Source organism: Paraburkholderia silviterrae (genome assembly GCF_004353915.1).
Lineage (GTDB): Bacteria > Pseudomonadota > Gammaproteobacteria > Burkholderiales > Burkholderiaceae > Paraburkholderia > Paraburkholderia silviterrae.
Genome location: NZ_SMRP01000017.1, coordinates 1 through 56516 on the forward strand (window position 1 = coordinate 1; position 56516 = coordinate 56516).

Below are 56516 nucleotides of genomic sequence, written 5' to 3' on the forward strand. Positions count from 1 at the left end.
GCTTTTCTTTGCCGCTGCAAAGAAAAGTAGGTGCCGCCCCGCACAGGGGCAACACTAATAAACCGACATGAAAACAAGGAAAGGCCAAAACCTTAAATCCAAACCCAAAAAACAACATCCAAACAAATTCTCATGTATCACTTAACATAAATAGTAATTTTCTTTGAATACACAGGTGGATCATGCGGAATATGATGAGCATCACCCATCAGCAACTGCAACGTATGCTTACCAGGCGCCAACTGAATCATAGTTTCGGTTTCCCCCGCACCGAAATGCAGATGATTCCGATCCGAAGGAATAGGCTGATCCATAGGCGGCAAATCAGTATCGATCAGCAAATGATGATGCCCGGTGTTCTTGAACTCGACATCCTTGGGCGCGACGCCCATATATCTCAACCCGAACCAGACACGAAACGGCTTACCCGCCGGCATAACCTGCCCATTATTGGGCCACCCGATATAAACGATCGCCCGGGGATCCGCCGGCGTAGTGCCCGCATGCGCGACACCCCCCACGAGCAACGCGGGACTTCCCACAAAAGCCAGCACAAACACCACAACAAACACCCAAACCCGGTTCATGGCATGCACTCCCGCTACTGACTGATAACAGCCGCGAAGCAATACCTCGCTACTTGACCGTAATCGTGATCTTCTTCGAATAAACCGGCGGATCATGCGGCACGTGGTTGTAGTCGCCCATCAGCAACTGCAGCGTATGCTTGCCCGGCGGCAGCTCGATACGAGCCTCCGTTTCACCCGCACCGAAATGAAGATGATTGCGATCGGACGGAATCGGCTGGTCGAGCGGCGGAAGATCGGTGTCGATGAGCAGATGATGATGGCCCGTGTTCGCCCGGTTCACGCCCTTCGGGCAGACCCCCATGTTGCGCAGCCCCATGCGCACCCAGAACTTGCCGTTGGGAATCGTCGCGCCGTCCGGCGGCCAGATGATGTAGACCTCGGCCCCAGGTGGCGACGGCGTGCGCTCGGCCCACGCGAGTCGCGGCATCAGGACGGCCGCTGCCAGGGCCAGCAAGGTTTCTCTTCTTCGCATCTCGATGCTCCTTCTTCGGCAGTCGGCGCGAGGCGTTGCAGTTCGGTGCGTGTTGTACAGCTTAGGTCGAATTCTCCACGATGCACATAAATCGAAGCGTGCCCGCCTCGTTCGTCTCATGTGCGTCATTCGCCTCATGCATCGCCGGAACGCGTGCTATTTTGTAGTTGTGTGCGAACAATGCTTGCGCCTGTGGCCGGCAGCGTCTATAACGCCCGCATCGTGCCAGCACGGCCGGGCAGCTCGCCCCCGGCATTGAAAATCGATGGCTGCTGGGCGGCGCCTCTGGGTGTCGCCCGCCAGGGAGAACAAACATGTGGCGGCTATTGTTGCCTGTGTGCCTGCTGGCCTCGCTCAGCCCAACCTCGGCGATCCCCTCGCCCCTGCCCCCGGTGCAAGCCGCTTCGGCTCCCGCAAGCGCGCCGCTGCCCAAGGATCTGCATCCGCATTTCAAGGGCACACGCGCCGCCACCGCGCACGAGATGCGTCTGGCCCAGCGTCATGATGGCTTTGTCATCCTGCGCGTCGGCCTGATGCCGAAAGACACCTCGGAAGAGTACGAAATCACATTCTGGAATTCGATCAAGGACAGCCAATACCCAAGCGATTACGAGGCCTACCTGAAGGCCTATCCAAACGGGCGCTTCGCACCCCTCGCCCAGGCTCGCCTTGCACGCCTGCGCGCCGCTGCACCGAAACCGGCCAGCGCGCCCGCAGCGCCCGCAGCGTCAGTGGCACACGCAGCGAGCAGCGCGGCGCCCGCCGCTCCGGCCCCGGTCCCTGCCCCTGCGCCTGCCCCGCAAGCGAAGACGCCGCCTCCTCCAGCCGCGCCGACGGCCGCTCAGACCAGGGCCGCGCCTGCTGTAGCAACGCCCGCTCAACCGGCCGTTCCCGCGAAGGTCAACATCGCCACGACCAAGCCGGGGCCGCACGATATTCAGGACTGCCCCACTTGCCCGCTCCTGATTGCGGTGACGCCCGGCAACTTCATGATGGGCAACGACACCGACGATCCATCCGAAAAGCCCGTGCATCGCGTGACGATCGGCCATAGCTACGCACTGTCGAAGTATGCGGTGACCGTGGCGCAGTGGAACGCCTGCGCCAATGCGGGTGCGTGCCCACGCTTGTCGAGCGAGAGCAACTCCGCACCGAACGCACCCGTGCGCGATCTGAGCTGGGACGACGCGCAGCAATACGTGAAGTGGCTCTCGAAGGTCAGCGGCAAGCCCTACCGCCTGCCCACCGAGGCGGAATGGGAATATGCCGCGCGCGGCGGCAGCGCCACGCGCTACTGGTGGGGCAACGAGATGCGCAAGGGGACGGCGAATTGCAAGGATTGCGGCCCGCCGTGGCGCGTCGAGGCACCCGACGACGTTGGCTCGTTTCCGGCCAATCCCTATGGCTTCTACGACATGGCCGGCGGAGTTTGGGAATGGGTCAGCGACTGCTGGCACAACTCCTACAAGAACGCCCCCGACGACGGGCGCACCTGGGACGAGCCCAACTGCCAGACGCGGGTCATCCGTGGCGGCTCATGGCGCGACGGCGCGGGCTATATGCTGAGCGCCACGCGCTTCAAGTACGACAGCAGCGTGCGCTACAACGCCAATGGCTTTCGCGTGGCGCGGGATATGCAATAGCGCGGCTCGCGTTGCGGATGTCGTTAAAGATGCGCTGGTGGCGGTGGCCGTCAGGCCGCGCCCGCGTGCACGCCATGGTCGCGAGCTCTGAAATGGTATTCGCGCTGGATGCAGCGGAACAAAACCGCTTGACTTCCTTCCCATTTAAGCGTACGTTGCGAACCTGAAGTCTTCAAGAAGCGCGACTGCTGCTCATCATTCACCGCGAAGCGCGGTACTCGTTGTCCTCTCCCTCCTTGATCCTTTTTCCTGTGCCCCATCCGGAGCACGGCTTATCTACATTCATACCAAGGAAAATTCCATGGACACCGGCACCGTAAAGTGGTTTAACGACAGCAAGGGTTTTGGCTTTATCACGCCTGATGCGGGCGGCGACGACCTGTTCGCGCATTTCTCTGAAATTCGTGGCGACGGCTTCAAGACCCTGGCAGAAGGCCAGAAGGTCAGCTACGAAACCAAGCGCGGCCCCAAGGGCCTGCAGGCTTCCAACATCACCCCGCTGTAAATCTGCTAGCGCCCGCCGCCATGGCTGGCGCCAGCGCTGCCCCTCATGTAACGGGCTCCGTCTGTCCATTTCGAGGCAGACGGCAAAATCGCCGGCTTTCCGGCGATGACCGTTTATACCCTCGCTCGACACGACCTCCCACAAGGTGAGGCTCGCGCCAGCGTCTTTTTCAAAGGCAATAGTGCAAAATTCTGTCGCCAGGCCCTACCGCGGATACGCGGTCAGGCCCTCGGCTCACCGTCTTCCCGACGGTTACTTTTCTTCGAACGTCACCCTCAGTCGCGCCAGCACTCCCCAAGACCTTGCGTGTTACGACTTCTATTCGCTCGGTTATTTCCCAAACGAAACAGCAGCGTTGAGCTTTTCGGTCCGGTGGGGACGGATGTGGATCGATAGCAGAGGCTAGTATCGTACGCGCCGCCGGATCAACGACGGATCGGTCCGTGCCCCGACTGCTCTAGCGCGCTTGCCCGGCTGTAGCCGCGTGGATCGTCAGACGACCCGCAGGCCAGTCATCCGGCATCCTAACCAAAACGCGCATGCAGCCACTGTTGTGCCCAGCCTTTCGCATAGGCAATCGCGTCTTCACGCAGGTCGAATCCTGCGAGATCGCCACTCACGTGAACATCGTACTCGCTCCCATCGGAGCGGTTGGCGCTGATGCGCGCGTGCGCCATAAATTCACCGTCTGCCCGGCGCGGTGTCGGGTCAATCCGGAATCGTGTTGAATCGGAACGCATGTTGCTTCATCCAGTACGTGCGGCATCCATTTGCCGCTGATTGCTTCTCCAGCAGTTTCAGACTGCACCTCCATTGAGCAGGGCGATAATCTGCCCCGCCTCGAAGTCCGATTCGCAGCTCGGCATACCGCTTCCACGCAGCAACGCACGAACGGATACGAACATCAGGAACGCTTCAGCGTCGACCTCTTGGCGACCCTCATCTATCAGACCCTCCAGCTCCGCGTTGGCACCTGAAGGAAGAAATTCGTCGACAAGTTCACGCCCGTCGACTCTGATTCGCCTCAACAGGTCATATCTGTCCATGCCATACCTCCATGGATGCCGTCAGCCACTGGTCCAAGAGGTTTCGTCAGTCTGGATGTGGCAGTGGATCCAATAATCAGGACTTCATATCAAGCACCGTTTGACCCGGCAAGCATGTGTCGATCAAATGCTCGGCGTAAGCAACCGAAGCACGACGCGCATCGCCCGCACTCCTGAACGGCCTGGCGACTGCGATCCCGAATACACGGCTGCGCGGATCCTGCACCGCCTCACCCTCCTGGATGCGAACGGATGCATCAAATCCTTCGTCGTAGTTGTGCCCGAAGCCGGGCTCGGTCGGGCGGTGTGGGTAAACCAGTGGATAGATTTCCAGTCCACGGTAGAGACGGAAAGCGACAGTCATGGGATGACCTCCTGGCGCCGCATGCTTCGCGGCAGTTACGGGACAGTGATGTGATAGGGACGTGCGCGAGCTCACCGGGACCGCACCGCACGGTCGGCACCGTCAGTTGTCCTGCGCGGGAGGGGGGAGCAGCTCGATCCTTGTAGAGAAGACTGCAGGAGAGGCGCTGGGATCGGCCGCAGGTTGACTGATGCTGTTGATGCTACGCCCAATCCGCCATTTGTACAGTGAAAGTTTCGAGCCAGATTCGCTGCTCGATCCGCGCCCGGTAGTCCCGACCAGAGCGCCGCGAGTTCAGTCGTGCGAGGCAACGCCCGCGCCCTGTCAGCGGCGGCGGAACGCGGCTCTGTGCGTCGTGCCGGAACTACGCTCGTCCTTGTGACGAAAATTGATGCGTCCTTTTGTGAGATCGTAGACCGACAGTTCAAGCGTGACGCGGTCTCCCGCCAAGATGCGGATGCGATTCTTCCGGATGCGTCCGGAAGCATACGCACCCACGACCACACCGTTGTCCAGCGTGACGCGGAAACGGCTGTCGGGCAGCACTTCTTCAACAATGCCATCGAGTTCGAGCAAGTCTTCCTTCGCCAATCCATTCTCCTCGGCAGTTTGGGGGCGTAGCGCCGCTACTGCGACCCTACGCAAAAGATGTACACGCGCACGACTGCGTTTGCTTGTGCAAGCCCGATGATGACGGCCTTACTGGGCGCGCGTGCTGCGATTCAACACGAACCTGCACGCGTGCCGGCAGGCACCATGCGGATATACGGCGGGTAAATTGCGGAGATCTGGCACAGGCAGCCAGGTCGAACCGACCGCGATAGTGAACACACGGACGGCGGTGAGGGGAATCTGCGGCGCGCGTACGGCGCGTACGGAAAGAATGTCTTGTCTGGAACTAGCCAGACCTCCAATTATGCACCCATTTCATCGCATTTGCCAGCGGATGCCGTTGTATCCGCTCCCGAGGGGCCAGATGCATCCCAATCCACGGGTAAGCGGACTGCCACGCCCCCCCGCTCTTTTTCCTTTCCGAATGTGATATCGACAGATTTTTTCATCGGCATGGAATTATCAAGGAATGTTTAAGATACGAAGACTGCATGAATCTTCCATATCGCATCCGTTCTCGCAAGCCTCGTTGCGAAGGCATCGCACCCGGCACCCATCTGGATTTCAGCTAGACATCGAAAATGCCGGCCGCGAGGAAGCCGCCCTCGCGGCCTGGCACCCGCGCGCGGCGCATGCCAGGCCCGTAGCCTGAGATGCTGTCCAGCCCATACCGCGAAGCGCTTTTCGTCACACCAATAGCCGCCGAAGCTGCCGGGCCACCGCCAATCGTGGCCACAAATTCGAAACAAGTGTAATCAACTGTTAGCGGCAAACGCGCAGGCCCGTTTTAACGCCGGTGAGCCTTCGGCACTTTGGTACGATCGCGCCTTTCGTCCACTGCACAGCCAACGTGAACCGCCCGTCCGTACCGCATTTTCGTGAGCTTTGCGCTCGGTGGCTCGCACGTTTGCGCACTGTTACGGCGATGGCCGGCGCAAAGGCCCGCGGCATGATCGGCGCTGCGTGGCACGGGCTTCGACATCCGACGCGTCGCGGTCTCATGCTCGCCATGGCTGCGGTGCCGGCGCTATTGCTCGCCTATGTGCTTGCGCTCATCCCGTTCACGCCGCGCGTGAGCGACATCCGCAAGGCCCGTGTTGACCGCCCCGCGCTGGTCGTCTCCGCCGACGGCAAACTGCTCGCCGAGTTCAAGCCCGTCAATCGCGAGTGGGTGCCGCTCAATCAGATTTCGCCCTATGTGGTGCAGGCGTTGATCGCCACCGAGGACCACCGGTTCTACGAGCATCACGGCATCGACCCCGAGCGTCTCGCGTCGGCGGCATTCCACACGTTTTCCGGCACGCGGCAAGGCGGCTCCACCATCACGCAGCAGCTCGCGCGCAATCTGTACCCCGACGAGGTAGGCCGCGCGCCCACGCTGACGCGCAAGCTCAAGGAGGCCATCACCGCGCTGAAGATCGAGTACGTCTACAGCAAGGGCGAAATCCTCGAGACCTACCTCAATACCGTGCCGTTCCTGTACAACGCGTACGGTGTCGAGATGGCCGCGCGCACGTACTTCGGCAAGCCCGCTGCGCAGCTTGACATTCTCGAAAGCGCAACGCTCGTGGGCATGCTCAAGGCCAATAGCGCCTACAACCCGGTGCTCAATCCGGCGCGGGCGCTGGAGCGTCGCAATACGGTGCTCGCGCAGATGGTGAAGTTCGGCAAACTCAAACCGGACGAGTATGCCTCGCTCAAAGGCCAACCCACCCACGTCGATTTCGAGCCGCAATCGGAGGCGGTGGGAGCCGCTCCTCATTTCGCGGCGCAATTGCGCAGATGGCTGATCACCTGGGCGGACCGCAACGGCTACAACATCTATTCAGACGGTCTCGTCGTGCGCACGACCATCGATTCGCGGCTTCAGGCGATGGCGACCCAGGCCGTTGCGTGGCAAACCAATCAGTTGCAATGGATAGCCAAGGACGCATGGAACGAGAGAACGGGCTGCTGGCCCGGCAACGACCTGTTCCAGTCATTCATCAGGCAGACCGCCGAGTACCGCGCGGCGCGCGATGCGGGCCTCACGGATCCGGCAGCCGTGAAAAAACTGGCGATGGACGGCTCGTTCGTCGATGCCCTGTGCCGCAGCAAGACGCAAATCCAGGCGGGCTTCATTGCACTCGACCCGCGCAACGGGGACATCAAGGCATGGGTCGGCAGCCGCGATTTCCACGACGAGCCGTTCGATCACGTGCAGCAGGCACGGCGTCAGCCCGGCTCGACCTTCAAGGCCTTTGTCTACGGCGCCGCCTTCGCAGATGGCGCGCAACCCAGCGATACGATCGTCGATCGCAACGTGACCATTGCGCTCAAGGGCAACGCGGTGTGGCGGCCGACCGACGCCGAGCCGCCTACCGGCCGGCCGATGACGCTGCGCGACGCGCTCGCCTATTCGCGCAACCGCGTGACGGCCCAGCTCATGCAGCGCGAAGGCCCCGCCAAGGTCGCCGATCTGGCGCGCAAGATGGGCGTGCGCGAAAGCCCGCTCGATGCGGTGCCGTCGCTCGCGCTGGGCACGAGCCCGGTCACGCTCAAGGAGATGGTCTCGGCGTATTGCACGATCGCGAACCACGGTGCCTATGTCGAACCGCGCATGGTGACGCGCATCGAGGATCGCGACGGCAACGTGCTCGCCGACTTTCCGGCTGCTCAACCGGAACGGGCGCTGCCGCCGGGCGCGGCGCTCAAGCTCATCGACGCGATGCGCGACGTGGTCACCCGGGGCACCGGCTCCGAGATCAGGACGCGCTTCGGGATTCGCGCCGATGTGGCCGGCAAGACAGGCACGACGCAGGACAACACCGATAGCTGGTTCATCCTGATGCATCCTCAACTGGTTGCGGGCGCATGGGTGGGTTTCGACGATGCCCGCGTCACGCTGCGCAACGACTACTGGGGTGAAGGCGCGCACAGCGCATTGCCGATGGTGGGCGCGTTCTATGACATGGCGCTGCGCGCGAGGGTTATCGATGCACATGCACAACTCGCGCCGAGGAGCAATCCGCCTGCTGCAAGCCATCCGCGAGCGCATCACCGGTTCCTGTTCTGGCGATTCTGATGCGCACGCACGGCGGGGCACATGGGTTCGACGCCTCGTCGCCCGCTGTCTCACGCCCCTCCCCCCGCTGATCCGAACGCTCCCCACTTCGTATTGATTAGACAACTTTCGGCAAACTTACGCCACGCGGACCGCCGCCATAGGCCCGTAGTTCCGTTTAAACGGTCTATGCGTAAACCCTGATATCTGCAAAGTTGTCTATACAATATGCTCCAACCATCGCGGCCATCCCCGGACCGCTTTAGCTTTCAATTTCTTTCAGTGGAGGAAGTCCGTGACTTCGCATCGCCAGGATACTCAACGGGTTACGGAGCTGTGCATCACCCCCGGAACGCTCACGCTCGCGCAACTTCGCAGCGTGCTTCAGAACCCCGTGCGGCTCACGCTCGACCCCAGCGCCAATGTGGCCATCGACCGCAGCGTGGCCTGCGTCGAACAGATCATCGCGGAAGACCGCACGGCCTACGGCATCAACACCGGCTTCGGTCTGCTCGCTTCAACGCGCATCGCGCGCGATGACCTTGAAAACCTGCAGCGCTCGCTCGTGCTCTCGCACGCCGCCGGTGTGGGCGAAGCGCTCGATGACGCGCTCGTGCGCCTCATCATGGTGCTCAAGATCAACAGCCTCGCGCGCGGCCTCTCGGGCATCCGCGGCAAGGTCATCAACGCGCTCATCACGCTCGTGAACGCCGAGGTGTATCCGCACATTCCGGTGAAGGGCTCCGTGGGCGCCTCGGGCGACCTCGCACCGCTCGCGCACATGTCGCTCGTGCTGCTGGGCGAAGGCAAGGCACGCCACGACGGCCGCTGGATGCCGGCGCGCGAAGCGCTCAAGATCGCCGGCCTCGAGCCGCTCAGCCTCGCCGCGAAGGAAGGCCTTGCGCTCCTGAACGGCACGCAGGCCTCGACCGCCTACGCGCTCAAGGGCCTCTTCCTCGCCGAAGACCTCTACGCTGCCGCCAGCGTGTGCGGCGCACTGACCGTGGAAGCCATGCTCGGCTCGCGCGCGCCGTTCGACTCGCGCATTCACGCCGCGCGCGGCCAGCGCGGCCAGATCGACGCCGCCGCCGTGTACCGCCATCTGCTCGGCGCATCGAGCCAGGTGGGCCAGTCGCACGAGAACTGCGAAAAGGTTCAGGACCCGTATTCGCTGCGCTGCCAGCCGCAGGTCATGGGCGCCTGCCTCACGCAGATCCGCAACGCCGCGGATGTGCTCGAAGTGGAGTCCAACGCGGTCTCGGACAACCCGCTCGTGTTCCCCGAAGAAGGCGACGTCATCTCGGGCGGCAACTTCCACGCCGAACCCGTTGCGATGGCCGCTGACAATCTCGCGCTGGCGATCGCGGAAATCGGCTCGCTCAGCGAACGCCGCATCTCGCTGATGATGGACAAGCACATGTCGCAGCTGCCCGCGTTCCTCGTGGCGAACGGCGGCGTGAACTCGGGCTTCATGATCGCGCAGGTGACGGCCGCGGCGCTCGCCTCGGACAACAAGGCGCTCGCCCACCCCCACAGCGTCGACAGCCTGCCCACCTCGGCGAACCAGGAAGACCACGTGTCGATGGCGCCCAACGCCGGCCGCCGCCTCTGGGAAATGGCCGACAACGTCAAGGGCGTGATCGCAATCGAATGGCTTGGCGCATGCCAGGGCCTGGACTTCCGCGAAGGCCTGAAGACCACCGACACGCTGGAAACCGCACGCCACATCCTGCGCGAAGTCGTGCCGTTCTATGAGAAGGACCGCTTCTTCGCACCGGACATCGAGGAAGCGAGCGCATTGATCGCCAAGCGCCATCTGAACGCGCTGCTGCCGGCTGCAACCCTGCCGAGCCTGTAATACCCGCAACACCTGCAATCTGCATCACCGGCCTCGAGCGTCGTTCAGCTACGCTGCGCGACGCTCGACGGCCACATGAAAGAGAAGACGAAACGTGCCGGTAGCGCGCAACGGGGCCACGAGCCACCGCTGCTGTCTGCCGGCACGTTCAAGGAAAGAGACATTGGAAGAAAATCTGCAGCGTAACCTCGGAGCCCGCCACATCCGGTTCCTCGCGATCGGCTCCGCCATCGGCACGGGCCTGTTCTACGGATCCGCATCCGCGATCCAGCTGGCCGGCCCGGCAGTCGTCCTCGCGTACATCCTGGGTGGCGCGGCAGTCTACATGGTCATGCGCGCATTGGGCGAGATGTCCGTGCGCAATCCGATTTCGGGCTCGTTCAGCCGCTACGCCGGCGACTACCTCGGCCCGCTCGCCGGCTTTCTCACCGGCTGGACCTATATCCTCGAGATGATCATCGTCGGCCTCGCGGACGTGACGGCCTTCGGCATTTACATGGCCTTCTGGTTTCCGCACGTGCCGCAATGGATCTGGGTGCTGGCCATCGTGCTGCTGATCTGCGCGCTCAATCTGTGCAACGTGAAGATCTTCGGCGAAATGGAATTCTGGCTCGCACTCGCGAAGATTCTCGCCATCGGCGCGATGATCATTGGCGGCGCCGCCATTATCGTGCTGGGCATCAGCATGAATGGCGAGCAGGTACACGGGCTCTCGAATCTCTGGACCCATGGCGGCTTTGCACCACACGGCGTGGGCGGCCTCATCGCCTCGCTCGCGGTGGTGATGTTCGCGTATGGCGGGGTCGAGATCATCGGCATCACGAGCGGCGAAGCGAAAAATCCCGAAGTGGTCCTGCCGCGCGCGATCAACGCGGTGCCCGTGCGTATCCTGCTGTTCTACGTGCTCACGATGGTCGTGCTGATGGCCGTGTTCCCGTGGAGCAAGATCGACGGCCAGGGCAGCCCGTTCGTGCAGATCTTCTCGGGACTCGGGATCAAGTCGGCGGCAACGATCCTGAACGTGGTCGTGATTTCGGCGGCGGTTTCCGCGATTAACAGCGACATCTTCGGCGCCTGCCGCATGATGTACGGGATGGCCGCGCAAGGCCAGGCGCCGCGCGTCTTCACGATCACGTCGCGCGCGGGTGCCCCCTGGGTGACGGTGCTCGTGATGGGCTTCGCGCTGCTCGGCGGCGTGCTGCTCAACTACCTGATTCCGGACCAGATCTTCCTGATCATCGCGTCGATCGCGACGTTCGCCACGGTCTGGGTCTGGCTCATGATCCTGCTTTCGCAGGTGGCCATGCGCTGGCGTCTGTCCAGCGACGAAGTGCGCGCGCTGAAGTTCAAGGTGCCGCTGTGGCCCGTCGGTCCCGCTGTCGCTATCGCGTTCATGTTGTGCGTGATCGGCGTGCTGGGCTACGAGAAAGATACGCGCATCGCCCTGTTTGTCGGCATCGGCTGGATCGCAGTGATGACCGTGGGGTGGTGGGTGTGCAGCAAGCTCAACGGCAACGCTGCTGTTGCTGAGGAAAAGCGCGAGATGGTGAAGCAGAGCTAACGCGTTATTGCGCACTGCACTGCAACGCGCCCCGTGTCCGGCATGGCTGGATACGGGGCGCGTTTTTTTTGTTGGATGCGACTGGAATGAAAAGGCCGGTGTGCGCTTCTACTCAGGTCGATCATCCCTGAATTGCGTGGGCGATTTGCCGGTCCATCGCTTGAATGCGCGGGCGAAATTGCTGGTGCTCGTGAATCCGAGCAGAAAAGCGATTTCGGTTACGGAGCTTGTTCGCTGCTGGATGTAATTGCAAGCCAGTTCCCGGCGCGTGTCGTCCATGATCTGCAGGAAATGGGTGCCGCGCTGCGCCAGGCGCACCTGCAAAGTCGCCGGGCTCACACATAACGCTTCGGCTACCTTCTCCCTGCTGCACTCGCCGGAGGGCAGCAATTCGATGATTTTCTGCGTGACGCCGGTCACCACGTCGCTCTTGTCCAGTCGCGCAAGATATTGATTGGCGATGTTGTCGTTGACTTGCGCCAATTCCGGGCAGGCTCCGCCGAGCGGCTGCATCAACTCATGCCTGTCGAAAGTCAGCGTCGTAGCCTGATTCGAAAAACTGACCGGTGCTCGCAGCAAGGCGCGGTACGGCTCGTCGCCCTCACGCGGCATTGCGCGACGGAATTCCACGGACAGCGGGTTGAGCCCCGGCTTGTACAACATGCGCATCGTTTGCACCAGGAAGCCGACGAATGCGTCTTCAGTTTCGCCGCAGACCTCGATCCTGAAATCGGTGGCGCGCAAGGCGATGGTGTCGCCTTCTTCAAAGACACGAACGGTCGCCGATTGCGACACCAGCCGGAAGTGCCGCTCCAGCCGGCGACAGAAGTCGAGCAGCGTGCTGCTGGCGGCGAGCGCGTAGCCGAGCGCATGCAAATTGGAAATATGGATGTGCCGGGCAACCGACAGGCCGAAATACGGATTGTTGGTGGCCTCCACGCAGGCACGGTATAGCCTGGCCAGAGTGGTGACAGGCAGCCGGACCATCGGGCCGTTCACCATATGGGGTGGCACGCCGACGGAGCGAAAAATGCGCTCGCTGTCCATTCCGCAGGCTTGCAGCGTCTTGGCGATTGCCGTGCAGTACCCCGCTATGGTCGTCGCTTCCTGCGTTGCGACGAGGAAGGGTTGGCGGTCGGATTTCAAGGCGCGGCGATGTTGGCAGACGGTAGTGCTGCCGATTCTACACCGTCGCTGAACGGGCCAATGCGCGCTAGCGGTCGCCTCCCTTCGTCCGTGCCGGGACGACAACCCTCCTTCCACCGTCACTGCTCACTGGCGCATTGCACGAATGATCACCGCGGATCGCTCTGCGGAATGTACTTTTCGTTCCAAAGAGCCGCGCGGTCATTTCCCCCTGCCTATGATCATTTCCTGCCGCGGACAGGTCTTCGCCTCTCCGCCACGACAACATGCCCAGATAACCCGGAGACGTAATGACCGAAGAAGCATTGCTGTTTGAAACAACGGGCGCGGTTGCGCGCTTGACGCTGAATCGCCCCAAGGCGATGAACGCGATGAATATGGCGCTGCTGGCCGAACTGGAGCGCCGGCTGGCCCAGATCGCCGCCGACGACGCCATTCGCGTCCTGGTCTTGACCGGCAATGGCCCCGCATTCTGCGCCGGCGCGGACTTGAAGGAGGTGCTGGCCAGTCAGAAGGCAGAGGCCGGCGAAGCCGATTTCCTCGACCTTGCCGACGCAACGCTTGCGCGCCTGCGCAATTTCCCCAAACCGGTGATCGCCGCACTGAACGGCGTAACCATGGCCGGGGGCCTGGAGATGGCCATGTGCGCCGACATCGTCATCGCTGCGCAAAGCGCCACCATCGGGGACGCCCATGCCAACTTTGGCGTCTACCCCGGCGCCGGCGGCGCAGCGGTTTTGCCGCGCCTCATTCCTCAGAACGTCGCCATGTATCTGCTGTTCACCGGCAAGACGCTTTCGGCGGCTGAGATGAAGGCTTACGGCTTCGTCTCCGAAGTGCATCCCGACGGCGCATTGGCCGATGCGGCGATGAAGCTGGCCGGCCAGATTGCCGCAAAGAGCCCTGCCGCGTTGCGGCGCATGAAGGAAGTCGCGCGCGTCTCCGCCGACAAGAGCCGGGACGACGCCTTGCTGCATGAGCAAGTCATGTTGCGTCGCCATCTGCGCAGCTTCGACCTGCAGGAGGGCTTGCAGGCCTTCGCCGAAAAGCGCGCGCCGCAATTCCAGGGCCGTTGAGCCGGCCCACTACTTCATCCCGCACTTCTCATCCCTCTTTCGGGAATTACATGAACGATATCTATGTTGCCGGTGTCGGCATGACGCCGTTCGGGCGCTTGCTTGAGCGCAGCGTATACGACATGGTCGGCGAGGCCGTCACCCTGGCCTTGAAAGACGCCGGCGCAGAGGCCGCCGACATCGGCTCGGCATTCTATGCAACGCTGACCAATGGCCAGTTCCAGGGGCAGACTGCGATTCCCGGGCCGATCGCCATGCGCCGCATCGGCATCGAAGGCATTCCGGTGTTCACCGTCGAAAACGCCTGCGCCGCCGGCTCTTCGGCATTCAACCTGGCTGTGCAGGCGCTGCGGGCCGGGACCTGCGACGTGGCGCTGGCCGTCGGCGCGGAAAAGATGAACATCGCCGACAAGGCCCGGATGTTTGCCGCGTTCGATGGCGGCTGGGACGTCTCCACTGTCGAGGCAAACAAGAAGACGCTGCTGGCATTGGGCGAAGGCGTCGAGCCTCCGCCCGGCACGATGTCCGATCGCCCATATAGCGTGTTCATGGATGTCTATGCCGCCATCTGTCGCAATCATATGAAGCGATACGGCACCACGCAGCACCAGATCGCCGCGGTCGCGGCCAAGAACCACCAGCACTCGGTGCATAACCCACTGGCGCAATTCCAGCAGCCCATGACGATCGAGGAGGTGCTGGCTTCGCCGCCGATCACCTACCCGCTGACGACGGCCATGTGCTCGCCGATTAGCGACGGCGCCGCCGCTGCCGTGCTTTGCACCGCCGCCGGCCTGAAGCGCCTGCGGGGCGCTGCCGGCCGCGCAGTGCGCGTGCTGGCCAGCGTCATTCAGACCGGTACGACTCGCAGTCTCGACGAGCCGCAAAAAATCATCGCCCATCTCGCGGCGAAGAAAGCCTACGAACAAGCCGGCGTCGCGCCCGAGGACGTTGACGTTGCCGAAGTGCACGATGCCTCGGCGATCGGCGAGATCCTCAACGCCGAATCGCTGATGCTGGTGCCGTTCGGCGAAGGCGGCCCCGCGGCCGCACGCGGCGACTTCACGGTCGGCGGACGCATCCCGATCAACCCGTCCGGCGGGCTCGAATCGAAAGGTCATCCGATCGGCGCTACCGGTCTCGGCCAGATTCACGAACTGGTGACGCAGTTGCGCGGCGAAGCCGGACAGCGTCAGGTGCGAGACGCACGCATCGCAATCCAGGAAAACGGCGGCGGCCTGTACGGAATCGAAGAAGCCGTGGTTGGCATCAACATCCTGGCGAAACAATAAGGATACCAAAATGGGACACGTATTCCGCACTGAAGAGCAGCAGGCTGCCGTCGATGGACTGAAACGCTTCCTCGATGCCGAGATCGATCCGATCTTCAGCAAGCAATACCGCGACAAGTTCGTGCCGCGCGACAAGATGGCCGCCATCATGCGCCAGCTAACGGAATTCGGGCTGGTGTCGGGCATCGCGAGCGAAGCTAACGGCGGCATGGGCCTGGATTGGCTGACTTCGTTGATGCTGTTCGAGGAAGTGGCCACCACTTCGGCCGACCTGTCGGTGCCGGTGCTGATCAACTCGTTTGGCGTCGTGCTGCTCGAGAAGGTTGCGCCCCCGCATCTGCGTGAACGCTACCTGCCCGGCCTGTTGAGCGGCGCCAGTTTCGTCTCGATGGGTATTTCCGAACCCGACGTCGGCTCCAACGTGCTGGAGATCAGAACGCGTGCGCGCCGCGATGGCGACCATTTCATCATCAACGGCGAAAAGACCTGGATCAGCAATGGCGAGTACTCGGACTTCCTGATCTGCACCTGCCGAACCAGCGACGACCCGCGCAAGGGGCTGACCCATTTTCTGCTCGACCGCAAGGAGCATCCGTACGAAGTACGCGGCATCCATAAGATCGGCTTCAACAGCCAGTCCACCGCACAAATCTTTCTGACCGATGTCCGCGTGCCGGCCTCCAACATGATCGGCAACGAAGGCGAGGGATTGCGCAATACGCTCTCGCTGTTCGAAAGGTCGCGCGTATTCGTTGCCGCCCAGGGACTGGGCATCGCTCGCCGCGCGCTTGAAGAAGCGGTTCGTTATGCGAAGGAACGCCGCCAGCACGGCAAGGTCATCGCGGGCCACCAGTTGATCGCGGCGATGTTGGCCGAAATGGCGACCAACGTGGACGCTGCACGCCTTTTGACCTACCGCGCGGCGTCGATGATCGAAGCCGGCGTGCCGGCCGAGATGGAAGCGGCGATGGCCAAATATTTTGCCTGCGAAGCAGCCGTGAAAATCGCCCGCGAGGCGGTGCAGATCCACGGGGGTAACGGCGTCACGACCGAATTCCTCGTCGAGAAGCTCGCGCGCGAGGCGATCATCGCGCCGATTCCGGAAGGCACGACCCAGATCCAGCAACTCATTATCGGCCGCGCGTTGACTGGCGTGCCGGCGTTCTAGGGCGCCGAGGCGAAGAATTTAATCTCCACAGGACACATCATGCGTATTGAAGGAAAAGTCATCGTCATTACCGGCGGCGCTTCGGGCCTCGGACTCGCCACGGCGCGCTATCTGGTACAGGAAAAAGGCGCACGCGTCGCCATCTTCGACATGAACGCCGAGGCCGGCGCCAAGGCGGTCGAGGATGTCGGCGCCGAACACGCGATGTTCGCGCAAACCGACGTCGTCAGCGAGGAATCGGTGCAGAACGCGGTGGCCGCTGTGACTGCCCGCTTCGGCACGATTCACGTCTGCATCAATTGCGCGGCGCTGCCCACACCGTGCAAGGTGCTGGGCAAGGACGGCAAGGCCACGCCGCTGGCGAAGTTCGCGCAGGTGACGGCGGTCAACGTCAACGGCGTGTTCAACGTCATGTCGAAATGCGCCGAGCAGATGGTCGGAAACGAACCGGAAGCCGGGGAGGAACGCGGCGTGATCATCAACATCTCGTCGGGTGCCGCCTACGAGGCGCAGATCGGTCAAGTCGCCTATGCCGCCTCCAAAGCGGCGCTGCTCGGCATGAACATGCCGGCGGCGCGGGAGCTCGGTGACGTCGGCATCCGTGTCAACGCCATTGCGCCCGGCCTGTTCATGACGCCGATGGTGCGCTCGCTCGACGAAAAGATCGTCACTGCGTTGACGACGCAGATCGAGGCCCCGAAGCGCCTCGGCGACATGCGCGAGTTCGCGCACTGCTGCGCCTTCATCATCGAAAACGCCTACCTCAACGCGCACACGATTCGCCTCGACGCAGCGTCACGCCTGCGCGCGCGCTAAGCGCGCCGCACCGGCGACAGGGCTGCCCTTCCTCTCAAGAAGAGGGAGGGCAAAAGAACAAAGGAGACAAATCCATGAAGATGAACTTTTGCCGCATCATGCGCCTGATGACGCTGCGCTTTCGCGACCGGCAAGCGATCGTCAATGTGGAGCGCGGCCGCAGTTACAGCTACCACGAATACCACCTGTTGACCAACCGCATCGCCGATGCGCTGCGCAACGCGCTCGGGGTCGGCAAAGGCGACAAGTTCCTGCTCATTCTGGAAAACGACAACCTGAGCCTGATGATGCTGCCGACTGTCCTCAAGCAGGAAGGCACGGTGGTCATGACCAACCTGCGCGACGCGCCGCAAGAGCATGCGCGTCAGATCGAACTGGTCAAGCCGAAGGTCGTGTTCATTGAAACGCGCCTGCTCGATGGCTACTACGCCATGTTGCGCGCGGCTGGCTGCGAGATCGTCGTCATGGACGATCCGACGCCGGAACAGGCCACGCGCCCTGGCGTGCGCGCGTTCTGGAGCCTGGTCGACACGGCCTCAGAGCTCGACGCCAACGTCGAGCTGGACGACGACGAGCACATCTTCATGTTGCGCTTCACCGGCGGCACGACGGGCCAAGGCAAATGCGCGATGTACTCGATCGACAATCTGATGGCTTGCCGCGACGGCGGCTTCAGCAACCCGGATTTCGGCTTCAACTGCCGCACACGCATGTTGCATGTGGCGCCGCTCTCGCATGGCACGATGGTCGGCTTCGTACCGACCTTCTATGCCGGCGGCGCCAACCTGACGCTCAATCAGCTCGATCTCGAGCAATGGCGGGAAACGGCCGAACAGCAGCGCGTTACGCATTCGTTCCTGGTGCCGACGGTGCTGTACCGTCTGCTCGAATTGCAGCACGCCAAGCCACGCGATCTCTCTTCGCTGAACACCCTGATCTACGGCGCCGCACCGATGAGTCCCGCCAGGCTCGAAGAGCTGATCGCGTGCTTCGGACCCATCTTCGCGCAGGTCTACGCCGCCACCGAAGTCCCCATGTTCGTGTCGACGCTCGACAAGGCCGAGCACGAGACCGGACACAAGACGGATGGCGGTATCGCACGTCTATCTTCGGCCGGCCGGCCAACGCCGGGCGTCGAAGTTTATGTGACCAATGAGCATGGCAACCCGCTGCCAACCGGCCAACGCGGCGAAATCCACATCCGCAGCCGAGCCGTCATCAAGGGGTATTACAACAATTCGGAAATGACGGCCGCCGAGTTTGCCGACGGGGCGTGGAAGTCAGGCGACCTCGGTTACATCGACGAGGATGGCTACCTGTACATCGTCGACCGTTTGAAAGACATGATCATCAGCGGCGGCTTCAACGTCTATGCGATCGAAGTTGAAGCGGCGCTGGCCTCGCATCCGGCCGTCATGATGTCCGCTGTGGTCGGCGTTCCCCATTCCGAGTGGGGCGAGGCCGTGCATGCGGAGGTGCTGCTGCGTCCCGGCGCCTCGGTCGAGGCAGCCGAACTCATCGCGCACGCCAAGGAAAAGCTTGGTAGCTACAAGGCGCCGAAGTCGTTGGTGTTCGTCGAGCAGTTGCCGACCTCGGTGGTCGGCAAAGTCCTGCGGCGCGCGGTCAAGGAGAAGTACTGGCAAAGCATGCAGCGCAAGGTCAGCTAGACAGTTCCATTTTGCAAGTCCGGCGTGATTGGACCGCTGCCGGCTTTGAATGCCCGATATTGCGCGGCACGTTTGCCTTGATTGGCATCCACCCCACCTTCCGATTCCGTCCTTCATAACAACCGGAGTATTCGATGAAAAGTATTCAGGCACGCGCGGTGGCAATTGCCACGTTGATTCTGGCCGCGTCCAGCAACGCATGGTCGCAGCCGGGCCAGACGGCCAGTGCACCTGCCGGTGCGCCGGCTGCACCCGCTGCACAGAGCGCAGCGGCTCCCTTCAACGCAAGAAAAGCCGATCGCGCGCTGCGCCGGCAGGTGTATGCCGCTATCGGCCAGCACACGAGGATCAGCGCCGGCAATATCAGCGTCGTCGCTAGAGGCGGCGCGGTGACGCTGAACGGCACAGTCACGGACGCTTCGCAGGTCAATGAGGTTGCTGAGATCGCGAAGCGTGTTCCGGGGGTGACCTCCGTGACCAACAAGCTGATCGTGCAAAAACCGTTTGGCGGTGCGTAACAAGCTCGCATATCGGGGGAATCAAGCGCGCGCGGATGACATTGCATGGATGGCCTTGCTTCCTGTAGCACACCGAACCAGTAGAGAAAAACAACTAGAGATCCTTCGACGAGCGCAGTTGGCGTTGAGTCGAAGCGTCTGATGTGTTCAGTACGTACGGCGGTCGCAACAGGCCGCTTTAAAGCAAAAAACCGGAGACGCAATGAAATTGAAATGGATAGCCGCAGCCGCTTTAGCGGCAACAGGTAGTGCGGTACACGCACAGTCGTCAGTGACGCTATATGGTGTCATCGATGCCGGGTTGTTGTATCAAAGCACTTCGGCAGCCACGTTGAGCCCGACGGCGACGAACCTCGGCAAGGTCTTCCGCTACAAGGATGGCGGCATCTATGCGAGCTACTGGGGACTCAAGGGATCAGAGGACATCGGCGGTGGGTATCACGTCAATTTCAGACTGCAAGGTGAGTTCGACAGTGGCACCGGCAAGTTCAACCTGGGCGATACGCCGGGCGTGGCCGCACAATTCAACCAGATCGCTACGGTAGGTGTGTCGGGACCGTTCGGCACGCTGAACTTCGGTCGCCAGATCGTGCCGATTGCCTATGCAATGGCCGAGACCGACGTACAGGGGGCACACTATTTCGGCAGCATTCTGACTGCGTGGCTCGGCATGAACCAGGCGGCCGGCTGGCAGGGTATCAGCACCAACGGGCCAATCGGCGCGTTGTACGACAGCAATGCGATTGTCTACGAATCGCCCAAGTTCGCCGGCCTGTCCGCGGCACTCGAGTATGCACCCGGAGGTGTACCGGGCAGCTTCCAGGGAAACACGCGGGAGTCCGCCGTACTGAAATACTCGAACTATGGCCTTCGTTTTGCGGCTGGCTACTACATTGGCCACGATACGAATCCCGGACCGACGACGGTGCCCACCGGACTTGCCAATAACCGCCTTTTCTACGTGGGCGCGCTATACACGTACCACGCACTCTCCGTTTCCGCATCGTATTCGAACGGCAGGAATCCGGCGCAGTCTGAGCGGGTCAACATCGATCTGTACTCGGCCGGCCTCGGCTACCAGTTCTCACCTGCCTTCAAGATTACCAGTGGCGTGTACTACCTGAAGGACCGCAACAACTCGGCCAACAAGTCGACCGAAGTTGCAGCCGGCGCGGAGTACAGCCTGTCGAAAACTACGCTCGTGTACGGCCAGGTGGGGCACGTGAACAACCGGGGAACCATGACCCAGCCAATAACGTATGGCCAGCCCGTGGCGCCGGGCATGGCCACGACGGCGGTCATGCTGGGCATTCGTCACGCTTTCTAGCGACTTCCTCATCGCCTTGCCAGTCTGGGTGCGCTTCTGGGTGCAACCTGTGCTACCTCCGCTTTCGCGGAGGTGGCCTCGCATCCCAATGATCTCGACCCCGAAGACGCGTGCCGACGTCATTGCGAGCCGCGCTGCGCCACTTGCGCCGACAGCCCATCGGGTCCGACCGCAACCCGGAATCTCCCGCTATCAATGAACGGTTTTCAGTTGCGTCCACAACCTGTTTTCGAACCGGAGAATCTCGACAGGCTTTGGCTTCATCAACGTCATTTTCTTGAACACATCGTCCGGCGGATAGACCGACAAGTCGTGCGCAATCGCGGGTGTCACGAATTTGCGCGCCGGAACGTTTGCGGTCGGGTAATACACTTCGTTGGTGATTGCGGCGTTCACCTTCGGGTCCTCGATGTAGTTGATCCACTGAAGCGCTGCCTCTGGATGCGGCGCGTCTTTCGGAATCGCCATCATGTCGAAGGCGACCAGGCCGCCCTCCTTGACGTTCGAAAATCTGATGTCATACGAACGTTTCGCTTCCAGACTGCGCCGATGCGCAATGCCAACGTCGCCGGCAAATCCGATCGAGACGCAAACGTCGCTGTTGGCGAGATCGTTGATATAGCCGGACGAATTGAACTCGGTCACGTAGGGCCGGACTTTCTTCAGCATTTCAAATGCGGCCTGATAATCGGCCGGATTGGTGCTGTTCGGATCCTTGTGCATGTATTGCAGCGCCGCCGCAAAGACGTCGATCGATTCATCGAGGAAAGATACGCCGCAGCCTTTGAGCTTCGCGAGATTCGCGGGATCGAAAACCAGTGCCCAACTGTCGACGGGCGCGTTTGCACCGAGCGCCTTCTGCACTGCCTGCGCGTTGTAGCCGATACCGATTACCGCAAACGCCCACGGCACGCCATACAGATTGCCCGGATCGGCGCCCGCGACCATCTGCATCAGCGTCGGGCTCAGATTCTTCAGGTTCGGCAACTTCGCCTTGTCGAGCTTCTGATACACGCCGGCCTGGATCTGCGCGCCCATGTAGTTCGACGTGGGCACGACGATATCGTAGCCGGAGTTGCCGGCCAGCAATTTGGCCTGCAATGTATCGTTGCTGTCGTAGTTGTCGTATCGAACGTGAATGCCGGTCTGCTTCTCGAAGTTCGGGACCGTGTCTTTTGCGATGTAGTCCGACCAGTTGTACACATTCAATTCGGCATCCGCCGCGCGAGCCAGCGGCGCGGTCAATGCAGCCACGGCAGCCGTCACCAGAAGGCTCGCGAAGACTGCTCGCCTGAATCGCGGTCCAGAGTGGGAAACGCTCATCGTGCTTTCCTTTTTTTGGGGCAAGTTACGGGGTAGAGAAAGGGGCTCGTCCGCGGCAACCGTTGTTCTCACGATTCGGTTTCAGCGCGATGCGCTTCGTACTGCAAACGGATTGCCGCGCCGACATCGAAGAACGGACTCGGGGGTACCCAGCCAGGCCTCGCGTGGTCGAGGACAGCCGTCAGCAACGCCGACTGGCCTCCCGACGCCATCTCCGCCAGCAGTCGTCCCCACAGGGTGCCGCGCGCCACACCGGAACCATTGCATCCGGCAGCGGCATAGACGCCATGTTCGAGCTTCGCGAACCGCGGCTCCCCGGATCGCGTCGCGCTCAGGTGGCCGGTCCAGGTGAATTGCAGGTGTTCGCTGGTAACCCACGGGAACCGGCGCTGCAATCCCCGCAGATGACGGTCCCTCCGAGTCTCGAGCGAGCGGCCCGCGAGATCTCGATGGCGATACTCCACCGTGTTGCGAATCATGAGCCGCTGGTCGGGCGTCAAACGCACCGTGGCGCCGGCGACCCGGGTCGACAGGACGCCCCACGCGGCCGCGGTGCCCAGCCGGGCTTGCTCGTCTTCGTTCAGCGGCCGCGTGAGCGACGCACTGAGCTCGAGCGGGAACACCGCGCGGTCTCTCACCCCGACTCTTTGCAGAAAGGCACCGACACAAATGATGACCTGCCCGGCTTCGATGTCTGCGTCGTGCGAACGCGCGCGAATCTTGCCGCCATGCATCCGCTCAAGGCCCACGATCTCCGTGTTCTCGTAGAGCCGGACATTGCCGGGCAACGCGTCCCGCAACCCTTTGGCGTACCTGGCCGGCTGCAGCAGGCCGTTACCGCCGCCGCACCATATTCCGGCCCGGTAGAAAGACGTCCCCAATCGCTGCGACAACGCCGGGCCTTCCAGTAGTTCGGCACTCGCCCCGGCTTCCCGCAGGGTTCGCACCTGGGCGTCCGCCTGTCCGAGTTTCTCCGGGTCATGGACGGCAAAAAAGTAGCCGTCTCGGCTCAGATCGCACTCGATGCCGAGAGCCGTCACGCGCCGGCTCACCTCGTCGCTCGCGGCTTTGCCGATCGCCGTCACGCGATGGTATTGATCATTGAGTGGCTGACCGCCCAGTTCCTCGGGTTCGGGCCGTTCGTACGCGACGACGAAGCCGGAGTTGCGCGCCGATGCGCCCTGAGCCGCGCGCTGCCGGTCGACGATGACGATGCGCGCTTGCGGGTGCAGTTCGGCGAGCGTATGCGCCGCAGCCAATCCCGTGAAGCCGCCGCCGATCACGAGCCAATCGGCCTGCTGAGTTCCTTTCAGGGCCGCACTGGCCGGCGAGCTGCCTGCCTGCGCAATCCAGCCGCAAATATTTTCGATCAAAGCACGTCTCCTACCTCGCGGCGCGGCGATGCAATTGTCAGAAGCATGAATAATTGGCATTCTTGCGTGAAGATGCCTTGTGGTTTGTGCCAATATATTGGGAGCTGGGCGCGTTATCCAGCGTTATAAATTCATTCGAGCATTCAAAAAACGCATGGATAAGTTCTATCGCCCACCCTCCCTCCAGGCCCTTCAGGCACTCGCGCTGGTCGCGGAGTCGGCCAGCTTTACCGAAGTGGCGGAAAAGCTGCATCTGACCCAGAGCGCGGTAAGCAGGAAGATCCAGCAACTGGAAAGCCATTACGGCGCGCCACTGCTCGTTCGCAACAGCCGCAGCATGCAGTTGACCGAGCACGGCAAGGCCGTGCTCGACGTTGCGCGCAAGGTGCTCGGCGAGTTGCGGATGCTCAACGAGCACCTCACGCGGCGGGACAGGCCCTTCCGCATTCGCATATTCGTATCGGTGGCGGTCCGCTGGCTATTGCCGCGCATGGTCGACTTCTATGCGCAATGCCCTGATCTGTCGCTGTCGGTAGAGACGGTTGCGACCGAGATGGTCGATCCATCGGGCGAGTGCGATGCCTATATCCTTTACCTTCCAGAAATGCGCAGCGACCCTTCGTTCCTCACACTCTTCGAGGAGTTTCTCGTGCCGGTTTGCGCGCCTTCCCTGGTCGGCGGCAAGGCGCCTCCGGCCACGCTGGACGAGTTGGACCAACACACCCTGATTCACGGTTCGACCGGCCACCACGAATGGAAGCGCTGGCTTCAGGCTCGGGAGAAAGCCGACGACGCCGATTACCGGCACATGACCTTCAACCTGGACGAACTGGCAATGGATGCGGCCAGCCGCGGATTGGGTGTCGCCATGACGGATCTGACTTTGGCGCAGGAAGCGATTGCGGACGGCAAGCTGATCGTTCCGTTCGGCACACCGTTAAAGACCACCGGCGTCTATGTGCTTTGGTTGCAGACCGCCGGAGCACTGCATCCGGCACGCCAGCGCATCCTCCAATGGTTTGCTCAACAGGCAGCGGGAGATGCGCGTGACGCGGCCGCTTAAGTGTGCGACTGGGTGCAACACTTTGTGTATGTGCGATAGGACACCAAACTACATCGACGGACGAGCGAACATTGTGAGGGGCTTGACCTGTGCTCCATCGCGCCGCCGGTCCTGGGCGTTCGCGTGTTATCGCGGCACGGAGGTTTCCTTATGAAGACGCCCGTCGCGACGGTATTCCTGACGATGTTTGCGAGGCAGCGTTGCCATGCCGCGATTTTGCCCGGATGAGCTCGGTGCGATCCAGATGGTCGAAGCAGTGCAAGAAATGATGCTCGATTTTTTTCTTCGACCAGAAAGCGATACGCGCTAATCGCTGCCCAGGCGTCGGCTTTCCTCTCGCCATGAGTCATCGTGGTCCAGGCCTTGAAGCGCTGCTTTTCACGTTACATTCGGCCCACTCGCGAACTGCAGCCGCGAAGAGTTGCAGTGCAGCCGGGGGATGACGATTCGCGGGGTAATAGAGGCAAAGCCCGGGAAACGATGGACTCCAGTCCGCGAGCAAGTGGACGAGTCGCCCCGACGCCACGTGCTCGGCCGCAAGATAATCCGGCACCCACGCAACTCCGATCCCGTTGAGCGCGGCTTCAATCATCAAATTGACGTTGCCAAGCGTCATCGGGCCCTCCACGTCGATGCTTGCACTCTTTCCGCGACGTTCTAGATCCCATCGATACAGCGCGCCGCTCTCGAAGCGAAACCGGATGCATCGGTGCTGCACAAGGTCATGCGGCGCCTGCGGTGCGGGATGCTGGCGCAGATAGTCGGGCGATGCCACGGCCATGAAGCGCATATCGCCTCCGAAGCGCACCGCGATCATGTCGCGTGGGACGTCCTGCAATACGCGGATGCCCGCATCGAACCCATCGGCGACGATATCGACCAGGCGTGTGTCGACGACGATCTCGACATGAATGTCCGGGTATCGCGTCAGGAAGCTGGGCAAGACATTGCGCACGAGCAGCTTTGCCGCCGATTCCGATGCGCTGATGCGAATCACCCCCGATGGACGATCGCGTGACGAGGCCGCTTCGCTGACTGCGTCCTGCAAGTCGGCGATGGCGGGGCCGACACGCAGCAGCAGGCGCTCTCCCGCTTCCGTGAGCGCGACCGAGCGGGTCGTCCGGTTGAAGAGCCGTACCCCGAGGCGCGCTTCGAATGCGCGCATGGTATGACTGAGCGCCGATGGAGACACATCCAGATTGCGCGCGGCTGCACTGAAGCTGCGCTGGTGGGCAATCTCCACGAATACCGTCAATTCCGACAGGCCAGCTTTCTTCATAATTGAGGAATGTTCATAAGCCTATGCAATTGTAGACCGATTGTTGAGCCTCTCGCACTGGACTAAGCTTGATTCTCCCTATGCCACAGGCAATCAGACGGAGATAGAGCAATGCAAAAGCGCAAGCTGGGTAACAGTGGACTCGAGGTTTCAGCCATCGGCCTGGGTTGCATGGGCCTGAGCTTCGGGTACGGCCCCGCAGTGCAGAGAGCCGACGGCATCGCCCTCATCCGGTCGGCGTTCGAAGCGGGCGTCACGTTCTTCGACACGGCCGAGTGCTACGGTCCGTTCGTCAACGAGGAACTGGTGGGCGAGGCGGTCGCCCCGTTTCGCGATCAAATCGTGATCGCGACGAAGTTCGGGTTTCAGGACGGCGATTCGAAGCAGCCCGTCGACAGCCGTCCCGAACGCATCCGGGCGGTCGCCGAAGCGTCCTTGAAGCGACTCAAAACCGATCGTATCGATCTGTTCTATCAACATCGCGTCGACCCGAACGTTCCCATCGAAGAAGTTGCGGGAACCGTGAAAGACCTCATCCGCGAAGGCAAGGTCAAACACTTCGGTTTGTCGGAGGCCGGCGCGCAGACGATTCGTCGTGCGCATGCGGTACAGCCGGTCGCTGCGCTGCAAAGCGAATACTCGTTGTGGTGGCGCGAGCCGGAACAGTCAGTTCTCCCAACACTCGAAGCGCTCGGCATCGGCTTCGTTCCGTTCAGTCCATTGGGAAAGGGCTTCCTGACCGGCGCCATCAACGCATACACCGCGTTCGCCTCGAACGATTTTCGTAACGTCGTGCCCCGCTTTTCCGAAGAGAATCGCAAGGCGAATGCGGCGCTCGTGGACTTGCTCGGAAAGATCGCGGATGCAAAAGGCGTAACGCGCGCGCAGATCGCACTCGCGTGGCTGCTCGCGCAAAAGCCGTGGATCGTGCCGATACCTGGCACCACGAAGCTTCACCGGTTGAAAGAGAACGTGGGGGCAGCCGCCGTGGCGCTGTCCGCGGACGATATGACGGCTGTCGAATCCGCCTTGCGCGATATCCGGATAGTCGGAGAGCGCTATCCGGCCCACATGCAGCAACGCATTGACCGCTAACACCTGGCAATACACCAGACAGGAAACAGATATGCAGCACGTGACCCTCAACAATGGCATCGAAATGCCTGTCCTCGGCTACGGCGTCTTCCAGATACGCGACAGCGACGAATGCGAGCGCTGCGTGATCGACGCGATCGACGCCGGCTACCGCCACATCGACACCGCCGCGTCTTACATGAACGAGGACGCGGTCGGCAAGGGCATCAAAAAGAGCGGTGTGACGAGAGACGAGCTCTTCGTGACCACCAAGCTCTGGGTGCAAGATGCTGGCTACGAGCGCACTCAGCAAGCCATCGACAATTCACTGCGCCGCCTGCAGCTCGACTATGTCGACCTCTACCTGATTCATCAGCCCTACAACGATGTGCATGGCGCCTGGCGGGCGATGGAAAATGCCCTCCGCCAAGGCAAGGTCCGTGCAATCGGCGTGAGCAACTTCTACCCTGATCGTTTAATGGACATCAAGGCGTTCAATGAAATTGCGCCAGCCGTCAATCAGGTAGAAGTCAACCCGTTCCATCAACAGCTCGAAAGCGCCGATTTCATGAAGGGCATCGGCGTTCAATGCGTGGCGTGGGCGCCGTTTGCCGAGGGCAAGAACAACCTCTTCCATAACGACGTCCTGCAGCAAATCGCCGGGAAGCACGGGAAATCCGTCGGCCAGGTGGTTCTGCGCTGGCTCGTTCAGCGCGGGATCGTGGCGCTGGCGAAGTCCGTGCGCAAGGAACGAATGATTGAAAACCTCGACGTTTTCGACTTCCAGCTCGATGAGTCAGATTTCGCCCTGATTGCCGGACTCGATACGAAGGAAAGCAGCTTCTTCTCGCATCAGGATCCGGGAATCGTCAAATGGATGAGCGAGAGGAAACTAGAGGCGTGAGACCTCACCCGATGCGAACCTGTCGATTGCGGCGCCCTCGCCTTCATGATGTAGCCGCTCCTTAATCGAAAGCAGCCGTTGCTCGAATGAACGGCAGTTGAGCACTCCTGGCACCACGGCCGGTCAGCCTACGCGAGTCCCCTTGGGGCTTGCAGCTTTTTCCCGACGGCGCTGAACCGGCCATGCCTGCATGGCGATGTCTGCGATCGCCTTCAGCTTTTGCGGGCCAGCTCCGTCTCGTGCCTGGACGGCCATGCCGCGGGTCACGGCGCTGTAGTAGGCAGCCAGTGCGCTCACGTCGGTGTCCGAAGGTAAATCACCGTCTTCGACGCCCTTGCGCAACCGCTGCGCCATCATCTCTTCAGCGTTTGCACGGTGCTCGGCCATCGTCTCGCGAATAGACGCGAGTTCGGCGGCCAGGTGAGTGCCGGCCAGCGAGATCATGCAGCCCGATGGGTGGCTCTTTCGCGTGAATTCCACGACGGTGGCATCGAGAAGCTTCTTGAATGCTTCTCGCGTGTCGGCCGTACCGAACAGTTCGCCAGCGAACCAGGCTCCGGACCAGCTCAGGTATGCGTCAGTCGCTTCCTTGTAGAGCTGCTCCTTGTTGCCGAACGAGTTATAGAAGCTCGAGGGGCTGATCCCCATGGCCTGGATCAACTGGTCGAAGGAGGTGCCTTCGTACCCCTGCTCCCAGAAGAGATTCATCGCCTGATTCAGCGCTACCGTACGATCAAAGGTCGAGGGCCTGCCGCGGCTGCGCCGGGGTTGCGTATCATTTTTTGTAGTCATGGCTCCAAAAATCATTGACATGCTGTAGTGACGACCCTATTCTGCCATAAAGGAGTGATCGCTCCAATAATCAAATCCTTGCAGAAGGAGTCTGCGATGCAGCGAATTGTTCACACCAAACATGGCGAGCCCGCTGAGGTGCTCACGCTGGAAGCGTTTTCCGATGCCCCTCCTCTTGCGAGCGGAACGGCGCTTGTGCGCGTGTCCGCCGCACCGGTTCATCCAGGCGATTTGCTGGGCGTCAGCGCTTCGCCCGCCTTCGGGTCGGCTCCCCTCATCTCGAAGGGAGGTCGCGTACCCGGCGTCGAAGGTGTTGGGGTGGTGGAAGCGCTGGCCGCTGACATCGACCCTTCACACCGGATTCAGGTCGGCACGCGTGTGGCCTTCTTTCCCGTCAACGGCGCCTGGAGCGCCAGCATCGCCGCGCCGATTCAGTCGCTGATACCTGTGCCCGATGAAGTGAGCGATGAGGTCGCGGCGCAGATGTTGGTCAACACGTTGACTGCACGCCTCGCGATGCGGGCTGGTCACAACGCGTTGCCTGAAGACAAGCGCGAAGATGTCACGGTTATTCAGACGGCTGCCAATTCCGCCGTCGGAAAGCGGCTCACGCATATGCTCGTCGAAGCGGGCGTCAATCCGATCCTGCTCGTCGGCTCCGCGGCGAGCGCGCAAGCGCTCAAAGCAGCTCGCCCCAATCTTTCTGTCATCGTCACGGAGAACCCGGGCTGGAAGGACGAGCTTCGCGATGCACTTGCGAACAAGCCCGTCTACGTGGCGTTCGATGGCGTCGGCGGCGCGCTATTGCCCGACGTAGCGAGCTTCCTCGCTCGCGGTGGCACGATCGTTAGCTACGGTTCACTAGGCGGCGCGACGACGGACATTCGTTCCATCGCCCCTCGCGCGCTGACCATCAAGGGTGTGTCGTTGTTCAGCTGGCAATTCGAACCTGCAGCGGTGCGCGATGCAGACGTGGCGAAGGCGCTCGAGCTCGCACGCAACCACCCGAGCCTTTTCCCCGTAGCGCAGCGATATCAGGCGAGCGACTACCTGGGAGCGCTCGAACATACACACCGCAGGGGAAGGACCGGCATGGTGCTGCTCGTGTTCTAGCGCTACGCGTTCTGCGCAATGCGAGGCGCTCCTCGTCATGAATGGCGCCTTGGTAGCGCTCACCCCGGTTTTGCAAGATTTCGAAAAGCGCCCCGAGTGCTGAGGTATTGCCTCTGCGCTTTCGAGCTCAACATCTTTTGAAAGGACGTAAGCCATGCGTGCTATCCAGAACACCGCTTTCGGCGACCCCGTCGAGACGCTAAAGCTCATTGACCTTCCGGAGCCGGCCAGCCCCGGCCCGGATGAAGTCCTGATCGCGATGGAGTATGCCCCCATCAACGGCAATGACCTGGCCGTCATCACCAATCGTTTCGCCTACTCGACTCCACTGCCCTCGATCGTCGGCAACGAAGGCGTCGGGCGCGTTCTGCAGGTCGGCTCGAACGTCTCCAACGTGAAGGTCGGCGACCGCGTGTTGCCCCCTCTTTACGCGCTGACCTGGCGCGAGCGACTGACGATCCCGGCCAAGGGGCTGTTTGCGCTGCCTGTCAACGTCGATCCGCGTCAACTGGCCATGCTGCGCATCAATCCTCCCACGGCCGTACTTCTGCTCGGGCGCTTCGTTAACCTAAAGGAAGGCGACTGGGTCGTGCAAAACGCGGCTAACTCCGGCATCGGCCGCACGGTGATCGCGTTGGCGAAGAAGCGTGGCCTGCGAACCATCAACTTCGTACGTCGTCGGGAACTGGTCAAGGAACTGGAAGAAGCTGGTGGTGACGTCGTTCTCGTCGATGAGCCGGACGCCATCGACAAGGCCAGGACCGCGGCCGGTGCGGGCAACGTCCGTCTGGCCATCGATGGCCTGAGCGGTTCGGCTGCGGTGCGCCTGATCGACGTGCTGTCGCAAAACGGTACGCTGGTGAGCTATGCGTTCACAAGCGGCGAGCTGGTTACGCCGCTCAAGGTCGTGGATCTGCATCTGCGCGGCATCGTCGTACGCGGCATATACATCGACCTTCCGGAATACCAGCCGTACATCATGGACGCAATCAAGGAGTCTGCCGAACTGATGGCGCGCAGCGAGCTTGACCTGCCTGTGGCTGCCGTGTATCCGCTTGCGGATTACCAAAAGGCCGTCGTTCACGCAATCAAGGGTGGCAAGGTGCTGCTCGACCTGCGCTCATCGAATTGACCGAGCTGTTCTCCCGAGCGCCATGCTCCTGCACGAGCATGGCTTAGTTGACTCACATTGCCGCTGAGGTGTTGAAATGAAGATTGGTTTTATTGGAGCCGGCGCTGTAGCACAGTCCATCGCCAGGAGCGCCGTTCAAGCACGCCATGAGGTTGTCATGAGCGCACGTCGTGGGCCACAGGCTTTGGGCAATATCGTGGCCGGGCTCGGTCCGAACGCGTCGGCAGATACGGTCCAGGAGGTGGCGCGGCTCGAGCTGGTCATGCTCGCCGTTCCATGGCTTCAAGTCCCGTCGGCGCTGGATGGGCTGCCCAATTGGGCAGGTCGCATTTTGGTGGATACCACCAACCCTTTTACGCAATATGAGCCTGAGCTGGTTCTGGCCGACCTGGGAGACACGGGTGCCAGCGAGGTCGTCGCGGCACACGCGCCGGGCGCGCGCGTCGTCAAGGCGTTCAATGCCATCCGCATGGAGCACTACGACAAGGGCCCGAAATTTCATGAGGGAAAGCGCGTCATCTTCGTCTCCGGTGACGACAAGGACGCAAAGGCGGTGGTGATCGGTCTCGTCAAGGCGTTTGGCTACGCAGCAGTGGATCTTGGCGGCCTGGTTGCAGGCGGTCGCATGCAGCAACCCGGTGGCCCGATTGCTGGCCTCGACTGGGTCGTCGCATAGGATTTCAAGGTATGCAAATCAATGTCGAACAGGCGATAGAAATTTGGGACGTAGAGGTGGGGGCCACGCGCAAGCCACGTTTCAGTTGCGACCTGCGTGTTCAACAGCGCAGCGCTGCTCGTCGCCGTTCCGGTCTGAAGAGTGCCGAGCGGGTCGACAATGCAGGTTTTCTCGGTGCTGCCATGTCAACGTTGTAACGGCGGAACCGTCAAGGGAGGCAAAAAAGCTGCCGGCACAGGTAACGGCCGACGGTGGTCATATCGAGCTACCGTCCTCGGTACTCGGCCGGTTGCGGGTTGAGCAGAGCAACAGAAACGCAAGCTAACAGACTGAGAGCACTGAATCGATGTTCCGAAACGTTCCAAGTCTGCAACTTCGGCGTGCCCCTGGTTGCATGGAATAATTCCATAGCGAATGCTCTTGGCCTCGGGGATTCTTGCCATCAATCAGTGCCATGGGCGCCAATGAGAAGACTAGCGGTCCGCCTTGGACCGATCGGCGAGCACTCGCCGCTGAACTTTTAGATGCGGGACACAGCGTTAAGACCATCGCGCAGCAGCTTGGGCTTAGCCCGGCCACAGCAAGGCGATACCATACGATCTTCAAGTCCGGCGGCAAGAGCGCATTGATGCACATTGGTGATGTCGGAAGGCGTAGAAGACTCTCATCCGAAGGCCTGAGTTGGCTCGTAGCCGCGATTAAGCACTCTCCAACGATCCACGGATTTTCAAGCTCGCGCTGGACCAATGAGGCAGTGGGCGAGCTCATTGAGCGTCACTTTCAAGTCCGGTATTCGCGTTCCCATATCAATGCCCTGATACGCGAGCTCGGATTGCGGGACCGTGTGCATTGAGCTGCCAAGAAGGGCGATAGGAAAACGCTCACCGAGGATTGCCAATGAACTCTTCGAAAATGTCCATATTCGGCCACAAGCCGCCGTTCGAGCGGACCGTTGTGAGGACACTCAAAGGTCTGCTTCACCCCGCACAGCGACATTCGCGAGGCCAGGTGACTGCAGCACGTCAACCGCCGAGCCGCACGCGAGAGATGCACGAGTCCTGCTCCGAAGAACGGCGCCATTCTTGGCCAGTTACCGGTCAAGGTGCTTACGGATTTCCACGGAGTTTGAGCAATGCGGCCTGATCGCGCCGCACGCTTTGCACCAGCGGCTGGAGAGCAGCTTTCGCGGCGGCGTCGTTCAAACGATTCTCGTCAACCACGCTCGCCGTCAACTGCAGAACCTTTGAGATGTCGCCAAAGTAGGCAAGGAGATTCGTTCGCAGTTTCCACTCGGGAGAATCGTACGGCACCTGCACCGCGACAATCAAACCATAAAGCTTCCCACATTCAGGCAGCAGCGTAGCGCGAATCCGGTCGGCAAGCGCTGCACGGTCATCGGCCGTTAGGGGCGTGCGCGACAACGCTTGTGAGAAGGCTTTCAAGTCGGAAGAAAAACGCAGTTCGAGCGCGTTCGACTCGCGCGTCACCATGGCGAATTGCAGTAATTCCTGACGGTCCGGCCGCGTTGCCAGCACTGCGAGCACCCACGTCAATCCGACTGCGAGCCCACACGCAAAAATCATCGCGGTACCCAGTGCCATCGTTCGTTGCAAGCGCGACTCGCGTGATGCCTCAGTTGGTGGTGCGAGCAGGAGGCCGAGCACAAACCCACCGAGCAATCCACCAAGGTGGGCACCGCTGTCTATCCCGTGATGCGTAAAGCCGTATATCAGGTTGTAAACAATGAACACCGCCGTGAACCTGGAGTGCTGCAGGACAAAGACGCGCGGTACGGTGCCCGAATACCGCACGAGGTATGCAAGTATTGCGCCAAGTACGCCGAATATTGCACCGGAGGCGCCCGCACTGTGAATGCCTGGATGCCACAGGAGGCTCGCCTGGCTTCCGGTCAGTCCCGCGAATACATAGACCGCGAGAAATCGTCCACTGCCGTAGAGTCGCTCGGCGAGGCGTCCGCATTGGGCGAGCACAATCATGTTCCAAACGATGTGCCACAACCCTAGATGAACGAACATTGCGGTAAGGAGCCGCCACCACTGGCCGCCCTGCGTATACGGCCCAAAGTTGCTGCCCGCCGTAATCAGGACGTCTGGCTTGATGTGCAAAAGCTGTGCGCTTCGCGTTGCCGTCACGGCGAATACCAACGAGGTAATTGCTATGATCGTCCAGGTAGCCCACGTATGCGGAGCGCGCCTGTCGATGCTTTTGAGGAAAATCTGCCGTTCGCGAGCTTCAGTGGCATACGTGCGCGTAGTCTGATCCGGCAATGCCGTCACGAGCAACGCAGCATCGGAGCGATTGCGAGTTCGAAGAATGACGGGTTCCAGTTCGCCTGGTCCATTCAAAAGGTCGAACTGCACGATCCGCCCTTCGGCCCTAACGTTGTAGATATCTGTACGCCTCAACGTCAATTCATGGCGAAGCGCAGATCGCAGCAAGCGGGCGACCGCGGTATTGATTGTAACAACGTCATCAGTTACGCGAATCTCGCCCTTGCTTTCAAACGATCTTGCGCGTACGACGCCCCAGCCCTTTCGCAGGCGAGAACCCAGTGCTACTGGCTGGATCAGGCGGACCGTAGAATGGCTAGCCGCCTCTTGCGGTCGGACCTCGACGAATTCCCCGTTCGGCTCTATGTGGCTCATGATTGGCTCGTAATGTTCACCATACGCAACTCGTAGGGCGCGGGTCGTTGCTTTCTTGATTCCGTTGGGAGGGCATGCCGCGAAATTTCAAAACATACGCTGACCAAGGTTTTTCCTTGCTTTGCGCTTTCGGCTGCGTGACAACTATGTCTTACGATTCCTGATGGCGCAGTAGATACCGTCTGTGTGTTGTCGTTCGGTACGCCAACACACAAAATCCGAAATATGTGCACCGACTTTCTCAAATGCCGCACGGCCGAAGCGGAGCCCTCATTCCTGTTTTTTTGAGTGGTTAAAAATGCGCAAACGTGAAGCGATGCTGACTTGTGTTTAAGAGCGGGCGCGGAGCAGGCTGGATAGGAAGTCGCGACATATTGGCATGCGGCCAGACATGATTTCAATGACGGTCGCACTCTGGAAACTGACGCAGGAGTTACCGGCGCTATTCGGCCTTGGCCGACGGTAACGGCACGGATCAACGAACGACGCTTTCCGGAGTCATTACGTGTACGGTACGCAAGCGGCTTGCGATTGTGTTTCCCATCTCGCGCCCGCATGATTCGACCCTGGCCTCCGTCGTTATCAGGCCTGCCAGGCAGGTAGGCCCCGACAACTGCACGCGATACACAGCCCTGGAAGTGATCTGAGTCTGAAATTTTCCCGGATCGGATGCGGCGTCGATGGTCCTTACGGAAACGTTGGTGATGTCGACTTGCCAGACGGCTTCAATTGGTCGCCCACGGGTCGAAGTGACTGAGACAGTGTGCAGCCGCATGATCTGGCTGGGCTTGGTCGAGATGACCGCCTTCGCGATCTCGTCCTGCAATTGCATTGCATCCGTCGTGACAAGCGAGACCGGGATGCTTCCCGCACTGTCTCGCAGCGTCTCTCCCATTGCGTTGATGTATAGCCGACCGTAATGACCGAATTGCGCGTTCGAGAACGCTGAGCCGTCGACAGCAATCAAAAGGCTCCGCACTTTGGCAACTTCTCCTGGTGCTCTGCTTTCTTGCAGAATTTCCGGCTGCGCACAACCTGCGATCAGTATTGCGGCGACTGATACTGCAAACAGTTTTGCGTGTTTCATGTGATTGACTCTATCGAAATCGAATGAAATGCGCGTGCCGTGCGGCGTGATGAGGAGCCCGCCCCCAACGAGCCCCCCGGAGCGGAACCTCAAATTGATTACGGCAATGTGGCTGGAAACTTGAAGACACCAAATTGACGTCTCCGGCAGCTACTTCAGTAGCTGCCCCTTGTACCGCCTCTCCGTGCAAAGGACGAAAGGCAGCGGTCGACCCGGCAAGGATGGTTGTCGGCTAGACAGTGGAAGCTGCCGCTGGGGTCGCGATGCTCCAATTGACCGGTTCGGGTCGGGCAGCGACCACTGCCCGACGACACACTGGATCTCCCTTCAATTGGAAGGAGATCGTCATGGAAAGGCAAAATGGTCGGGCCGGAAACCGTGTGCCGTGGAACAAGGGCAAGCTCACTGGCCAGAAGCCGCCGTTGAAGCTTCCAGAAATCTGGGCTATTCGGACCAGGCTACAGATGTCTTCGAACGTTCGCGAGCTGGCTATGTTCAATCTCGCGATTGATAGCAAACTTCGGGCATGCGATCTGACGAGGCTGCCGATGCAAGATATCTGCCAGGGCTCGCACGTCGGAACTCGGGCAATGGTCATGCAGCAGAAAACACAACGACCCGTTCAGTTCGAGATCACGGAGCAAACTCGTCAAAGCATCGAAGTCTGGATCAAGACCCGGGATTTGAAGTCCGCTGACTATCTGTTTCCGAGTCGACTCCACGCTTCACCGCACATCTCTACGCGACAATACGCTCGGATGGTCCACCGATGGATCGCCTCCATTGGACTTGACGATACTGCGTACGGCACGCACACGATGCGCCGCACAAAGGCTTCGTTGATCTACCTGCGGACGAAGAACCTGCGGGCGGTACAGCTGTTGCTCGGACACACGAAGCTGGAAAGCACGGTTCGCTACCTCGGCATTGAAGTCGACGATGCCCTCGAGATGGCGGAACAGACCGAAGTATGACGACGTGAAGGCCGGCGAGCGGTCGCTTGCCGGCCAGTTTGAGTCATTCGACAGAGCCGTCAAGATCGCCAACAATCCTTCGGCCAGAACCTGATAACGAGTGGCTCAAATTCCGCCCAATCTCCCGCTAGCTGGCCAATAAAGTCCCCATCGACTCGGTTACTCATCCGCTGAGAATTTGATGCTCACAGCTCCAGAAGCATCTCGCTTGCGAAGGCGAACTGTTTGCTCGGTCATGGCGGTACGATTAATTGAGATGCGAACCTTAAGAGTGCGATCTCCGTCCCATGTAATTTCTGGCGACGGACTATGGTCGGCGAACGAATCGCATTCGCTTCCTGAGTACACCTCGTACGATTGCGTATCGTGCACATCGACTAAATTGGTCCCAACGGGCACGACGAGAATGGCTTGGCGGCAATATGGTGAAAGGCCTCCGCCACCCGCCCACGTTTGAATGACCGCGCGATACTCATCATTTGGCGATCGTACCTCGCGAACATCCGGCACCTCTGCGACTCCTGTATTGCGAAAAGCAATATGTACCAGCCAAGAGGCGACCTGGAATGCGCCGATAAGCACGAGTACAACGACGCACGCGCGTTTTAATAGAGCTAGTGGTCGCGTCATAAGATGGCAATTCGTTCTGGTTTTGGGAACAGAATCGATCGTACCCCAACAGTTCTTGCAGTCAAATCAGGAATGTTCGATGTGCCACGCTGACTGGTACGATTCGGTGAACGGCAGTTTCGTGCCTGTGCCAATGTCTCTTGTGGGTCGTGAAGACTCATTCGACGGCGGTGAGAGCTGCTGACATCTCACCACTGCGCTGGTGTGTGCGTTGATGTGCGCCCCATGGCTGTTCGTTGGATTGACTACTTGTCCCGCTCATCGCGCAACCTCAGTCGCGCCGCTTCGATGGATTGGTGCAGCTTGGCCTCGAGCGTCTCACGCGGAGGCAGCACGGTCAGATACTCCGCGACATGGATGCCGCTTTTGCCCAGCTCCAGCAATTCGATCTGCTCCTGCTTCTTTCCGGCGCACAGGATGATACCGATAGGCGGTTGCTCGTCCGGCTCCTGCTCATGCCTGGCCAACCAGCGCAGATAGAGCTCCATCTGGCTCTTGTACTCGGCCTTGAACGCGCCGAGCTTCAGTTCGATTGCGACGAGGCGTCTCAGCTTCCGGTTATAGAACAGCAGGTCCAGATAAAAGTCGTCATCATCGATCAGCAGGCGCTTCTGCCGGGCCACGAAGGTGAAGCCCGCGCCCAGTTCGAGCAGGAACTGCTCCATTTCCCGAAGGATCGCGTCTTCGAGGTCCCGTTCGAGATAGCGGTCGTTCAACCCGAGGAAATCGAGGAGGTAGGGGTCCTTGAGCACGAGGTCGGGCGTCACCTGCTGCGCATCCCTTAATTGCGAAAGCTCCTGCTGGATCACTTCCGCAGGTTTGCGCGAGAGCGCACTGCGTTCAAACAGCATCGAGTGGATTCGCTCCTGGAGCTGACGCGACGACCAGCGTTCAAGCCGGCAGAGTTCAATGTAGAAGTCGCGCTTGAGTGAGTCGTCGATGTACATCAGCGTCTTCAACTGCGTCCAACTCAATTCTCTCCGCGCTGCGGAGAAAATTGCCTCGTCAGGAAAAATCTCTGCCGCCCGAAGGCAATGACGCAACTGTTGGGCACTCCAGCCGCGCCCGTATTCGGCTGTCAGCCTGCCGGCCAGCGTCGAAATAACCTGCTGTCCATAACCCGCCCGCTCTCCGCCCAGCACGTCATCCCGGATACGGCGGCCAATTTTCCAGTACAGCTGGGACAGTTCTGCGTTCACCGCAGCGGCCGCGCGCGCCCGTGCGCCGGCGATCAGCGAACTGACGTCCTCAAACAGCGAATTGGGGAGCAACTGTGTCATGGGTGGAGCCCGGTGTATCGGTCGGCACAAACGGGCACGTTACCGCAAACCTGGTCCATCCGGAACTCCCCGCCCGGGCGAGGCCAGATTCTCTCCGCAGTGCGGAGAGAATTTGCCTCCGCCCCCGGCAGCGACGTTCTTCGCAACGCATTGCGCCATCAACAGTCGCCCCGTCAATCGCCTCAGCAGCCAGCGCGGGCGGTCACGGATCAATTTTCCGGCTGATACAGAAACCGCATATCTGATAACCCGGATAATCACGGCGGGACGGGCGAACAAGGCCGCCCCGTACAACAGCAACCGTCACAGCGTAGTCCAAACAGGCAAATATGCGTAGTCTGACTACTTTTGACATATCCTCCCGACTGTAAGAAGTCCGTCCCGGCCGGCCTGGCAAACCTCGCACCGACGGGATACGGGCACGCAGCGAACCCGCAACCCGGGCGCTTGCCCCGGAGTGCCACGTGCGCGGCCACCCCGACGCGGCCGGCATGCGCGCCGGCAGCCAGCGCTCTTCGTGAGAGAACGCGACGGCGCACGCCCTGCACGCCCTGCACGCCCTGCACGCCCTGCACGCCGGCATTATGGTCGGGTCGTCTCATCAGGTGTTGACTGCGCTCGGGTTCAGCATGAGGAACTTCGTCCGCGCACGGTCGGCGAAGGGTGCGGCGCCGGCGCGCGGTATCGGTAGGTGCCGAAATGGCGGTCGTTGCACTCGTGCTAGGATTTCCCCGACAAGGGAGGAAAAGCGATGGCAGTGCACGCTATAACGGCGGTTCGGATGGACGGGAATTCGCAAAGGGTCACACACGTGCTTTGGGGGCAGGTGTCAGTGAGCGGGGAGCAATTTGAGGTCGCGCCGCACGCATCGCCTGTCATCGAAGTGGTAAAGGCGCTGGCCAGGGGCGACACCGTCGTAACAGTCTTTCCGCTGGATGGACAGCGCGTCGCTGGTCCAGAGGTCCGACGCGTCGTCGACGAGGCCGGACGCGAAGGCATCGAAATGGTGGTCGCTGATTCCGATGCGGGCCGAGCGCTCGCGGACCTGCCACGGCTTGATCACGAATAGAGCGCTCATCGGGTCGGCTCTATCGGGCGGAGTTTGACCACCCGCACCGACGAACTGACGCCGAGAAGTTTCAACAGGCTCGCGCGCGTCGGCATCGTCTGAACACGCGGGGGCTTGTCCTGCGTTCCCCCGTGAGGCAGTGAGCGCCTGGGCGGCGACGGTCCTCCTCGAACTGTTGCGCCGGCGCGGGGCGATGATCCTCGACAGCCGACGGAGTTCAGGCTGCTGCCGCCTGATGCGTCGCGTCGTGCTGATCGCCACCCAAGATATCGACTAGATTGGCCAACATCCGCCCCAATTCACCCGTCATCAGCGTGACATCTGACTCGAAGCGTTCGTCGTCGTTTTGCGCGGTGGGATCCGCCGCCTCCTTGATCACGTCGAGCGGTGTGACACGCTTGATCGTCAGCGACGGCGTCAGTACGAAGGAGACCCGGTCGTCCCAGGTCATCGCGAGGCGCATGCATTGTTTGCTGGCTTCGATGTGCCGGCGCATGTCGTTCGCTTCGAGCGCGTGGCCGACGTATCGCACCGTGGCGCCGCCTTCGCCGCTCGAGCGCAACTCGGCGTCCTGGTCCACGGTGAAGCCACCCGGAGCCTCGCCGGACATCAGCCAATCCGTCATCGCGGCGACCGGCGAAAGCGCCACGCGAACGCCAGCGAGCGGCAACTGATCGATCGATTTCACGAGCAGGCCGCGAACGTCGTCGGCAAGAGCCTGCGCAGCCGCATCGATGACAAGCCAGCCATTCGCCGTATCGATCCAAACGCGGGTATCGCGCCGAATGGTGAACGCGCGCGGCAGCAGTTCATCGGTAACCTGCTCCTTGAGTTCACGCAGCTGTTTTCGCCCCAGCTTGAAGCCCTGCTGCTCCTCGACCTCAAGCGCCCGGGCCTTGGTCACCTGATTGACGACCGACGCCGGAAGCAGCCTCTTTTCGGCACGAAACACGAGAAGCATCTGCCGGTTGGTCGAATACACGAGCGAGCCGTCGTCGCGCGGCGATGCCCATCCGAAGCTCTGCATCTCGACGCTGTTGCCCGGCTGAAACCTGTGGGGCGTCAGCCATTTTTCCATCTGATCGGGGGTAACGGCCCAAGGTGCCGGAAGACGATGAAGCTGAAGATTTTTGAACCACATGGGAGTACGGGCAAAGCGCACCATTCTAGATGACGGCGACACTTCCCGGCCAGGAACGGACCTTCGACATCGGGGCCAAGATCGTCGACAATCCTGCCATCGACGGCAGCGCAACGGCGTTTAAGCTATCTCCTGCAATCTCTTCGCGCTGAGGACAGCGGGGTCGAGATTAGCGTTTCGAACGATGATATCCAATGATTGTTTCGGGAGCAGCGATGAAGGCGACAAGATCGACAGGTCGGCATGTAGGTTTTCTGTTCGTATTGGCTTTCGCTGTGATTGCGATTTGCAGTGCCGCAACAAGTAAAATATACGAGGTGTTTCTTCCAATAGATGCAAGTAGGTCCGGGTCATCGGTAAGTACAGACGTCCAAGTAACCGAGGGGCGTCTCTATATTTTTTACCTCATATTTCACTACAAAAACGAGGAACAGCGAAAGCGCCTCGCGGTATTGGTGGGGGATGGTGGTCGATTGGCTACTGGCGAGTATGCACATCCTGGGATAGTACAGTCTGTCCATTTGACACTGACGACCACCGCAGAAAGCGCGTCGATTGATGTCGACAGAAACGTTCAGGGTATTGCTGCGCACGAGCTAGGCGCTAACCTTAGCGGAGCATATGATCGCAAGATCTATGCTGGGGTTTTGCGGCCGGGGCTTTACCACATGAAAATCACGATCCTTCAGGGGAAGCGGGAGTTCGAAGATTTTGAATCTGCCATTTCCGTTGGCGTTCAACCATTTACGCGTATGCCCTCCAATTAGGAGTTGGCTATGAAATCGTATGTGCGACTCAACAGAATCGTGCGCACCCGCTCGCCAAGGCACAAGCTGACCGTACGATAACTGAACGGCCGCTTTGTGCAAATTCGAATGACGGCAACGGGTCGGCATGCGACCTCTGCAATCAGGTGCATGCGGCCAGACGTCGCCAGCTTGGGAAAAGGCATAATGTCTGGGCAGGGACAATCGCGATGTCGACTGGGCGTGCCCTGCCGGGAGGCATGTATGCTCGGTACTGCGGAATTCGTCGCTACGCTGACTTGCGCGGTTTTTGCTGGCGCTGCAATCTACATCAGTCTTGTCGAGCATCCTGCCCGGATGCAATGCGACACCAGGACGGCTGCGACGGTTTGGGCGCCAAGCTACGCCCGCGCGACGATGATGCAGGCGCCACTCGCCGTTCTAAGCTGCAGCGCCGGCATTGTGGCGTGGTCGCTCGGCGCAGGAATAATCTGGCTGATCGGCGCTCTGCTGATAGGCAGTGTCGTGCCCTTCACATTGATCGTCATCAGGCCCACCAACGCGCAACTATTAATGCAAGGGCGTGATCTCACGTCGGCTGAAACGCGGACGTTACTTGAGAAGTGGGGCCGACTCCACGCAGTTCGCAGCGTGCTGAGCCTTGCTGCATCTCTGCTCTTTCTAGCGACCATTTTGAAAGTCTGATACCGAACATGCGAATGCCTGGCGGGCAACGGACGCCGCAAACTGGCCCATGAAGGGTCGTTCGTCGGCACCATCCTCCGGACACTCAGCCGGCAGCTGCTCCGCACTAGACAGCGGACAGCAGAGATCGAACGCAATCGCCTTGATGTGCTCCAAATCAGCTCCCTTAAAGCACATCAACACAACACCGGTATGCTATCGCTGCCGCCGTCGTGTCAGCCGTTCGCCCGTTCCTTGAGCCGCTTCCTGTGAGCCGCCACCTTCGCGCGGTTCCCGCAGATCGCCATGCTGCACCACCGGCGCGCGTGGCCCCGTGTGTGATCGGCAAACATCAACGTGCACCGCGGACCTTCGCACGCCTTCACGTGCGTGAAATCTTCTTCACACACGAGTTTCGCCAACACCTCGGCTATGGGCATCAGTAACGATTCCGGTGATAGCCAGCGTCGATTCTCACGAAATTCAAACGTCGTCACGCCGTTCGTGACATCAGCGACGACTTCGCCATTTCGTTCGTCCCGCTCGAGCAGTTGATTCAGTGGCTTCAACTCACGCACATCCCTGGCGACTAACGGCCGCCCCTTTCGTTTGTGGACGAATCCCCTGAACCATTCCCGCAGCGCGCGCGCCTGCGCCGCAACGGCATCGAGTTGGGCTGGCGTGGACCGCGTCCGTATCGCCGCAAGCGCGGCGCGAGGCACCAGCCCTGCCTGTTCCAACCAGGCCAGCAAGCCTTCCCCGTCGCCGATCCAGTCGACTTCCTCATCTTCCGGCGTTGCAACTGAGTTCAGGAAATCGAGGCCCGGGGCATCGGCCACGAATATCGCAGGAATCTGACGGTAGTCCATCTCTCGTGGCAAATGTGAAGTAACGACGCCCACATCGTAACCACTAAAAATGCGATTGACAAGTTACATGCGTCATGAGTAACCTTATGAACGTAATTTTAGAGGTTACGTGGTGTACCGCAGGTGTACGACCATCGGCATTCGCTGACTTGGAGCGCCACATCAGCATCAACAGCAGTGCCATCAAACATCAGGAGAATAGCCATGCGTGCAATCGTGCTCGAGAAATTCGGCGGCCTCGATAGCCTCGTCTATACGGAGCTGCCGGAACCCGAGCCACTGGAAGGTCATGTGGTCATCGAAATCAAGGCGTTTGGCCTTAACCATGCCGAGCTGCATATGCGGCGCGGCGAGTGGGCCGAAGCTGCCAAGGTCAGCGGCATCGAATGCGTGGGCGTGGTGAAGTCGTGTCCTGGCGGCGAATTTTTTGTCGGCGCGAAAGTCGCTGCGTTGATGGGTGGCCTCGGGCGGACCATCAACGGCAGCTATGCCCAATACACGCGCGCGCCTGTGGCGAACGTGGCGCTGATCGAGTCCGACCTGCCGTGGGCGGAGCTCGCGGCGATTCCGGAAACTTATGCAACCGCGTGGACGTGCCTGTTCCGCAATCTCAAGATCGAAAAAGGGCAAACGTTGGTCATCCGCGGCGCAACGTCGTCGTTTGGACAGGCGGCAGTCAAGCTCGCTGTGAACACCGGCGCAAAGGTCATCGCGACAACACGCAGTCCGGCTCGCTTTACGATGCTTGAAGGTCTCGGCGCCTCGCGCGCCGAGATCGAAGGCCCCGATCTGTCGAAGCGCATCGCCGAAGCAAAGCGCATCGATGCGGTGCTCGACCTCGTCGGCAACAGCACGGTTCTTGACTCGCTTGCCATGTTGCGGCGCGGCGGTCGGGCGTGTCTTGCGGGCTGGCTCGGCGGCCTTGCTCCGATAGCCGATTTCAACCCGCTGGCGCAAATGCCGAGCGGCGTTGACCTGACGTTCTTCGCCAGCTTCGTGTTTGGCACGCCCGGTTTTCCGCTTTCCGACGTACCGCTTCAACAGATCGCCGAAGACGTTGCCGCCGGCCGTCTCGAGGCAAAGCCGTCCCGTGTCTTCCGTTTCGATGAAATCCGCGAAGCGCATCGCGTGATGGAAGCCAACGAAGCTGGCGGAAAGATGGTTGTTGTCCTTTGACCGACCAGGTGCTCATGGGGCGCCGGAAATTGATCGTCGTCCATGAGAATCGCGCGCGCCAATTTCGCACTGCTAGCGGTCTACGGCCGGCCCGCAGTGGTAGCAGAAAGCAGTGGTTCGCTACCGGTTTGAATTGACGCGGACGAACGCTTCGGCCGCCACGTAGCTGTCGATCGATACAACGGCGGGCGTGACCGTTGTACTTTGAAAGCCGCCCTTGCGGTCACAGCGAATCGAAGGGCAGAAGCCGGTCGGCTACGGAAGTTCGGTTCGACACCTCGCCCGCGGATAAGGCGGCGGTCGACGAGCTTCCGGGCTCGGCCAGTTTCTGCCGCTCGAGCAAATGTAGCGACGGTCCGCCTGCAACCTGACACATGACGGACGCGATTCCACTGCGAGTTTCACCGTTCATCGCTGAACGATCCATTGGCAGCGCGCCGTTGTCTGCGCGCTGCGGTTTGCCGGATTGCTAGTCTGAGGCGGTCTGAGGCCGGGGGAGTTGGCGCGACGGGCACGGGTGATCAGGGAGTCCAGCGATAAACAACAATGCTGGTGCCGTTGTAGTCATCCTTGGTCACAACATACTCACCGTTCGAACGCAGCACCGATCTCAGCCCGTACATCGAATCCACGTCATTGCCGACGTACACGTTGCTCGGGTTGCTGTTGATGAGCGTGTTGTCCAGGCTGCCCGTCGTCAGGTTGAAGGCATCGATGTTCGGCACGGTGTGGACGTAGCCGACAAAGAGGTAGTTGCCGGCTGCGGTCATCGACTTCGGGTTCGTGCTCGTAAGATTGATAACTACAGGGTTGGTCTGATTCCCCGCCTTCCAGCCGTGGTAGACCTCCACGCGAGTACCGATCGACGTCCAGTCTGTGCCTGCGATGTTAGCCAGGATGAGTGTGTCGGATTCGGGCAGATAGACGATGCGGCCAGGAGTGCCGATCGTAGTAGGGATGGGCCATGATTGCACCGCACCCCATTGAGGTGTGCCGTCCGCAGCGAACCCCATGAGGTGCCAGTAACAGATCGTGGTAGAACAGGTGTTTCTGTCCAGACTTGCCCACACACCGCCCTGCGAGTCGAGTGCAAAGCCCTTGCGAATGTGCGTGGATGCCATGCCCAGCACACTGGTCACCCAACCATCCGGGATCGCAATATACCCCGATACCGAAGGGTTGAAATGCTCGATTGCAAAGTTATCCGGGTTCTGGTCTGTCGATGCCAATATGCGGTTCCCGCCCACATTTGCGACCATACCGAAGTGCAAGCCACGACCGGCGTAGGTTGTGCTTAGTCGCAGGTCGTTGGGGTAGGTGAAGGGATCGACAGTGTTCGCGACAAAGGTCCAGTTTGATCCGCCTGTACCGCTATAAATGTTGGTTCCACTGTAGAAATCAGTAGCATCCGTTGCAGGATCAGGCGCTCCAATGGCTTCAAAATTGAATGCCTGTAATCTGTACTTGAGTGCTCGAGTCGCGTCGTACGCGTAGATGTCCGTGCCTCCTGTTCGTCCGTGGTCCCAACTGCCGCCCCAAGGCTGGGAGAGGATATAGATGTTGCCCGCAGAGTCCCGCCCAATGCCATCGATTCGAGCGAAGCGCAGGCTGCCTACCTGGCCTTTGATTCCAGTGGTTACGTCGAGGTACCCGCCCTTGATGCCGAAGGTTGAGACCTGGGTGTAAGTGCGCGTGTCGTAGATCTTGACCTGTTGGTCTGGCCCGGCGTCGCCGATCCAGAGGTACTGGGTAGTCGGGTCGAAGTAGAGGGCGTGGGGCTGGACACCTGCGGCGAGAGTGACCGTGCCGAGGGACTGACCGGCGAGGTTGAAGTGCTGGAGCGCGCCTTCTGTCTCTTGCGCGATGATCAGGTTGCCGTTTCGGTCGAAGGCAATTGCGCCTGGATCAGTCACGGCGATGTCAAGAATCCATGCGCCGTCGGTTTTGTAGACGCGCACGCGGTTGCCTGGATGGTCGGATGCGGCCCAGTATTGACCCCACGTCGCGATGCCGGTGATGACGTCCGCGCGGCGCTCGGTGGTGTCGGCGCTGACCTGAATCTGCTGGTCGTTCGCACCGGTCGCGCGGATGTAGCGGAAGACCATCCCGTTCACGAAGACGCCGTTGACACGGCCGAATTGGCGGGGGGCCCACAGGTACATCGCATTGCCGGTAATCGCCGAGCCCTGCGGCTCACCGTGCGCGCCGATGCTGCCCGCATTGGCACCGTCCTTGTAGATCGCAATGCCGCCTTCGTTCTCGTCCCACATGGAAGCGGTATAGATGGTGCCTTCTGGCGCGACCCACATCGAACGCGCGGCGTTACCTACGTGAGTGGCGTTAGTCCCAAACGTGTTCGCTATCCAGTCAGTCGTGTACTGCCCCTGACATTGTGGCGTGATCGTACCGCTGAGCACTGCCGCGAGGAATGCGGCATAGATTCGTTTCATGACTTACCCCCAATTTGCAACACGTGCAACGGCTGCCATCAGGAGTCCGGATGGCTTTTTCACTGAGGCGGCTGGCAAGTGAAGGGATGCGGTCCGGCGCAATGAAATCGGCGGGCCGTAGAGGCCGGCGCGGTCCGCGCCGGTTTTTTCAGTCGATCGACATGCTTCTGAAAAGTAGTGCTCTGGGCGTGAAACCCGAAGATGAAACCAGGCAGAAGTGTGCGATAGCGCACAATGACATTTTTATGGCACTGTCACATTAACGGGTTCTGCCGCACCTGGTCATGCGGATCAACGAACGACCATGTAGTTGCGCTCTGTCTGTATTGTTCTGATTCCAAAGACAGTGAATTCTTCGAATAGGTATTTACCCCTAACCCACAACCCCTCTAGACTGCCTTCACCGCTGCAGACAAACACGCAAGCAGCCAAAAGAGAAAGTAAATCTGGAGGTAATAGTCATGAAAACGCTCGTCCAAGCTGTCGTTATCGCCGCTACCCTTGCTGCCCCGGTTGCCGTTTTCGCCCAATCGAACCAGCCGCTGACCCGTGCGCAAGTCCGCGAAAAACTGGTCCAGATCGAAAAAGCCGGCTACAACCCTGCACGTTCGAACCCCAATGAATATCCGGCTAACATTCAAGCAGCTGAAGCCCGGGTCGCTGCGCAAAACAGCGCCGTGGGCGGCGTGAACAACGGTTCGTCGCAGGCAGGCCAGGCAGCGCGGTAAGCTCCCAAGCCGCAACGCAGTTCATCTCTCCTGGCCCGCCATCGCAGGTTGTTGCGATGGCGGGCCAGTTGCGCTTCAGGCGTTCGCCGCATTGCTGCGCGGCTCAGGCGTGATCAGGTCATTGAGCGAGGTCCAAAGCGGCGCAAGATTCCTCCGACCGATTCGTTCATAAAAGGCCGCACGTTCGGGCGTCTCCATCACGGCTCCTTTGCCAGGGTCATCGGACATCATGTCCTCCGTTCTCTACGGGCTCGTTCCCGCGTTTGCCAAATATCCGCATGGGAGCCGTTTCCTTCAATGCCGCGACCGCGATCGCTCCGGCGCAGATCGTCCAGAGCGGCATGGTGACCGCATGCTCGATACCGAAATGCTTGGCCAGATAACCCGCATAAGCCGGCGCCACGCCACCACCGAAGACTTCACCAATACCGATGATCATGCCGGACGCAGTGGACATCAGCTGCACCGGCACGGCTTCAGCCGCGACCGGACCGACGGTCAGCGTGATCAGGCTATACAGACAGCCCATCGCGATCATCAGGCAAACGAACAAGGGAACGGGCGCCGCACCCGTTCGCAGAAAGATCCACAGCGACAGAAATACGCCTGCAGTTGAAAGCAGCATGACGGGCTTGCGACCCACGCGATCCGACAGCGCCGGCAGCACGAGCGCGCCAATCGCCCCGCCAAAGCCAAGTGACGAAAGAACGAAGCCCATCTGCTGCAAGTCGAGATGCAGATAGTCGACGAGATAGTTGGGGAACAGCGCCGCAATGACAATCTGACAAGCCAGCCAGCACAGCATGCACAGGATGCCAAGCGGTACATTGCGATAGCGAAATACCTCATACCAGCGATGTTGGGCCGTATCGTGCGTCGCGGTGTGTTTCGCGATTTCGATCGGCGACGGCCGGCGCAATACCCGTTGAGAGAGGAACGCCACGACGAGACCCGGTAGGGCCACCAGCAGGAAAATCCACGGCCAGTTCATTACCTTGAGAAGCTGTGTCACGATGATCGGTGTGAGACCCAGCCCGAACAGAGCCGGCATCATTTGCTGGATGCCGACATTGCGTCCGTGCCGGCTCGGTGGCGACGCATCCATAGTCGCGACGATGCTCGCAGGCGTGAAGGCGCCCTCGGCCACGCCCATGAAGGCACGGATGGCGATCAGGCTGCCGACCCCAGTCGCGAGTCCGCCGAGCCCTGCCAGCAACGAAAATCCGATCATCGCCGGCACGATGACTCTCTTGAAGCCTATCCTGTCCGAGAGATTGCCCGTCAGGAGCGCAGACAAGCCCCAGGCGAGCGCTAGCGCTCCGGTGATATGCCCGAGATCCTGATAATCGAGCTTCAGGTCGCGCATCAATACCGGCATCAACGGCACGATCAGGAAGCGATCAATGCCGACCAGCCCCATGCCAAGGGCCATCAGCGTGACGGCCTTCCATTCATAGCGGTTTGACGGCTCAATGTGTGATGGCGCATCGGTTTCAAGATCGCCTGGCGCCAGAGATTCATCGATCATTTTTGTCTCCTGCTCGTATTTCGCATTGGTGTTGTGACTGACTATCGACGCTGCGGTGATCGATGTCCAACGATAAAAATCGACTACGAGATCTCGTTAAATGACCACCAGTCATTCGAGTTCCAAAGCCAAGGCCGTTGCATGCCCCGCAACGGCCGATTCCCGATTACCGCTCTATCGCATACACACTGAGGCGATTGTCGACTGACGAGACGCCAGGAACGCTCCTGGCGATTTCGCCAGCGCGATTCACCTGATCACTCTTCGGCACAGAACCCGACAACGTCACAACGCCGCCTTTCGCGTAGACGAACAACTGCGTCATGTCGATCCCCTTGGCCTTCGCCATTGCACCACGCACCTTCCTGGCGAGCTGACGATTAGCGATCCTGACCGATTTAGCGCCAGGTGCGCTGCCCGCATCAGCCGACGCTACCGCCGCGCTGCTATTGCCGTTTTGCGCCAACGCCGAAAACGATGCGATAGTGATTGCCAATGCAACCACCAATCCGATCTGCGCTACTGCTCTCATTTTGCTTCCCTCGATGTTGGAGGTGTTGGAGACCGACCTGGATTCGCCCGGAAGCTTGCGAGTCAATGCCGGCATATTCCCTTAGGGAGACACAGCCGCTGCGGCGGCTCTCCGACTAGGATCGCCCTTCGGGCCGGCCGGCCTAACGTCCGTCAGCCTCAGAACGAATGCTTCACGCCAATCTGGACACCGGTTTGATTGCTGTCGGTAGACGACGTCTTATAGGCAGCAGACGTACCGTTGTACGAATCGAAGTTGAGTGCCGAGTGACGAGAAAAACCCACTACCAGATACAGATCGGTGCGCTTCGACAGCAGATAGTCACCGATGGCCATAATCTGCTGCGGGCTGGCCGGCCTCGTCACCTCGCCGTTGAATCCGGTTGCCGTACGAATCCGGTCGTAGTAGTACGCAATGGTCAGAATCTTGTCGACCGCCAACAGGTAGCGCGCAGCAGCCCAGAAGTAATCGTCGCGAGCGGCGTACCCGGCGAGCGAATCGTTCTTGCCATAGCGATATCCTCCCATGAGCTTGAGCGCGGCGGTCGAATAGGTAACGCCGATAGCCGCCTTCTCGAACCGCGCATAACTGCTGCCGACACCCAGCGCACGATGAAGGTTGTCGTAGCCCAGACTGACGGAGACCGTGCCGTTATCGTATGAGGCAGCGCCGCCGTAACCCGAGCCATTCGAAAACTGCCCCGCGAGGTTGCTGAAGGAATAGTGTCCAATTAGCGTCACCGGTCCAAAGGCGTTCTTGTATTTGACGACATTGCTCTCCCATAGGTTGGAGCCGACTTCCGCAACGACCGGCTCGTACGTGCCCGCGAGATCCGTCGGCGACGATGGGTAGAGTGCATCCACGAGGGAGGTGTACTGCCGCCCAAAGCGAAGCGTGCCCGCTTTCGGCGACGTCAGACCGACCCACGCGCTACGACCGAAAAATTCCTGCATCAGCGCGCCGTTGGGGACCAGAAACCCGCTCTCCACCTGGAACTCCGCCTTCAGGCCACCTCCAAGGTCCTCGTTGCCAGCCAGACCCCAGCGGGAGCCGCCAGAGCGAGCCCCGTCCGCCATCGACCAGCGATTGCCGGTCGACGCAGGCTGGCCTGGGCTGATTGGCCAATGATTGGTGAACTCAATTGCGGTGTCGAGAATGCCGTAGAGCGTTACCCTCGATTCAGCATGCCCACAAGCCGCAAACGTCCCAGCCACCAAGCCGGCAAACATCTGCCTCATCATCAAAAGTCTCCTCCATTTATCGTTGCCATCTCGAAACCCTTCCCATTCATTTGATTAGCAATACTATTTTTTATGATCGAATTTCACGTCCAACGAAATCCGCCATCGGTCGCTCCTGGCTTCCGACCTTCGGCGCGTCTGCGTCACCTGCCCTCCCCCCGTTCCGCACGTGCGTAGGCCATCCTGCGTGCGGATTCAGGATGAGCGCCCCGATCTGAAATCCGGACGTGCATCGACGTTCGATTTCCGGCGCGCAAGGTTTCTCCCAGGCATCGATCGATGCCGGTACGAATGGAGTCTGGAATTTGGAGTGCGAATGGTTCAAACGAGAACCAATGCGTCAGTCATGGGAAGGCTGCCGATCGTCTTCTCCCGGCTTGCGTTTTGCATTGCTGCAAACTATCGGGGCAGCCGTGATCGCTGTCTAACGATTAAAAATAACCACGCGATCTCGATACTTAATCACCCACATTCCGGTTTCCGGAAAAATGGTCGATGGGGACTATCGGCTTGGTGACACGTAAAGCATCTGGCCGGCGAGCCCGGCTGCGGTCTCACGAAAGTTCGGGACTGCCGGATTGTCCGTGCCGGAGTTCCATGCCGCGATCAGCTCATAAGGCGTGAACAGGTCGTCCACGGGTATGTAGATGACGCCGAGTTGCGGGATGCGCGCGACCCACTCGGGCACCAACGTAACGCCAAGGCCCGCGCTGACAAGCGCAAGGAGCGTATGAAGCTGTTCGGCCTCCTGAACGATGCGAGGTGCAAACCCGGCCGACGCGCAGCACGCGACGATGATTTCCAGAAGCCGGCTATTCATTTTCCGGGGGAACAGAACGAACGGCTCGCTAGCGAGCGCGACGAGGGACAGCGACGATCGTGCGGCAAGCGGATGCCCCTCCGGGATGGCCGCCACTAAAGGGGCCGCCGCGAGCGCGACTGACTTGAGCGCGTGCCCAGGGGATGGAGAAGGCATGATTCCAATATCGATGACCGAGGTCCGAAGCGCCTCGATCTGTGCGCTTCGATCGAGCGGATGCAGCGTCAACTCGACCTGCGGCCACCTCTGGAGAAAGTCGCGAATTATCGGCGGCAGCATGGTCCACAGTATGTTATCGACGAAGCCGATCGCAAGCCGCCCGACCGTACCGTCCGCCGACGCCCGAGCGCGGCGCATGGCCTCATCTGCCCGGCGAAGCAGGTCCCGCGCTTCAGGCAAGAATATCTCCCCCGAAACAGTGAGTCGAACGTTGTGGCGCGAACGCTCCAGCACCGAAAATCCCAGCTCCTGTTCAAGCAGTTTCACCTGATGGCTTACCGCCGACTGCACCACGTGCATACGCTGCGCGGCGCGGCCGAAATGCAGTTCCTCCGCGACAGCCAGGAAATACCGAAGTCTACGCAGGTCCATGATGAGAGAGCGACATAAGGTTGCAAAAGGCCAGTCGAAGTTCCGCACCGTCAGGCGCTTTCTTCACGAGCCGAACCACGGCCAATCGGCGCAGGCCCGCCCGGCAATCTACGACCGCCGTGCTTGCGTAGACCGGGCAATGGGCATCAACGGATCGCGTCGAGCACGACCTTGCCGCGTGCATGACGAGTCAAGTTCTTCTTCAGGGCATCGGCGGCACGCGACAGCGGAAAGACAGCCTCTACTTCTGCCACGAGCTCGCTCGAATCGAAGTGTGCGGCGATGGCCGCCAACTGCTTGCCGTCGGAGCGCGTTGCGAAATGTTTGGCCAGCACGCCTGCCGCCCTGGCGCGCTCGGCATCCGGCGGACTGACCGGCGACACCAAAACTCCGCCCGGCTTCAACAGCGACCAGGAACGATCCTGCGTTTCGCCGCCAACCAGATCCAGGACGATGTCCACGGACGAAACGATCTGTTCGAAGGACTCCGTGCGGTAGTCGATAACCTGCGTCGCGCCAAGCCGTCTGACGTAGTCGAGATTGCCGGACGACGCCGATCCGATGACGTTCGCACCAGCGATTCTGGCCACTTGCACCGCCATGCTGCCCACGCCGCCCGCCGCGCCGTGGATCAGCACGCGCTGCCCCGGCTTGACGCCAGCATGCTCGTGCAACGCCTGCCATGCAGTCAATGCAGTCGCAGGCACACCGGCCGCGTCAAGCAGAGAGAGCTTTTGGGGCACCAAAGCCAGGCGTTCAACAGAGGCAACCACCTTGGTGGCATACCCGCCGACAATCCCGATGAAACCGAAGACCTCGTCACCCACGGCGAAGCCGGTGACCCCGGCGCCCAGTGCGGATATCGTTCCCGACACCTCGACACCCGGTATGTAAGGCAGTGGCAGCGGCAGGAAGGCCTTCATCCGGCCTTCCAGAATTTTCCAGTCGACCGGGTTGACGCCGCTCGCCGCGACGTCGATCAACACTTCGCCATCTCCCGGTACCGGGTCAGGGATATCTTCCAGCGTCAGAACTTCGGGGCCGCCATAGGCGTAAGCGCGTATCGCTTTCATGGGTAACTCCTGATTGAACGACCGTGCATGCACAGCCGCTTTGGTGTGTCAGATCACCGAGAGCAGACCGCCGTCGACAAGCAAGGCGATGCCGGTGACATAGCTCGACATGTCCGAACCGAGCCACGCAACGGCGTCGCCTATTTCGGACGGCTTCCCCAGACGGCGCAACGGAGTGCGTTGCCGAAAGCCTTCCGAGGCCGCGGCGATACCGGGATTCGTGCGCAGCAAGTGCGTGTCGATCGTGCCGGGGCAGATCGCGTTGACGCGGATGCCGTCGGGGCCGAGCGCGTCCGCGAGCGCCTTGGCCATCAGCACGACGCCGCCCTTGCTGGTCGAGTAAGCGACGGTCATTCCGGCGCCCGAGACACCGCCCATGCTCGCCATCAACACGATGCTGCCCGGCTTGCCGCGCGCCTTCATCTGCCGTGCCGCGGCTTGCGCACCGAACAGCACGCCGTCGAGATTGACGGCCATCAACCGCCGATAGTCGCTTTCGGTGACATCCGGACCGTCCTCGCGCAACGTGATGCCGGCATTGCAGACCATCACGTCGACGCCGCCAAACTCGGCCGCCGCATCGACCAGCGCGTCGACTTGCGCGTGCTGCGTCACGTCGGTACGTTGAAATCTCGTGAACACACCCAGCGCTTCGATCTCGGCAGTCGTCGGTGTACCGCCCTCGTGCGGGGTTTCGGTGACGTCGGAGACAATCACCGCCTTCGCTCCGTGCTGTGCCGCACTAATCGCAATGGCCCGACCGATGCCGCTGGCCGCGCCTGTGACCAATACAACCTTGTCTTTAAGAATATCGCTCATTTTGGTATCCTTATAAATATGCCTGATTGACCGCATGTGACGGGCCAACAGTCTAGTGGTCCGCAGCGGGCGTCACGGTGCGATCACGTAGGCGCACGTCTGCGCTTCACGCTTGCTTCGCACGGGCAGAAAAAGCACCGAGTTGCTGCATCAGCGAGAAGAGATTAGCGACACCCCAGTGCTCGGTGATCTTGCCGTTACGCACGCGCATTGCGTCGACCGTTTCAAAATGGATCTTTCGACCGGTGGGCGGCACGCCAAGGAAGGTGCCTTCGTGTGTGCCGTAATACGTCTTGTAGGTGGTCACCAGATCCCCGTCGGCAACCTGCCAATGGATATCCGCGTGGAAATCGGGGAACGCGGCACGCAGCGCGCGGTACAGGCCCCGTGCACCGTCCTTGTCCGGGGTGCAGTTCGGCTGCGGCGTATGGTCGACGAAATCGTCTGCGAACAATTCTTCGAACACGTCGAAGTTCCCGCCGCCTTGAACCTCTTCGGTATTGCGACGAACGACGGCCTTTGCTTCCTCACTTACATTGCTATGGGTCATGTCATGCTCCAGAATGGTTGAAATGCGAGTGTCCAGGTTCACAACGATACGGATCGGTCATGGCAACTCGAAGCCACCGATAGTCATCCCGCCGTCGACCACCAGCAACTGCCCGATCACATAACTCGCCGCCGGCGAGCAGAGCCAGACAGCCGCGGCGGCCACCTTGGCCGGTTGGGCGCCGCGCTTTCCCGGGATCACGGTGCCGTCTTGAGCGTCATTAGTGTGCGGCCCGTGCGACCGGCACCTCACGACGGTTATCGAAGCTGAATGCACCTGCGCCATAAGCTACGACCTGGATCAAACCGCCCGCCATCGCGACGTTCTTGAGAAAATGGAACATCTGGTTCTGATCGCCGAGTGCGTGGTGGAAGATCAGCGCGGTAATGATCGAATAGGCCGCGAGCAGTACCGCAACCAGGCGCGTGCGGTAGCCGACAATCAGCAGAACGCTGCCAACCAGTTCGAGAGTCATCGAGCCTAGATAGCCAAGCAGCGGCGCAGGCAATCCTAGCGACCCGATATAGCCGATGGTTGCTCCCGGCGCTGTGAGTTTGCTAAAGCCGCTCACCAGAAAAATGGCGGCAATGAGAATGCGGCCAATCAGCGGAAGGGCTTGATTGGAATTTGCGGAGGTTGAGTTCATGACTAGTTCCTTAGGGTAACTAAAAACGGAGAATATCAAGTGGACTGCTTGTGTGTGACTACTGGATGCGGCCGCGAGAGCGAAGCTGCTCGCCTATTCGTGCGATCTGGGCTTCTCCCGCTTGCAGCGCGGCATCCGACGTGTGGACCGAGTAGTAGCCGAGCACCAGGTCATGCGGATGCTTTACTGCGGACGCGAAAATGAACTCGGCGTCGGTGTCTGCGACGAAGTCGAGAACGCTTTCTGACTCGTTGAAGACCGCGAGTTCGCCGCGCAGACGTTCGCCTGCGACGCGAAGCGTGCCTCGATGCACGTGGGTCCAGGCCACGGTATGCCCGGCAGGAGGCGCATAGCGCCAGCGTTCGCCCGCCTCGAGCCGGACATGCAAATAGTTGATCCCCGCCGGAGCCAGGACCGGGCTGTGCGCGCCCCTGTAGCTGCCGAGAATGACGCGCGCAGGACCCACATGTGGGATGGCCTGCGCGGGAAGATATTGGGTTTGCGGCTCCCCATTCTCGATTTCGCGCGGCAACGCCACCCACATCTGGTAACCGTGAAAGCGCTTGAGGTCCGCGGGGCTGGCGTCGTGCCAGATGCCGTTGCCCGCGTTCATCCATTCGATGCTGCCCGCGGACAACACGCCAGACGCGCCCGTGGTGTCTTCGTAACGCAGGTTGCCGGAGAGCACGACCGTGATCGTCGCGATGCCCGAATGCGGGTGCATCGGAAATAGCGCGTCGCTCGACGGCGTGAAATCGAAGTAGTCCAGGAACACGAACGGCTTGATCAGTTCGCCCAGTTCGCCTGGGCTGACGATACGCGTGACCGGCCCATGGGAGCGCCCGTGCGTGCGCGCCACGATGCTGCGCGGAACACTGGCTGGCCCGGCAGCGGGCGTGGCCGCTTCGAGAACATCAGGGGTGGTGGATGCCATGACATTTTCCTTGTGGAGATGACATGGCTGAAGGTTAGAAGCTGACGAACTCTAGCGGAAGCCTATATATTTATCTGAGATCCATGCCTTTAAGCGATGGATCGGCCCGGCTAATGCGTGGAACGGCAGACGGATGGACTGCACCCGTGGTAAAGAAGCGCCAGACCAACCACGACCGTCACCCTTCGTTCGAGGTTTGTTTTAGCCGGGCGAGGAACCAACGGCCCGCCGGGCCCGGCGGTGTGTCTTTGCGACAGATTGCGAGCATGGCGATCGGCGGCGTTCGGGGCTGAAAGTTTTCGATTCGCAGCGGCACCAGATCGCCCGATGCAAGATCGGCGTGCACCATCGCCGCAGGCATATGCCCCCATCCGAAGCCGGCTCGCAAAAATGCCTGCTTTGCGCCCAGATCCGCCAATCGCCAGATCTGCGGGGAGAACACCCCGAATGACTTACCCTCGGTCAGCGGCGTGCGATCAGTCAGTACGAGTTGCACGTGTTCTTCCAGCTCGCGCGAGCGGATCACTCTCTTCAGTGATGCTAACGGATGCGTCGGACCGGTAACGGTGACCATCGGCACATCGAGCAGCTTCTCGGCGTCGATCGTTTCGGGAACGGCCGGCATGGAACCGCTAATACCGAGCCTGCACGCCCGCTCCAGCACGCGTTGCACTACCGCGCCCAAGGCCTCGACATACAAGCGCAATGGCGTGTGAGGAAACTTCTCACGAAATTCTCCAACCGCCACCGTAAGTGAGGCCATCGGATACATGACGTCCACCACGACGGAAAGCTCTGGTTCAAGCCCTTCTGCGATGACTCGCGCCTGTGACTTGAAACCATCCATCC

Annotated in this window: 55 protein-coding genes and 1 pseudogene (1 of these 56 running past the window's edge); 26 read left to right on the forward strand and 30 right to left on the reverse strand. The window is 60.6% G+C overall.

Annotated elements, in window-relative coordinates; translation table 11 throughout:
• Positions 1 to 137: 137 nt before the first annotated feature.
• Both EYW47_RS26830 and EYW47_RS26835 read right to left on the reverse strand, forming a co-directional pair.
• The gene (locus EYW47_RS26830) at positions 138 to 587 is read right to left on the reverse strand and encodes a DUF4399 domain-containing protein (protein ID WP_133197876.1); all 450 of its coding nucleotides are present in this window, start codon (positions 585 to 587) and stop codon (positions 138 to 140) included.
• Positions 588 to 636: 49 nt separating this feature from the next.
• Positions 637 to 1062 (reverse strand): DUF4399 domain-containing protein, encoded by a 426-nt coding sequence (locus EYW47_RS26835; RefSeq protein WP_133197877.1) that lies wholly within the window; start codon positions 1060 to 1062, stop codon positions 637 to 639.
• A gap of 527 nt (positions 1063 to 1589) precedes the next feature.
• On the opposite strand from EYW47_RS26835, the pseudogene EYW47_RS26840 reads away from it, so the two are divergent.
• The 3 genes and pseudogenes from EYW47_RS26840 to EYW47_RS42075 form a co-directional block, all read left to right on the forward strand.
• A pseudogene (locus EYW47_RS26840) lies at positions 1590 to 2705 on the forward strand (formylglycine-generating enzyme family protein); the annotation flags it as partial.
• A 301-nt stretch (positions 2706 to 3006) separates the two neighbouring features.
• Entirely contained in the window at positions 3007 to 3210 is a 204-nt protein-coding gene (locus EYW47_RS26845) for a cold-shock protein (RefSeq protein ID WP_133197879.1), read from the forward strand.
• Positions 3211 to 3391: 181 nt separating this feature from the next.
• Positions 3392 to 3616 carry a hypothetical protein gene (locus EYW47_RS42075; protein WP_133197880.1) on the forward strand — a complete coding sequence of 75 codons (225 nt, stop codon included), beginning with the start codon at positions 3392 to 3394 and terminating at the stop codon, positions 3614 to 3616.
• A 118-nt stretch (positions 3617 to 3734) separates the two neighbouring features.
• Here EYW47_RS42075 and EYW47_RS26855 read toward each other — a convergent pair whose 3' ends face one another.
• The 4 genes from EYW47_RS26855 to infA form a co-directional block, all read right to left on the reverse strand.
• Entirely contained in the window at positions 3735 to 3950 is a 216-nt protein-coding gene (locus EYW47_RS26855) for a hypothetical protein (RefSeq protein WP_133197881.1), read from the reverse strand.
• Positions 3951 to 4007: 57 nt separating this feature from the next.
• Entirely contained in the window at positions 4008 to 4256 is a 249-nt protein-coding gene (locus EYW47_RS26860; protein ID WP_133197882.1) for a hypothetical protein, read from the reverse strand.
• A 76-nt stretch (positions 4257 to 4332) separates the two neighbouring features.
• Positions 4333 to 4620 (reverse strand): hypothetical protein, encoded by a 288-nt coding sequence (locus EYW47_RS26865; RefSeq protein WP_133197883.1) that lies wholly within the window; start codon positions 4618 to 4620, stop codon positions 4333 to 4335.
• Positions 4621 to 4944: 324 nt separating this feature from the next.
• On the reverse strand, positions 4945 to 5211 hold the full coding sequence (infA, locus tag EYW47_RS26870) for a translation initiation factor IF-1 (RefSeq protein WP_133197884.1): 267 nt from the start codon (positions 5209 to 5211) through the stop codon (positions 4945 to 4947).
• A gap of 946 nt (positions 5212 to 6157) precedes the next feature.
• Between infA and EYW47_RS26875 the strand changes: the two genes are divergently transcribed.
• The 3 genes from EYW47_RS26875 to EYW47_RS26885 all read left to right on the forward strand — a co-directional run bounded on the left by EYW47_RS26875 (position 6158) and on the right by EYW47_RS26885 (position 11694).
• Positions 6158 to 8296, forward strand: coding sequence for a penicillin-binding protein 1A (locus tag EYW47_RS26875; protein ID WP_240763946.1), 2139 nt, complete (start codon positions 6158 to 6160; stop codon positions 8294 to 8296).
• Between the two features lie 274 nt (positions 8297 to 8570).
• Positions 8571 to 10133: a histidine ammonia-lyase gene (hutH, locus tag EYW47_RS26880; RefSeq protein ID WP_240763940.1), complete on the forward strand. Its 1563-nt coding sequence runs from the start codon at positions 8571 to 8573 to the stop codon at positions 10131 to 10133.
• 163 nt (positions 10134 to 10296) lie between these two features.
• Complete coding sequence (locus tag EYW47_RS26885) at positions 10297 to 11694, forward strand: amino acid permease (RefSeq protein ID WP_133197886.1); 1398 nt, start codon at positions 10297 to 10299, stop codon at positions 11692 to 11694.
• Between the two features lie 108 nt (positions 11695 to 11802).
• On the opposite strand, the gene EYW47_RS26890 is transcribed toward EYW47_RS26885, so the two are convergent.
• Entirely contained in the window at positions 11803 to 12840 is a 1038-nt protein-coding gene (locus EYW47_RS26890; protein ID WP_133197887.1) for an AraC family transcriptional regulator, read from the reverse strand.
• Between the two features lie 290 nt (positions 12841 to 13130).
• On the opposite strand from EYW47_RS26890, the gene EYW47_RS26895 reads away from it, so the two are divergent.
• From EYW47_RS26895 to EYW47_RS26925, 7 genes are all read left to right on the forward strand, one after another.
• The gene (locus EYW47_RS26895; RefSeq protein ID WP_133197888.1) at positions 13131 to 13916 is read left to right on the forward strand and encodes an enoyl-CoA hydratase/isomerase family protein; all 786 of its coding nucleotides are present in this window, start codon (positions 13131 to 13133) and stop codon (positions 13914 to 13916) included.
• A 50-nt stretch (positions 13917 to 13966) separates the two neighbouring features.
• Complete coding sequence (locus EYW47_RS26900) at positions 13967 to 15208, forward strand: thiolase family protein (protein WP_133197889.1); 1242 nt, start codon at positions 13967 to 13969, stop codon at positions 15206 to 15208.
• Between the two features lie 10 nt (positions 15209 to 15218).
• The gene (locus EYW47_RS26905; RefSeq protein ID WP_133197890.1) at positions 15219 to 16376 is read left to right on the forward strand and encodes an acyl-CoA dehydrogenase family protein; all 1158 of its coding nucleotides are present in this window, start codon (positions 15219 to 15221) and stop codon (positions 16374 to 16376) included.
• Positions 16377 to 16415: 39 nt separating this feature from the next.
• The gene (locus tag EYW47_RS26910; RefSeq protein ID WP_133197891.1) at positions 16416 to 17192 is read left to right on the forward strand and encodes an SDR family NAD(P)-dependent oxidoreductase; all 777 of its coding nucleotides are present in this window, start codon (positions 16416 to 16418) and stop codon (positions 17190 to 17192) included.
• 74 nt (positions 17193 to 17266) lie between these two features.
• Positions 17267 to 18859 (forward strand): class I adenylate-forming enzyme family protein, encoded by a 1593-nt coding sequence (locus EYW47_RS26915; protein ID WP_165976683.1) that lies wholly within the window; start codon positions 17267 to 17269, stop codon positions 18857 to 18859.
• Between the two features lie 134 nt (positions 18860 to 18993).
• Complete coding sequence (locus EYW47_RS26920) at positions 18994 to 19377, forward strand: BON domain-containing protein (RefSeq protein WP_133197892.1); 384 nt, start codon at positions 18994 to 18996, stop codon at positions 19375 to 19377.
• Between the two features lie 202 nt (positions 19378 to 19579).
• Positions 19580 to 20704, forward strand: coding sequence for a porin (locus tag EYW47_RS26925; protein WP_133197893.1), 1125 nt, complete (start codon positions 19580 to 19582; stop codon positions 20702 to 20704).
• A gap of 192 nt (positions 20705 to 20896) precedes the next feature.
• Here the strand turns inward: EYW47_RS26925 and EYW47_RS26930 are convergent, their stop codons facing one another.
• Both EYW47_RS26930 and EYW47_RS26935 read right to left on the reverse strand, forming a co-directional pair.
• Positions 20897 to 22027 carry a polyamine ABC transporter substrate-binding protein gene (locus EYW47_RS26930; RefSeq protein ID WP_133197894.1) on the reverse strand — a complete coding sequence of 377 codons (1131 nt, stop codon included), beginning with the start codon at positions 22025 to 22027 and terminating at the stop codon, positions 20897 to 20899.
• Between the two features lie 68 nt (positions 22028 to 22095).
• A complete protein-coding gene (locus tag EYW47_RS26935) occupies positions 22096 to 23400 on the reverse strand; it encodes an NAD(P)/FAD-dependent oxidoreductase (RefSeq protein ID WP_205710162.1) in 1305 nt (434 codons plus the stop codon).
• Between the two features lie 154 nt (positions 23401 to 23554).
• Between EYW47_RS26935 and EYW47_RS26940 the strand changes: the two genes are divergently transcribed.
• Complete coding sequence (locus EYW47_RS26940; RefSeq protein ID WP_133197895.1) at positions 23555 to 24463, forward strand: LysR substrate-binding domain-containing protein; 909 nt, start codon at positions 23555 to 23557, stop codon at positions 24461 to 24463.
• A 346-nt stretch (positions 24464 to 24809) separates the two neighbouring features.
• Here EYW47_RS26940 and EYW47_RS26945 read toward each other — a convergent pair whose 3' ends face one another.
• Entirely contained in the window at positions 24810 to 25742 is a 933-nt protein-coding gene (locus EYW47_RS26945) for a LysR family transcriptional regulator (protein ID WP_133197896.1), read from the reverse strand.
• 111 nt (positions 25743 to 25853) lie between these two features.
• Between EYW47_RS26945 and EYW47_RS26950 the strand changes: the two genes are divergently transcribed.
• Both EYW47_RS26950 and EYW47_RS26955 read left to right on the forward strand, forming a co-directional pair.
• Positions 25854 to 26837 (forward strand): aldo/keto reductase, encoded by a 984-nt coding sequence (locus EYW47_RS26950; protein ID WP_133197897.1) that lies wholly within the window; start codon positions 25854 to 25856, stop codon positions 26835 to 26837.
• Between the two features lie 31 nt (positions 26838 to 26868).
• The gene (locus tag EYW47_RS26955; RefSeq protein ID WP_133197898.1) at positions 26869 to 27720 is read left to right on the forward strand and encodes an aldo/keto reductase; all 852 of its coding nucleotides are present in this window, start codon (positions 26869 to 26871) and stop codon (positions 27718 to 27720) included.
• A gap of 123 nt (positions 27721 to 27843) precedes the next feature.
• Here the strand turns inward: EYW47_RS26955 and EYW47_RS26960 are convergent, their stop codons facing one another.
• On the reverse strand, positions 27844 to 28428 hold the full coding sequence (locus EYW47_RS26960; protein ID WP_133197899.1) for a TetR/AcrR family transcriptional regulator: 585 nt from the start codon (positions 28426 to 28428) through the stop codon (positions 27844 to 27846).
• Positions 28429 to 28539: 111 nt separating this feature from the next.
• Between EYW47_RS26960 and EYW47_RS26965 the strand changes: the two genes are divergently transcribed.
• From EYW47_RS26965 to EYW47_RS42705, 5 genes are all read left to right on the forward strand, one after another.
• Positions 28540 to 29625 (forward strand): zinc-binding dehydrogenase, encoded by a 1086-nt coding sequence (locus EYW47_RS26965; protein WP_205710163.1) that lies wholly within the window; start codon positions 28540 to 28542, stop codon positions 29623 to 29625.
• 154 nt (positions 29626 to 29779) lie between these two features.
• On the forward strand, positions 29780 to 30757 hold the full coding sequence (locus EYW47_RS26970; protein WP_133197900.1) for a zinc-dependent alcohol dehydrogenase family protein: 978 nt from the start codon (positions 29780 to 29782) through the stop codon (positions 30755 to 30757).
• Between the two features lie 76 nt (positions 30758 to 30833).
• Positions 30834 to 31433 carry an NADPH-dependent F420 reductase gene (locus EYW47_RS26975; RefSeq protein WP_133197901.1) on the forward strand — a complete coding sequence of 200 codons (600 nt, stop codon included), beginning with the start codon at positions 30834 to 30836 and terminating at the stop codon, positions 31431 to 31433.
• Between the two features lie 11 nt (positions 31434 to 31444).
• Positions 31445 to 31630 carry a hypothetical protein gene (locus EYW47_RS26980; RefSeq protein ID WP_133197902.1) on the forward strand — a complete coding sequence of 62 codons (186 nt, stop codon included), beginning with the start codon at positions 31445 to 31447 and terminating at the stop codon, positions 31628 to 31630.
• A 257-nt stretch (positions 31631 to 31887) separates the two neighbouring features.
• A complete protein-coding gene (locus EYW47_RS42705; RefSeq protein WP_133197903.1) occupies positions 31888 to 32286 on the forward strand; it encodes a helix-turn-helix domain-containing protein in 399 nt (132 codons plus the stop codon).
• Between the two features lie 253 nt (positions 32287 to 32539).
• Here EYW47_RS42705 and EYW47_RS26990 read toward each other — a convergent pair whose 3' ends face one another.
• Both EYW47_RS26990 and EYW47_RS26995 read right to left on the reverse strand, forming a co-directional pair.
• Positions 32540 to 34099, reverse strand: a complete 1560-nt coding sequence (locus tag EYW47_RS26990) for a rhomboid family intramembrane serine protease (RefSeq protein WP_133197904.1) — start codon at positions 34097 to 34099, stop codon at positions 32540 to 32542.
• A 475-nt stretch (positions 34100 to 34574) separates the two neighbouring features.
• The gene (locus tag EYW47_RS26995; protein ID WP_133197905.1) at positions 34575 to 35186 is read right to left on the reverse strand and encodes a hypothetical protein; all 612 of its coding nucleotides are present in this window, start codon (positions 35184 to 35186) and stop codon (positions 34575 to 34577) included.
• A 347-nt stretch (positions 35187 to 35533) separates the two neighbouring features.
• On the opposite strand from EYW47_RS26995, the gene EYW47_RS27000 reads away from it, so the two are divergent.
• Entirely contained in the window at positions 35534 to 36160 is a 627-nt protein-coding gene (locus EYW47_RS27000; protein WP_133197906.1) for a tyrosine-type recombinase/integrase, read from the forward strand.
• Between the two features lie 875 nt (positions 36161 to 37035).
• Here EYW47_RS27000 and EYW47_RS27005 read toward each other — a convergent pair.
• From EYW47_RS27005 to EYW47_RS27015, 3 genes are all read right to left on the reverse strand, one after another.
• On the reverse strand, positions 37036 to 38070 hold the full coding sequence (locus EYW47_RS27005; protein WP_133197907.1) for a PDDEXK nuclease domain-containing protein: 1035 nt from the start codon (positions 38068 to 38070) through the stop codon (positions 37036 to 37038).
• An 829-nt stretch (positions 38071 to 38899) separates the two neighbouring features.
• Positions 38900 to 39148: a hypothetical protein gene (locus EYW47_RS27010; protein WP_133197908.1), complete on the reverse strand. Its 249-nt coding sequence runs from the start codon at positions 39146 to 39148 to the stop codon at positions 38900 to 38902.
• A gap of 208 nt (positions 39149 to 39356) precedes the next feature.
• Positions 39357 to 40280, reverse strand: coding sequence for a recombination-associated protein RdgC (locus EYW47_RS27015; RefSeq protein WP_133197909.1), 924 nt, complete (start codon positions 40278 to 40280; stop codon positions 39357 to 39359).
• 215 nt (positions 40281 to 40495) lie between these two features.
• Here EYW47_RS27015 and EYW47_RS27020 point away from each other — a divergent pair, with 215 nt between their 5' ends.
• Positions 40496 to 41047, forward strand: coding sequence for a DUF5625 family protein (locus tag EYW47_RS27020; RefSeq protein ID WP_133197910.1), 552 nt, complete (start codon positions 40496 to 40498; stop codon positions 41045 to 41047).
• 243 nt (positions 41048 to 41290) lie between these two features.
• The gene (locus EYW47_RS27025; RefSeq protein ID WP_165976684.1) at positions 41291 to 41731 is read left to right on the forward strand and encodes an anthrone oxygenase family protein; all 441 of its coding nucleotides are present in this window, start codon (positions 41291 to 41293) and stop codon (positions 41729 to 41731) included.
• 215 nt (positions 41732 to 41946) lie between these two features.
• Here EYW47_RS27025 and EYW47_RS27030 read toward each other — a convergent pair whose 3' ends face one another.
• Positions 41947 to 42579: a CGNR zinc finger domain-containing protein gene (locus tag EYW47_RS27030; protein ID WP_133197912.1), complete on the reverse strand. Its 633-nt coding sequence runs from the start codon at positions 42577 to 42579 to the stop codon at positions 41947 to 41949.
• Positions 42580 to 42783: 204 nt separating this feature from the next.
• Here EYW47_RS27030 and EYW47_RS27035 point away from each other — a divergent pair, with 204 nt between their 5' ends.
• A complete protein-coding gene (locus EYW47_RS27035; RefSeq protein ID WP_133198022.1) occupies positions 42784 to 43755 on the forward strand; it encodes a zinc-binding alcohol dehydrogenase family protein in 972 nt (323 codons plus the stop codon).
• 521 nt (positions 43756 to 44276) lie between these two features.
• Here EYW47_RS27035 and EYW47_RS27040 read toward each other — a convergent pair.
• Positions 44277 to 46205, reverse strand: a complete 1929-nt coding sequence (locus EYW47_RS27040) for an NHL repeat-containing protein (RefSeq protein ID WP_133197913.1) — start codon at positions 46203 to 46205, stop codon at positions 44277 to 44279.
• 461 nt (positions 46206 to 46666) lie between these two features.
• Here EYW47_RS27040 and EYW47_RS27045 point away from each other — a divergent pair, with 461 nt between their 5' ends.
• The gene (locus EYW47_RS27045) at positions 46667 to 46933 is read left to right on the forward strand and encodes a DUF4148 domain-containing protein (protein WP_133197914.1); all 267 of its coding nucleotides are present in this window, start codon (positions 46667 to 46669) and stop codon (positions 46931 to 46933) included.
• 75 nt (positions 46934 to 47008) lie between these two features.
• Here the strand turns inward: EYW47_RS27045 and EYW47_RS42485 are convergent, their stop codons facing one another.
• The 12 genes from EYW47_RS42485 to EYW47_RS27100 all read right to left on the reverse strand — a co-directional run.
• Positions 47009 to 47131, reverse strand: a complete 123-nt coding sequence (locus tag EYW47_RS42485; protein WP_276322964.1) for a hypothetical protein — start codon at positions 47129 to 47131, stop codon at positions 47009 to 47011.
• A 19-nt stretch (positions 47132 to 47150) separates the two neighbouring features.
• Positions 47151 to 48461 carry an MFS transporter gene (locus tag EYW47_RS27050; protein WP_133197915.1) on the reverse strand — a complete coding sequence of 437 codons (1311 nt, stop codon included), beginning with the start codon at positions 48459 to 48461 and terminating at the stop codon, positions 47151 to 47153.
• Between the two features lie 166 nt (positions 48462 to 48627).
• Entirely contained in the window at positions 48628 to 48993 is a 366-nt protein-coding gene (locus EYW47_RS27055) for a BON domain-containing protein (RefSeq protein ID WP_165976685.1), read from the reverse strand.
• Positions 48994 to 49151: 158 nt separating this feature from the next.
• Positions 49152 to 50234, reverse strand: a complete 1083-nt coding sequence (locus EYW47_RS27060; RefSeq protein WP_133197917.1) for a porin — start codon at positions 50232 to 50234, stop codon at positions 49152 to 49154.
• Positions 50235 to 50736: 502 nt separating this feature from the next.
• Complete coding sequence (locus EYW47_RS27065; protein WP_133197918.1) at positions 50737 to 51645, reverse strand: LysR substrate-binding domain-containing protein; 909 nt, start codon at positions 51643 to 51645, stop codon at positions 50737 to 50739.
• A gap of 146 nt (positions 51646 to 51791) precedes the next feature.
• Positions 51792 to 52718, reverse strand: a complete 927-nt coding sequence (locus tag EYW47_RS27070; RefSeq protein WP_133197919.1) for an NADP-dependent oxidoreductase — start codon at positions 52716 to 52718, stop codon at positions 51792 to 51794.
• A 48-nt stretch (positions 52719 to 52766) separates the two neighbouring features.
• On the reverse strand, positions 52767 to 53537 hold the full coding sequence (locus tag EYW47_RS27075; RefSeq protein WP_133197920.1) for an SDR family oxidoreductase: 771 nt from the start codon (positions 53535 to 53537) through the stop codon (positions 52767 to 52769).
• Positions 53538 to 53643: 106 nt separating this feature from the next.
• Positions 53644 to 54087 carry an ester cyclase gene (locus EYW47_RS27080; protein ID WP_133197921.1) on the reverse strand — a complete coding sequence of 148 codons (444 nt, stop codon included), beginning with the start codon at positions 54085 to 54087 and terminating at the stop codon, positions 53644 to 53646.
• Positions 54088 to 54144: 57 nt separating this feature from the next.
• The gene (locus EYW47_RS42490) at positions 54145 to 54372 is read right to left on the reverse strand and encodes an SDR family oxidoreductase (RefSeq protein ID WP_133197922.1); all 228 of its coding nucleotides are present in this window, start codon (positions 54370 to 54372) and stop codon (positions 54145 to 54147) included.
• Complete coding sequence (locus EYW47_RS27090; protein WP_133197923.1) at positions 54308 to 54733, reverse strand: DoxX family protein; 426 nt, start codon at positions 54731 to 54733, stop codon at positions 54308 to 54310. The genes EYW47_RS42490 and EYW47_RS27090 overlap by 65 nt, the downstream gene beginning before the upstream one ends.
• Positions 54734 to 54791: 58 nt before the next feature.
• Positions 54792 to 55667, reverse strand: coding sequence for a pirin family protein (locus EYW47_RS27095; RefSeq protein WP_133197924.1), 876 nt, complete (start codon positions 55665 to 55667; stop codon positions 54792 to 54794).
• A gap of 178 nt (positions 55668 to 55845) precedes the next feature.
• On the reverse strand, positions 55846 to 56516 hold the 3' portion of the coding sequence (locus tag EYW47_RS27100) for a LysR family transcriptional regulator (RefSeq protein WP_133197925.1). The gene runs 232 nt beyond the window's last position; only the last 671 of its 903 coding nucleotides appear in the window; its start codon lies off the right edge, out of view; the stop codon is at positions 55846 to 55848.

Bases quoted from the DNA above. Each gene is read 5' to 3' on its own strand.
- EYW47_RS27015 (WP_133197909.1), bottom strand. From the start codon at position 40,280: ATGTGGTTCAAAAATCTTCAGCTTCATCGTCTTCCGGCACCTTGGGCC.
- EYW47_RS26895 (WP_133197888.1), top strand. From the start codon at position 13,131: ATGACCGAAGAAGCATTGCTGTTTGAAACAACGGGCGCGGTTGCGCGC.
- EYW47_RS42490 (WP_133197922.1), bottom strand. From the start codon at position 54,372: ATGGCGCAGGTGCATTCAGCTTCGATAACCGTCGTGAGGTGCCGGTCG.
- EYW47_RS26990 (WP_133197904.1), bottom strand. From the start codon at position 34,099: ATGAGCCACATAGAGCCGAACGGGGAATTCGTCGAGGTCCGACCGCAA.
- EYW47_RS27045 (WP_133197914.1), top strand. From the start codon at position 46,667: ATGAAAACGCTCGTCCAAGCTGTCGTTATCGCCGCTACCCTTGCTGCC.
- EYW47_RS27025 (WP_165976684.1), top strand. From the start codon at position 41,291: ATGCTCGGTACTGCGGAATTCGTCGCTACGCTGACTTGCGCGGTTTTT.
- EYW47_RS26920 (WP_133197892.1), top strand. From the start codon at position 18,994: ATGAAAAGTATTCAGGCACGCGCGGTGGCAATTGCCACGTTGATTCTG.
- EYW47_RS26865 (WP_133197883.1), bottom strand. From the start codon at position 4,620: ATGACTGTCGCTTTCCGTCTCTACCGTGGACTGGAAATCTATCCACTG.
- EYW47_RS26955 (WP_133197898.1), top strand. From the start codon at position 26,869: ATGCAGCACGTGACCCTCAACAATGGCATCGAAATGCCTGTCCTCGGC.
- EYW47_RS26975 (WP_133197901.1), top strand. From the start codon at position 30,834: ATGAAGATTGGTTTTATTGGAGCCGGCGCTGTAGCACAGTCCATCGCC.
- EYW47_RS42485 (WP_276322964.1), bottom strand. From the start codon at position 47,131: ATGGAGACGCCCGAACGTGCGGCCTTTTATGAACGAATCGGTCGGAGG.
- EYW47_RS26915 (WP_165976683.1), top strand. From the start codon at position 17,267: ATGAAGATGAACTTTTGCCGCATCATGCGCCTGATGACGCTGCGCTTT.
- EYW47_RS26980 (WP_133197902.1), top strand. From the start codon at position 31,445: ATGCAAATCAATGTCGAACAGGCGATAGAAATTTGGGACGTAGAGGTG.
- EYW47_RS27070 (WP_133197919.1), bottom strand. From the start codon at position 52,718: ATGAAAGCGATACGCGCTTACGCCTATGGCGGCCCCGAAGTTCTGACG.
- EYW47_RS26940 (WP_133197895.1), top strand. From the start codon at position 23,555: ATGGATAAGTTCTATCGCCCACCCTCCCTCCAGGCCCTTCAGGCACTC.
- EYW47_RS26995 (WP_133197905.1), bottom strand. From the start codon at position 35,186: ATGAAACACGCAAAACTGTTTGCAGTATCAGTCGCCGCAATACTGATC.
- EYW47_RS27055 (WP_165976685.1), bottom strand. From the start codon at position 48,993: ATGAGAGCAGTAGCGCAGATCGGATTGGTGGTTGCATTGGCAATCACT.
- EYW47_RS27090 (WP_133197923.1), bottom strand. From the start codon at position 54,733: ATGAACTCAACCTCCGCAAATTCCAATCAAGCCCTTCCGCTGATTGGC.
- EYW47_RS26905 (WP_133197890.1), top strand. From the start codon at position 15,219: ATGGGACACGTATTCCGCACTGAAGAGCAGCAGGCTGCCGTCGATGGA.
- EYW47_RS27040 (WP_133197913.1), bottom strand. From the start codon at position 46,205: ATGAAACGAATCTATGCCGCATTCCTCGCGGCAGTGCTCAGCGGTACG.
- EYW47_RS27095 (WP_133197924.1), bottom strand. From the start codon at position 55,667: ATGGCATCCACCACCCCTGATGTTCTCGAAGCGGCCACGCCCGCTGCC.
- EYW47_RS27035 (WP_133198022.1), top strand. From the start codon at position 42,784: ATGCGTGCAATCGTGCTCGAGAAATTCGGCGGCCTCGATAGCCTCGTC.
- EYW47_RS26855 (WP_133197881.1), bottom strand. From the start codon at position 3,950: ATGCGTTCCGATTCAACACGATTCCGGATTGACCCGACACCGCGCCGG.
- EYW47_RS26875 (WP_240763946.1), top strand. From the start codon at position 6,158: ATGGCCGGCGCAAAGGCCCGCGGCATGATCGGCGCTGCGTGGCACGGG.
- EYW47_RS26835 (WP_133197877.1), bottom strand. From the start codon at position 1,062: ATGCGAAGAAGAGAAACCTTGCTGGCCCTGGCAGCGGCCGTCCTGATG.
- EYW47_RS27050 (WP_133197915.1), bottom strand. From the start codon at position 48,461: ATGATCGATGAATCTCTGGCGCCAGGCGATCTTGAAACCGATGCGCCA.
- EYW47_RS27000 (WP_133197906.1), top strand. From the start codon at position 35,534: ATGGAAAGGCAAAATGGTCGGGCCGGAAACCGTGTGCCGTGGAACAAG.
- EYW47_RS26925 (WP_133197893.1), top strand. From the start codon at position 19,580: ATGAAATTGAAATGGATAGCCGCAGCCGCTTTAGCGGCAACAGGTAGT.
- EYW47_RS26910 (WP_133197891.1), top strand. From the start codon at position 16,416: ATGCGTATTGAAGGAAAAGTCATCGTCATTACCGGCGGCGCTTCGGGC.
- EYW47_RS26960 (WP_133197899.1), bottom strand. From the start codon at position 28,428: ATGAATCTCTTCTGGGAGCAGGGGTACGAAGGCACCTCCTTCGACCAG.
- EYW47_RS27080 (WP_133197921.1), bottom strand. From the start codon at position 54,087: ATGACCCATAGCAATGTAAGTGAGGAAGCAAAGGCCGTCGTTCGTCGC.
- EYW47_RS26970 (WP_133197900.1), top strand. From the start codon at position 29,780: ATGCGTGCTATCCAGAACACCGCTTTCGGCGACCCCGTCGAGACGCTA.
- EYW47_RS26860 (WP_133197882.1), bottom strand. From the start codon at position 4,256: ATGGACAGATATGACCTGTTGAGGCGAATCAGAGTCGACGGGCGTGAA.
- EYW47_RS27075 (WP_133197920.1), bottom strand. From the start codon at position 53,537: ATGAGCGATATTCTTAAAGACAAGGTTGTATTGGTCACAGGCGCGGCC.
- EYW47_RS26830 (WP_133197876.1), bottom strand. From the start codon at position 587: ATGAACCGGGTTTGGGTGTTTGTTGTGGTGTTTGTGCTGGCTTTTGTG.
- EYW47_RS42705 (WP_133197903.1), top strand. From the start codon at position 31,888: ATGGGCGCCAATGAGAAGACTAGCGGTCCGCCTTGGACCGATCGGCGA.
- EYW47_RS27030 (WP_133197912.1), bottom strand. From the start codon at position 42,579: ATGGACTACCGTCAGATTCCTGCGATATTCGTGGCCGATGCCCCGGGC.
- EYW47_RS26950 (WP_133197897.1), top strand. From the start codon at position 25,854: ATGCAAAAGCGCAAGCTGGGTAACAGTGGACTCGAGGTTTCAGCCATC.
- EYW47_RS26945 (WP_133197896.1), bottom strand. From the start codon at position 25,742: ATGAAGAAAGCTGGCCTGTCGGAATTGACGGTATTCGTGGAGATTGCC.
- EYW47_RS26845 (WP_133197879.1), top strand. From the start codon at position 3,007: ATGGACACCGGCACCGTAAAGTGGTTTAACGACAGCAAGGGTTTTGGC.
- EYW47_RS27020 (WP_133197910.1), top strand. From the start codon at position 40,496: ATGAAGGCGACAAGATCGACAGGTCGGCATGTAGGTTTTCTGTTCGTA.
- EYW47_RS27065 (WP_133197918.1), bottom strand. From the start codon at position 51,645: ATGGACCTGCGTAGACTTCGGTATTTCCTGGCTGTCGCGGAGGAACTG.
- EYW47_RS27060 (WP_133197917.1), bottom strand. From the start codon at position 50,234: ATGATGAGGCAGATGTTTGCCGGCTTGGTGGCTGGGACGTTTGCGGCT.
- EYW47_RS27005 (WP_133197907.1), bottom strand. From the start codon at position 38,070: ATGACACAGTTGCTCCCCAATTCGCTGTTTGAGGACGTCAGTTCGCTG.
- EYW47_RS27010 (WP_133197908.1), bottom strand. From the start codon at position 39,148: ATGAGCGCTCTATTCGTGATCAAGCCGTGGCAGGTCCGCGAGCGCTCG.
- EYW47_RS26900 (WP_133197889.1), top strand. From the start codon at position 13,967: ATGAACGATATCTATGTTGCCGGTGTCGGCATGACGCCGTTCGGGCGC.
- EYW47_RS26930 (WP_133197894.1), bottom strand. From the start codon at position 22,027: ATGAGCGTTTCCCACTCTGGACCGCGATTCAGGCGAGCAGTCTTCGCG.